This is a genomic window from Streptomyces sp. NEAU-W12 (assembly GCF_026242095.1).
Taxonomy (GTDB): Bacteria; Actinomycetota; Actinomycetes; order Streptomycetales; family Streptomycetaceae; genus Streptomyces.
Genome location: NZ_JAPJDM010000036.1, coordinates 1 through 49,753, shown reverse-complemented (window position 1 = coordinate 49,753; position 49,753 = coordinate 1). Strand labels below are relative to the sequence as shown.

General features: G+C 72.3%; 40 protein-coding genes and 1 tRNA gene. 19 read left to right on the top strand and 22 right to left on the bottom strand.

Translation table 11 applies throughout. The features are described from left to right. The 4 genes from ORI94_RS32385 to ORI94_RS32370 form a co-directional block, all read left to right on the top strand. Window positions 1–1,653: LCP family protein (locus ORI94_RS32385; RefSeq protein ID WP_266082249.1), on the top strand; the 1,653-nt coding region annotated here is incomplete at its 5' end. A 282-nt stretch (window positions 1,654–1,935) separates the two neighbouring features. Beyond that, on the top strand, window positions 1,936–3,690 hold the full coding sequence (locus ORI94_RS32380) for an LCP family protein (protein ID WP_266082247.1): 1,755 nt from the start codon (window positions 1,936–1,938) through the stop codon (window positions 3,688–3,690). Window positions 3,691–3,854: 164 nt separating this feature from the next. Further along, a complete protein-coding gene (locus ORI94_RS32375) occupies window positions 3,855–5,633 on the top strand; it encodes an LCP family protein (protein WP_416237941.1) in 1,779 nt (592 codons plus the stop codon). 131 nt (window positions 5,634–5,764) lie between these two features. Next, entirely contained in the window at window positions 5,765–6,127 is a 363-nt protein-coding gene (locus ORI94_RS32370) for a four-helix bundle copper-binding protein (protein ID WP_266082245.1), read from the top strand. 112 nt (window positions 6,128–6,239) lie between these two features. Here the strand turns inward: ORI94_RS32370 and ORI94_RS32365 are convergent, their stop codons facing one another. After that, window positions 6,240–7,526, bottom strand: a complete 1,287-nt coding sequence (locus tag ORI94_RS32365; protein WP_266082243.1) for an LCP family protein — start codon at window positions 7,524–7,526, stop codon at window positions 6,240–6,242. A gap of 90 nt (window positions 7,527–7,616) precedes the next feature. Between ORI94_RS32365 and ORI94_RS32360 the strand changes: the two genes are divergently transcribed. Further along, the gene (locus tag ORI94_RS32360; RefSeq protein ID WP_416237940.1) at window positions 7,617–8,210 is read left to right on the top strand and encodes an acyl-CoA thioesterase; all 594 of its coding nucleotides are present in this window, start codon (window positions 7,617–7,619) and stop codon (window positions 8,208–8,210) included. Between the two features lie 26 nt (window positions 8,211–8,236). Here ORI94_RS32360 and ORI94_RS32355 read toward each other — a convergent pair whose 3' ends face one another. After that, entirely contained in the window at window positions 8,237–9,709 is a 1,473-nt protein-coding gene (locus ORI94_RS32355; RefSeq protein ID WP_416237939.1) for an LCP family protein, read from the bottom strand. 187 nt (window positions 9,710–9,896) lie between these two features. Between ORI94_RS32355 and ORI94_RS32350 the strand changes: the two genes are divergently transcribed. Beyond that, window positions 9,897–10,943: a glycosyltransferase family 2 protein gene (locus ORI94_RS32350; protein ID WP_266082239.1), complete on the top strand. Its 1,047-nt coding sequence runs from the start codon at window positions 9,897–9,899 to the stop codon at window positions 10,941–10,943. 69 nt (window positions 10,944–11,012) lie between these two features. Here ORI94_RS32350 and ORI94_RS32345 read toward each other — a convergent pair whose 3' ends face one another. Then, window positions 11,013–12,170 carry an acyl-CoA dehydrogenase family protein gene (locus tag ORI94_RS32345; protein ID WP_266082237.1) on the bottom strand — a complete coding sequence of 386 codons (1,158 nt, stop codon included), beginning with the start codon at window positions 12,168–12,170 and terminating at the stop codon, window positions 11,013–11,015. Between the two features lie 260 nt (window positions 12,171–12,430). Between ORI94_RS32345 and ORI94_RS32340 the strand changes: the two genes are divergently transcribed. Next, on the top strand, window positions 12,431–13,774 hold the full coding sequence (locus tag ORI94_RS32340) for a UDP-glucose dehydrogenase family protein (protein ID WP_266082235.1): 1,344 nt from the start codon (window positions 12,431–12,433) through the stop codon (window positions 13,772–13,774). Between the two features lie 403 nt (window positions 13,775–14,177). Here ORI94_RS32340 and ORI94_RS32335 read toward each other — a convergent pair whose 3' ends face one another. Continuing rightward, window positions 14,178–14,747 (bottom strand): CGNR zinc finger domain-containing protein, encoded by a 570-nt coding sequence (locus ORI94_RS32335; RefSeq protein ID WP_266082233.1) that lies wholly within the window; start codon window positions 14,745–14,747, stop codon window positions 14,178–14,180. 141 nt (window positions 14,748–14,888) lie between these two features. Between ORI94_RS32335 and ORI94_RS32330 the strand changes: the two genes are divergently transcribed. Next, the gene (locus ORI94_RS32330; RefSeq protein WP_266082231.1) at window positions 14,889–15,248 is read left to right on the top strand and encodes a VOC family protein; all 360 of its coding nucleotides are present in this window, start codon (window positions 14,889–14,891) and stop codon (window positions 15,246–15,248) included. Window positions 15,249–15,350: 102 nt separating this feature from the next. On the opposite strand, the gene ORI94_RS32325 is transcribed toward ORI94_RS32330, so the two are convergent. From ORI94_RS32325 to ORI94_RS32315, 3 genes are read right to left on the bottom strand one after another with little or no spacing between them, the layout of a single operon-like run. Beyond that, complete coding sequence (locus ORI94_RS32325; protein ID WP_266082229.1) at window positions 15,351–16,562, bottom strand: dipeptidase; 1,212 nt, start codon at window positions 16,560–16,562, stop codon at window positions 15,351–15,353. After that, a complete protein-coding gene (gene purE, locus ORI94_RS32320) occupies window positions 16,559–17,089 on the bottom strand; it encodes a 5-(carboxyamino)imidazole ribonucleotide mutase (protein ID WP_266082227.1) in 531 nt (176 codons plus the stop codon). The genes ORI94_RS32325 and purE overlap by 4 nt, the downstream gene beginning before the upstream one ends. Further along, window positions 17,086–18,279 carry a 5-(carboxyamino)imidazole ribonucleotide synthase gene (locus tag ORI94_RS32315; protein ID WP_266082225.1) on the bottom strand — a complete coding sequence of 398 codons (1,194 nt, stop codon included), beginning with the start codon at window positions 18,277–18,279 and terminating at the stop codon, window positions 17,086–17,088. The genes purE and ORI94_RS32315 overlap by 4 nt, the downstream gene beginning before the upstream one ends. A 194-nt stretch (window positions 18,280–18,473) precedes the next feature. Between ORI94_RS32315 and ORI94_RS32310 the strand changes: the two genes are divergently transcribed. Then, window positions 18,474–19,043 carry a GtrA family protein gene (locus tag ORI94_RS32310; RefSeq protein WP_266082223.1) on the top strand — a complete coding sequence of 190 codons (570 nt, stop codon included), beginning with the start codon at window positions 18,474–18,476 and terminating at the stop codon, window positions 19,041–19,043. 36 nt (window positions 19,044–19,079) lie between these two features. Here ORI94_RS32310 and ORI94_RS32305 read toward each other — a convergent pair whose 3' ends face one another. Both ORI94_RS32305 and ORI94_RS32300 read right to left on the bottom strand, forming a co-directional pair. Further along, a complete protein-coding gene (locus ORI94_RS32305; RefSeq protein ID WP_266082221.1) occupies window positions 19,080–20,351 on the bottom strand; it encodes an ATP-binding protein in 1,272 nt (423 codons plus the stop codon). 93 nt (window positions 20,352–20,444) lie between these two features. Further along, window positions 20,445–21,122, bottom strand: coding sequence for a response regulator transcription factor (locus ORI94_RS32300; protein ID WP_266082219.1), 678 nt, complete (start codon window positions 21,120–21,122; stop codon window positions 20,445–20,447). 511 nt (window positions 21,123–21,633) lie between these two features. Here ORI94_RS32300 and ORI94_RS32295 point away from each other — a divergent pair. Then, window positions 21,634–23,130 (top strand): oligopeptide:H+ symporter, encoded by a 1,497-nt coding sequence (locus tag ORI94_RS32295; RefSeq protein ID WP_266082217.1) that lies wholly within the window; start codon window positions 21,634–21,636, stop codon window positions 23,128–23,130. Window positions 23,131–23,675: 545 nt separating this feature from the next. On the opposite strand, the gene ORI94_RS32290 is transcribed toward ORI94_RS32295, so the two are convergent. Beyond that, complete coding sequence (locus tag ORI94_RS32290; protein WP_266082215.1) at window positions 23,676–24,272, bottom strand: ATP-binding protein; 597 nt, start codon at window positions 24,270–24,272, stop codon at window positions 23,676–23,678. Window positions 24,273–24,568: 296 nt separating this feature from the next. After that, window positions 24,569–24,946 (bottom strand): STAS domain-containing protein, encoded by a 378-nt coding sequence (locus tag ORI94_RS32285; protein WP_266082213.1) that lies wholly within the window; start codon window positions 24,944–24,946, stop codon window positions 24,569–24,571. A gap of 239 nt (window positions 24,947–25,185) precedes the next feature. Here ORI94_RS32285 and ORI94_RS32280 point away from each other — a divergent pair, with 239 nt between their 5' ends. Then, window positions 25,186–26,115: an RNA polymerase sigma factor SigF gene (locus ORI94_RS32280; RefSeq protein ID WP_266082211.1), complete on the top strand. Its 930-nt coding sequence runs from the start codon at window positions 25,186–25,188 to the stop codon at window positions 26,113–26,115. A 245-nt stretch (window positions 26,116–26,360) separates the two neighbouring features. Here the strand turns inward: ORI94_RS32280 and hutI are convergent, their stop codons facing one another. The 4 genes from hutI to hutU all read right to left on the bottom strand — a co-directional run bounded on the left by hutI (window position 26,361) and on the right by hutU (window position 32,115). Next, on the bottom strand, window positions 26,361–27,569 hold the full coding sequence (gene hutI / locus ORI94_RS32275) for an imidazolonepropionase (RefSeq protein WP_266082209.1): 1,209 nt from the start codon (window positions 27,567–27,569) through the stop codon (window positions 26,361–26,363). A 114-nt stretch (window positions 27,570–27,683) separates the two neighbouring features. Continuing rightward, entirely contained in the window at window positions 27,684–29,093 is a 1,410-nt protein-coding gene (locus tag ORI94_RS32270; RefSeq protein ID WP_266082207.1) for a formimidoylglutamate deiminase, read from the bottom strand. Next, window positions 29,090–30,337, bottom strand: a complete 1,248-nt coding sequence (locus tag ORI94_RS32265) for an allantoate amidohydrolase (protein WP_266082250.1) — start codon at window positions 30,335–30,337, stop codon at window positions 29,090–29,092. The genes ORI94_RS32270 and ORI94_RS32265 overlap by 4 nt, the downstream gene beginning before the upstream one ends. A gap of 41 nt (window positions 30,338–30,378) precedes the next feature. Next, the gene (hutU, locus tag ORI94_RS32260) at window positions 30,379–32,115 is read right to left on the bottom strand and encodes a urocanate hydratase (protein ID WP_266082205.1); all 1,737 of its coding nucleotides are present in this window, start codon (window positions 32,113–32,115) and stop codon (window positions 30,379–30,381) included. Between the two features lie 126 nt (window positions 32,116–32,241). Here hutU and ORI94_RS32255 point away from each other — a divergent pair, with 126 nt between their 5' ends. Beyond that, a complete protein-coding gene (locus tag ORI94_RS32255) occupies window positions 32,242–33,675 on the top strand; it encodes a diaminopimelate decarboxylase (protein ID WP_266082204.1) in 1,434 nt (477 codons plus the stop codon). 213 nt (window positions 33,676–33,888) lie between these two features. Here the strand turns inward: ORI94_RS32255 and ORI94_RS32250 are convergent, their stop codons facing one another. Both ORI94_RS32250 and ORI94_RS32245 read right to left on the bottom strand, forming a co-directional pair. Next, on the bottom strand, window positions 33,889–34,485 hold the full coding sequence (locus ORI94_RS32250; protein ID WP_266082202.1) for a hypothetical protein: 597 nt from the start codon (window positions 34,483–34,485) through the stop codon (window positions 33,889–33,891). A gap of 115 nt (window positions 34,486–34,600) precedes the next feature. Next, on the bottom strand, window positions 34,601–35,446 hold the full coding sequence (locus tag ORI94_RS32245) for a MurR/RpiR family transcriptional regulator (RefSeq protein ID WP_266082200.1): 846 nt from the start codon (window positions 35,444–35,446) through the stop codon (window positions 34,601–34,603). Between the two features lie 190 nt (window positions 35,447–35,636). Between ORI94_RS32245 and ORI94_RS32240 the strand changes: the two genes are divergently transcribed. Next, window positions 35,637–36,071, top strand: a complete 435-nt coding sequence (locus ORI94_RS32240) for a hypothetical protein (RefSeq protein WP_266082198.1) — start codon at window positions 35,637–35,639, stop codon at window positions 36,069–36,071. A 481-nt stretch (window positions 36,072–36,552) separates the two neighbouring features. On the opposite strand, the gene ORI94_RS32235 is transcribed toward ORI94_RS32240, so the two are convergent. Further along, complete coding sequence (locus ORI94_RS32235; protein WP_266082196.1) at window positions 36,553–37,941, bottom strand: cystathionine beta-synthase; 1,389 nt, start codon at window positions 37,939–37,941, stop codon at window positions 36,553–36,555. Window positions 37,942–38,198: 257 nt separating this feature from the next. Here ORI94_RS32235 and ORI94_RS32230 point away from each other — a divergent pair, with 257 nt between their 5' ends. From ORI94_RS32230 to ORI94_RS32220, 3 genes are all read left to right on the top strand, one after another. Continuing rightward, window positions 38,199–39,287: an SGNH/GDSL hydrolase family protein gene (locus tag ORI94_RS32230; protein ID WP_266082194.1), complete on the top strand. Its 1,089-nt coding sequence runs from the start codon at window positions 38,199–38,201 to the stop codon at window positions 39,285–39,287. A gap of 105 nt (window positions 39,288–39,392) precedes the next feature. Beyond that, entirely contained in the window at window positions 39,393–40,613 is a 1,221-nt protein-coding gene (locus ORI94_RS32225; RefSeq protein WP_266082192.1) for an acetyl-CoA C-acetyltransferase, read from the top strand. 305 nt (window positions 40,614–40,918) lie between these two features. Next, the gene (locus ORI94_RS32220; RefSeq protein WP_266082190.1) at window positions 40,919–41,728 is read left to right on the top strand and encodes a hypothetical protein; all 810 of its coding nucleotides are present in this window, start codon (window positions 40,919–40,921) and stop codon (window positions 41,726–41,728) included. Window positions 41,729–41,820: 92 nt separating this feature from the next. Here the strand turns inward: ORI94_RS32220 and ORI94_RS32215 are convergent, their stop codons facing one another. Continuing rightward, window positions 41,821–42,132, bottom strand: coding sequence for a hypothetical protein (locus tag ORI94_RS32215; protein WP_266082188.1), 312 nt, complete (start codon window positions 42,130–42,132; stop codon window positions 41,821–41,823). Between the two features lie 100 nt (window positions 42,133–42,232). On the opposite strand from ORI94_RS32215, the gene ORI94_RS32210 reads away from it, so the two are divergent. Next, window positions 42,233–42,466, top strand: coding sequence for a DUF4287 domain-containing protein (locus ORI94_RS32210; protein ID WP_266082186.1), 234 nt, complete (start codon window positions 42,233–42,235; stop codon window positions 42,464–42,466). A 117-nt stretch (window positions 42,467–42,583) separates the two neighbouring features. Here ORI94_RS32210 and ORI94_RS32205 read toward each other — a convergent pair whose 3' ends face one another. Both ORI94_RS32205 and ORI94_RS32200 read right to left on the bottom strand, forming a co-directional pair. Next, a complete protein-coding gene (locus tag ORI94_RS32205; protein ID WP_266082184.1) occupies window positions 42,584–43,492 on the bottom strand; it encodes a Bax inhibitor-1/YccA family protein in 909 nt (302 codons plus the stop codon). Window positions 43,493–44,223: 731 nt separating this feature from the next. Next, window positions 44,224–44,311, bottom strand: a tRNA-Leu gene (locus tag ORI94_RS32200). A 436-nt stretch (window positions 44,312–44,747) separates the two neighbouring features. Between ORI94_RS32200 and ORI94_RS32195 the strand changes: the two genes are divergently transcribed. Both ORI94_RS32195 and ORI94_RS32190 read left to right on the top strand, forming a co-directional pair. Further along, window positions 44,748–45,518, top strand: coding sequence for an ABC transporter ATP-binding protein (locus ORI94_RS32195; RefSeq protein WP_266082182.1), 771 nt, complete (start codon window positions 44,748–44,750; stop codon window positions 45,516–45,518). An 88-nt stretch (window positions 45,519–45,606) separates the two neighbouring features. Then, window positions 45,607–48,135, top strand: a complete 2,529-nt coding sequence (locus ORI94_RS32190) for an ABC transporter permease (protein ID WP_266082181.1) — start codon at window positions 45,607–45,609, stop codon at window positions 48,133–48,135. 148 nt (window positions 48,136–48,283) lie between these two features. Here ORI94_RS32190 and ORI94_RS32185 read toward each other — a convergent pair whose 3' ends face one another. Beyond that, window positions 48,284–49,582, bottom strand: coding sequence for an SAM-dependent methyltransferase (locus tag ORI94_RS32185; protein ID WP_266079146.1), 1,299 nt, complete (start codon window positions 49,580–49,582; stop codon window positions 48,284–48,286). Between the last annotated feature and the right edge of the window lie 171 nt (window positions 49,583–49,753).

Genomic DNA, 49,753 nt, shown 5'->3' with positions numbered 1-49,753 from the left:
GGCGCCGGCAAGGCCTCCGGCGCGGGCGCGCCGCGCGGCCGCGGCGACGCCCCCGGGCGCGCGGCGGAGCGGCCCGCCGGCCGCAGGGCGTCCGGACCCGGGACGACCGAGCGCGGAACCCCCGAGCGCGAAGGGCCGCCGCGCAGGCGCCGCGGCGCGCCGGAGGAGCCTGCGCCGGGCAGGCGCGGGCGCCGGCCGGTGAAGAAGAAGTCGAAGGCCAGGAAGGCTCTGGTGTGGACCGGCGGGACGACGGCGTTCGTGGTGCTCGCCACCGCCCTGGGCGGTTATCTGTACCTGGAGCACCTCAACGACAACATCAACGCCGTCTCCGACGACGGCGCGAGCACCGGTGGCTTCCAGAAGGACAAGGCCATCAACATCCTGCTGATCGGCACCGACAAGCGCACCGGCGAGGGCAACGAGAGCTACGGCGACGCGGGCAGCGTCGGGCACGCCGACACCACGCTCCTGCTGCACGTCTCCAAGGACCGCACGAACGCCACCGCGCTCAGCATCCCGCGCGACCTCATAGTCGACATCCCCGACTGCCCCACGCAGCTGGAGGACGGGACGGAGAAGGTCATCCCGGGCTCCGCCGGGGCCCGCTTCAACACCAGCCTCGGCCAGAACGACCGCACACCGAGCTGCACCATGCGGACCGTCACCGAGCTGACCGGGATCACACCGGACAACTTCATGGTGGCCGACTTCAACGCGGTCAAGACGCTCACCACGGCGGTCGGCGGAGTCGAGGTCTGTCTCGCCCAGGACGTCAACGACAAGGACTCCAAGCTCGATCTGCCCGCCGGGACGCACACCATCGAGGGCGAACAGGCCCTGGCGTTCGTCCGGACCCGCCACGCCTGGGGCAACCAGGGCGACCTCGACCGCATCAAGGTGCAGCAGCAGTTCCTCGGCGCGCTGATGAGGCAGCTCAAGTCGAGTGACACGCTGACCAGTCCGTCGAAAATGATCAAACTGGCGGAGGCAGGGACCGAGGCGCTCACCGTCGACTCCCAGCTGGACAGCATCAACAAGCTGAAGGACCTCGGTCTGGAGCTGGGCAAGCTCAACACCAAGAACCTGTCCTTCACCACGCTGCCGGTGAAGGACAACCCCGCGGAGGCGGTGAGGGCGACCGTCGTCATGGACGAGTCCAAGGCCCCGGAGATCTTGGACCTGATCAAGAACGACGTGTCGTTCACCGAGGTCAAGCAGCAGGAGAAGAAGGAGAAGGCCGCCGTCGCCGCCCGCCTCGAGGGCACCAGGGCAGCGGCCTCCGAGGTGCGGGTGCAGGTCCTCAACGGCGGCGCCCCGGCGGGCAGCGCCCAGGAGGTGCTCACCTGGCTCCAGGTGGAGGAGGGCGTGAGCAGGTCGGAGAACGCCGGCAACGCGGACGAGACGCTGAAGAGGACCACCCTCGAGTACGCGCCCGACCAGGCCGACCAGGCCCGCCGCCTCGCCGACCTCCTGGGCCTGTCCGGCTCGGGGATGAAGCCCGGCGAGAGCGTCACCAACTCCCAGGGGGCGCCCGCGATGACGCTGACCCTCGGCGAGGACTTCAAGGGTGCGGGCGTCTCCCTCACCACTCCGTCCAAGGCGCCGGACGACATCGAGAAGTCCACGGCGGACAAGGTCGAGTGCGCGGAGTGACACGACGCGGGTGCCGGCGCGCCCGCGGGGCGCGCGCCCTGCGGAGAGAGTGACCTCACGGCACCATTTCCCCACCCAATAGGGCGGTTTACCCCTTTTCGCGCCCGAGGAATTCGTCACTGAGGCCCCGTCCCGCCCGGATCGGCGGCTAATGTGAACGCTCCAGTGTGCCCCGGCCGCGAGGACCGTTCCGGCGTCGCGCGCACGGTGGTGACCAGTACGCGCGGACACCCTCCGGAGGGGGGAGGGTGCCGTGTGGCCCCGACGGAGGATCGGACGAGCGTGGACGCGCAGGGCCGTGGGCGGGCGGACAGAGCCGACCCCGCAGACCAATGGGTACTCAATCCGGCCACCAATGAGTACGAACTGCGACTGGGTCCTTCCGCACCGCAGTCGTCCGTCCCCGGACCCCGCGGAACCTCCCCGCACCCCACGAACCAACCGGCCGGCCCCGGCGGCAGGGGCCGCCCCCACGGTGCCGTGCCCGGCAGCCCCCCGCGGGTGCCCGGCCGCGAGGTCCCGCCGCCGCGGCGGCGCGGCACGTCCGAGCCGCCGCCGCGGCGGCGCGGAGGCCGGCCGGGGCAGCGCGGGCCCCGGGCGAGGAAGGCCCTGCTGTGGATCGGCGGGACGACGGCGTTCGTGGTGCTCGCCACCGGCACGGCCGGCTACGTCTATCTGAAGCATCTCGAGGGCAACGTCGACACGACCGACGTCGGCGACGCGGGCTCGGGCAGTTTCAGCAGGGACGAGGCCTTCGACATCCTCGTTCTCGGCACCGACAGGCGCACCGGCTCGGGCAACGAGGGCTACGGGGACGCCGGCAGCGTGGGGCACGCCGACACCACGATTCTGCTGCATGTCTCCAAGGACCGGACGAACGCCACCGCGCTCAGCATCCCGCGCGACCTCATAGTCGACATCCCCGACTGCCCCACGCAGCTGGAGGACGGGACGGAGAAGGTGATCCCCGGGCTGCAGGGTGCCCGCTTCAACCGGAGCCTCGGTGAGGGCGGCCGGGACCCGGGCTGCGCGATGCGCACGGTGGAGAAGGCCACCGGCATCAAGCCCGACCACTTCATGATGGCCGACTTCAACGCGGTCAAGACGCTCACCTCGGCGGTCGACGGCGTCGACGTGTGCGTGGAACACGCGGTGGACGACAAGCAGTCGAAGCTGAGGCTGCCCGCGGGCGAGTCGAAGGTGGAGGGCGAACAGGCCCTCGCCTTCGTCCGGACCCGGCACAGTTTCGGCAACGAGGGCGACCTCGACCGGATCAAGGTGCAGCAGCACTTCCTGGCCTCGCTGATGCGCAAGATGTCCTCGAGCGACACCCTCACCAGCCCCACCAAGCTGGTGAAGCTGGCCGAGGCCGCCACCGAGGCGCTGACCGTGGACACCGGCATCGGCAACGTGAGCACGCTCAAGGACGTCGCCCTGGAGCTGAAGAAGGTCCCGCCGAAGAACATCTCGTTCACCACGGTGCCGGTGCGCGACAACCCCGCGGAGGCGGTGAGGGCGACCGTCGTCGTGGACGAGTCCAAGGCCCCGCGGCTGTTCGCCGCGATCGCCGGCGACGTGTCGCTGACCGAGGTCGAGGAGAAGCGGGAGAGGAAGGAGAGGGCCGCCGTCGCCGCCCGCCTCGAGGGCACCAGGGCAGCGGCCTCCGAGGTGCGGGTACAGGTCCTCAACGGCGGCGCCCCGGCGGGCAGCGCCCAGGAGATGCTCCGCCGGCTCCAGGTGGAGGAGGGCGTGAGCAGGTCGGAGAACGCCGGCAACGCGGACGAGACGCTGAAGAGGACCACCCTCGAGTACGCGCCCGACCAGGCCGACCAGGCCCGCCGCCTCGCCGACCTGCTCGGCCTGTCCGGTGCGGCGCTGAAGCCCGGCGAGGGCGTCACCAACTCCCAGGGGCTGCCCGCGATGACGCTGACCCTCGGCGAGGACTTCACGGGCGCCGGATCACTGCTCGGCGCTTCCGCCGCGGAGGCCGTGGACGTGGAGAAGTCCACCGCCGACAAGGTCGAGTGCGCGACCTGACACCCCACCGGACCGCGTTCGGGACCCGTGCGCGGCCCGTCGAAAGTTGTTGACGTGTAATCGCGTTCCTGGGGCAACTGACTGGCCTGTCGTGCGTCTAACACAACGCAGAACAGGCCAGTTCCACGACGCGAGGAGTACCAGGGGTGGGGAGGGCGACCGAAGTGACGCAGCGCGCCGCGCGGAAGACGCTCCGCGACGACCGGCGTGACCCGGGCCCGGACGACGGCCCCTCGGGCGTCCCGGCCGAGGGCGACGGCGGGCGCGCGGCAGGCGGTGACGGCAGCGGCGAGACACCCGCGTCGGACGGTGACGACGGCGGCATACCCGCGTCCGGCGCCGACGCGCCCGCTTCCGGTGAGGGCGGCGGCCGTCGCCCGCGGCGCCGGATGCTCAGGTGGGCCGCGGCGGCCCTCGCGCTGCTGCTCCTGGGCTCGGCCGGGGCCGGCTACGTCTACTACCGGCACCTGAACGGCAACATCAAGCAGAACCCCCTGAACCTGGGTGACGGCAAGGTCGCCGAACCCACGCCGAACGCCGCCGGGCAGACCCCGCTGAACATCCTGCTGATCGGCTCCGACGCCCGGGACAGCAAGGAGAACCAGGAGCTCGGCGGCGCCCGCGAGACGTTCGGCTCCACCCCGCTGGCCGATGTGCAGATGCTGCTGCACCTGTCCGCCGACCGGACCAACATGTCCGTGATCAGCATGCCCCGCGACACCCTCGTCCGGATCCCGAAGTGCACCGACCCCGAGGACGGGACGGTGTACGAGGCGAGCAACGGGCGGACGATGACCAACCAGAGCCTCGGACACGGCGGTCCGGGCTGCACCGTGGCCACCTGGCAGGAGCTCACCGGCATCCACATCGACCACTTCGTCATGGTCGACTTCGCCGGGGTGGTCTCCATGGCCGACGCCGTCGGCGGCGTCCCCGTGTGCGTGGACGCCAACATCCTCTCGCGCGACAGCCGGGGCCACGGCTCCGGCCTGAAGCTGCCCGAGGGCACCCACCCGGTCAAGGGCGAGCAGGCCCTCCAGTGGCTGCGTACGCGCTACGGCTTCGAGGACGGCAGCGACCTCGCCCGTGCCAAGGCACAGCACATGTACATGAACTCGCTGGCCCGCGAGCTGCGCGAGAACGCCACCCTGAGCAGCCCCAACAAGCTGCGCAGGCTGGCCGAGGAGGCCACCCGGGCGCTCACCGTCGACCCCGGCCTCGACACCGTCAAGAAGCTGTACGACCTCAGCAACGAGCTGCGCAAGGTCGAGCCGGAGCGCATCACCATGACCACGATGCCCAACCGGTACGTGGGTGCCCGCGTGGAGCCCACCGAGGACGCCGAACAGCTGTTCCGGCTGGTCCGCGAGGACATCGCCCTGGACGGCAAGGACGAGGAGCCGGCCCAGGACGGGGAGCCGGCCCAGGACGGGGAGCCGGCCCAGGACGGGGAGCGGGCCCGGGCCGAGAGGGCTGCCGCGGAGGCGGCCGAGGAGGAGAAGGGGGACGCGTCCGCCGAACCGGCCACCCCCGACGCCGAGATCGCCGTCCAGGTCGTCAACGGCACCCGCACCGACACCCTCGCCGCGGCGTCCGGCCGTGCGAGCACCGTGGCCGGGCTCCTGCACGAGAAGGGGTTCACCGGCACGTCCGCCGACACCGCCGGCTCCCTGAACGAGCAGCTGACGCTGGTGCGCTACCCGAGCACCGACCTGGAGAGCAACGCCCTGCGCGTCGCCGAGTCGCTGGGCATTCCGGAGAGTTCGGTGCGCCGGTCCACCGGCGTCTCGGGTGTCACGGTCGTCGTCGGCGCCGACTGGCGTGAGGGAACGGAGTACGAGGCACCCGCACAGGACGACACGACCCCCGAGTCGGCCGAGGCCCTCAACGGGGCGGACGACTCCGCCTGCATGAAGGTCGACCCGAACTACACCTGGTCCTGACAGGAGCCGGGGAAGACCGCGCGTTCCCGGACCGGGCGCCCCGTGCGCCCTGTGGTGGTCATGGGGCAAGGGGCGTAGGACTGAAGAGTGGGGGCCGGTTCGCGGCCCCCACCGTTCCCCTGGGAGGAATCATGACCCGGTCCGCCGCCGCGTCCCCCATGAGTCAGGAGATGCAGGACTGCGTTCAGGCGTGCATGGACTGCCACAGCACGTGCGAGGAGACCATGAGCTCCTGTCTGCGGATGGGTGGCCAGGCTCCCGCGCAGATCATGGGGGCTCTCATGGACTGCGCCGACATGACCCGCATGTGCGCCGACATGATGATGCGCCGCTCGCCGCTGGCCGCCGAGATGTGCGCGATGTGCGCCACGGCCTGTGACCTGTGCGCCGAGGCGTGCATGTCCATGCCGGACGACGCGCAGATGACGCGCTGCGCGGAGTCCTGTCGCCGCTGCTCCGAGTCCTGCCGTGCCATGGCGGGCGCCACGATGTGACACCGGACGTCCACACCGGCACCGGAAGAGGCCGGACGCCGGACACGTCCGGGGGCACCCCGCGGGGTGCCCCCGGACGTTCGGCCGCCCGTCCGCGTCGGCGCCGTGGGGCTCAGTCGCCCTTGACGGTGACCTTCTCGTCGTTCTTCAGCTCGTCCACCAGCTGCTTGACCTTCGCCTTGTCCCAGAGCAGGTTGCCGCCGGTGGAACCCGCGAGAGGCATGTTCAGGGAGGTGCCGTCGCCGCCGCTGACGCCCTTCATCGACCAGAACATGTCGGCCAGGCCGAACAGGCTCATGTCCTCGTCGACGACCAGCGAGTCCAGGCCCGCGCCCATGGTCGGGTACAGCGTGAACGGGTTCAGGACCGTGCCCGGCGTCGCCACCTGGTTCGCGAGGGCGGAGAGGAACTTCTGCTGGTTCTTCGTACGGTCCAGGTCGGAGCCGGCCAGCGCGTACCGGGTGCGGACGAAGGCGAGGGCCTCCTCGCCGTTCAGTGTCTGCTTGCCCTTCTTGAGGTCGGCGCCGGACTTGGTGTCCTTGATGTCCTGCGGGATGTCCATCTCCACACCGCCGACCGCGTCCACGATGTTCGCGAAGCCGGCGAAACCGATCTCCACGTAGTGGTCGATGCGCAGGCCGGTGTTGAACTCGACGGTGCGGACCAGGAGTTCGGGTCCGTCCTCCGCGTAGGCGGCGTTCAGCTTCACCTGCCGGCCCGTACCCTGGTACGTCTTGCCGGACTCGGATCCCTTGAAGGTGGGTATCTCCACGTTCGAGTCGCGGGGCAGCGAGACCAGGGTGGGGCCGTTGCTGCCGGTGTGCAGGATCATCATGGAGTCCGTGCGCTTGCCCTCGGCGGACCCGGTGCGCAGGTTCTTCTTCTGCTCGTCGGTCAGCCCGGCCCGGCTGTCGGAGCCGACGATCAGGTAGTTCGTGCCCTCGCCCGCCTCCGGCCGGTCCAGCACGATCGACAGGTCGACCTCGCGGTTGAGCTTCGAGTCGGCCCAGAAGTAGGTGCCCACGGTCGTCACGACCAGCACGGCCGCGACCGTGATCGCCGTCACCTTGATCCGGCGGCGCCAGTCGGGCGCGGGACGCTGCGCGTACCGGCCGCCGTCGCCCGGGCCTCCGGGGCCGCCGTGGCCGCCCCCGCCGGGGGAGCCGTAGACCCGGCCCGTGTTGTAGCCGCTGTCGTGGTCGCCGCCGTGCCCGCGGCCGTCCACGTACGACGGCTGCTGCGGCACTGCGCCGCCGTACGCCCCCTGGCCGGGCGGGGCCGCCGGGCCGCGGCGGACCTGGCGCATGACCCGGGCGCTCTCGGGCTGTGCGCTCGCGCTCCCCTGTCCGTAGCGGGGGCCGCGGTTGTCGTCGGACCAGGCCTCGGGCCAATCATTCATGCGCCTTAGTGTGCAGGTCCGGGCTGTGCGCCGTACCGGTCCCCGGGAAATAGGGGCAGCGCTGTTGCCAAGCTGACACAAATTCCCGGGATGCGGCCTCGGCATAAGGTGGAGGCCATGACAGATCAGGCCCCAGCCCCACTCACGGAGTTTCCCGGCACACCCGACATCCCGGGCAAGCCCGTCTCGGCGTCGCGGACGACGCTCAGTCACATCATGACCCACAGCGACACCAACCTCCTGGGTACGGTGCACGGCGGCGTGATCATGAAACTCGTCGACGACGCGGCGGGCGCGGTCGCCGGACGGCACTCCGGAGGGCCCGCCGTCACCGCGTCGATGGACGAGATGGCCTTCCTCGAACCGGTCCGGGTCGGCGACCTGGTCCACGTGAAGGCACAGGTCAACTGGACCGGCCGGACGTCCATGGAGGTCGGCGTGCGGGTCCTGGCCGAGCGGTGGAACGAGTCCGCCCCGGCCACCCAGGTCGGCTCGGCCTATCTCGTCTTCGCGGCCGTCGACGCCGACGGCAAGCCGCGCCGCGTGCCCGAGGTGATACCGGAGAGCGAGCGGGACCGGCGCCGCAACCAGGAGGCCCAGATCCGCCGCACCCACCGCCTGGCCCGCCGCCGGGCGATCATGGAGCTGCGCGAGAAGCGGGCGGCGGACGGCATCGAGGACTGACCTCACCCGTCCCCCGCGCGGCGGGGCTACGAGCAGCCCACCTCGTCGCCCCGCACCACCCCGAACTCGTCCTTGCCGGGGTCCTGGGCCCGGACCTTGCGGACCTTCTCGAAGTCGCCGCCGGCGATCACCTTCAGAGTGGCGCCCTGGCCGTTCACCGCACGCAGCTCGCTGCCCGGCAGGGCGGCGGCGAGGGACCTCGCGGAACGGTCCCAGCGCGGGTCGTAGGCGACGACGGTCCGCTCCACGGAGCGGTCCGCCGCGTTGACCGGGACGCTGGTGGTGTTGAAACCGGTGGCCGCGAGGGCCGCGTCCACGCGGCGGCCCAGGCCCTTCGTCTCCGTGCCGTTCTCGACCTGGACCCTGATCTGCCGGGGGTCCACCGGGACGCGCCGCGCCGCGTCGGGCGACGACTGCGCGGAGAGCGGCTCGTCCTCGCGCAGCGCCCGGAAGATGTTCTCGGACTTCTCGGGGTCCCACTTCACCGTCGACCCGATGCCCTCGACCGTGCGGCCCGCCGTGCCGAGCGGCACGGTGGTGAACTCCGACGAGGCGGGCGAGAAGGTCCGCATCGCCCGCCCCAGGTCCAGCATCTCGTCGGTGCCGAAGCCCTTGTCCGCGCGGACCGAACCGAGCACCGCGCGGGTCACGTCCCGGAACTTCATCGGGTTCAGCAGGATCCCGGAGGACGTCGCCCGGTCCACCAGGGCCGCCATGAAGTGCTGCTGGCGCCTGATCCTGCTGAGGTCGGCCGCGCCGTCGACGTGCCGGGCGCGCACGTACTGCAGGGCCTCGCCGCCCTCGAGGGTGTGCCGGCCTGCGGGCAGGTCGAGGCCGGTGTGGCTGTCCTTCAGGGGCTCGCTGGTGCACAGCTCGACGCCGCCGACCACGTCCACGGTCTTCATGAAGCTGGTGAAGTCGAGCTCCAGGTAGTGGTCGATCTTCACCCGGGTCATCTTCTCCACCGTGCGCACGGTCAGCTGCGGCCCGCCCTCCGCGTACGCCGCGTTGAGCTTGACGGGGTGCCCCTCGTGCTCCTCGCCGCTCACCTGGTCGGTGTGCGCGGGCGTCATGGCGTACGAGTCGCGCGGCAGGCTGACGACGCTGGCACGCTCCCGGTCCTCCGAGATGTGCACGATCATGATCGTGTCGGTGCAGTTGCAGGGCGCCCCGCCGAGCCGGTACTTCCGCCGCTCCCGGGCTCCGAGTTCCTCGCGTCCGTCGGTGCCGACGAGCAGGATGTTCGTGCCGTGCCCCGCCTCGGGGCGGTTCTTCATGTCCCGGAACGGGTCGACCCGGTCGATTCCCGCGTCGAGGCTGCTGACCACCGCGTGTCCGATCCCGGCGGAGGCGAGCACCAGGACCGACAGCGCGGTCGCCGCCCGCCCGCCCCGGCGCGGCCTCCGGCGCCCCGGTGGTTTCGGGCCGCCTTCCCGTGGCGGCTGCGGTCGGCGCTGCGGCGCGGTGCGGGGCCGGGGGGACCGTGACGACGCGGGCAAGGGGACACCTCCGGACGAGGGCCGCACGAGGGGATGCGGGCGGGGCGCGGGGGCGTACGGGACATACGGGGCATACAGGGCCGTACGCGGGATCCTGAGCACCGTAGGCCGATACGATCTGCGGCCCGGCGCAGCCGCACCCGGCGCGCGCGGCGCTGTCCCCCGTTCGCGGTAACGTGAGGCTCCTATGAACGCCAATCCCGACGTGCGGCTCCCCGCCGTTTCCGTGATCATGCCCGTGCTCAACGAGGAACGGCACCTGCGTGGCGCCGTCCGCGCGATCCTCGCCCAGGAGTACGCCGGCGAGATGGAGGTCGTGATCGCCCTCGGTCCCTCCACGGACCGCACGGACGAGATCGCCGCCGAGCTCGTGGCCGAGGACCCGCGGGTGCACACCGTGCCCAACCCCACCGGCCGCACCCCGGCCGCCCTCAACGCGGCGATCGGGGCCTCACGCCATCCGGTGGTGGTCCGCGTCGACGGACACGGCATCCTCTCGCCGGGTTACATCGCCACCGCGGTACGCCTCCTGGAGGAGACCGGCGCGCAGAACGTCGGCGGCATCATGCACGCCGAGGGCGAGAACGACTGGGAGCACGCGGTCTCGGCCGCGATGACGTCCCGGATAGGTGTCGGCAACGCGGCCTTCCACACCGGCGGCACGGCCGGCGAGGCCGAGACCGTCTACCTCGGGGTGTTCCGGCGCGAGGCACTGGAGCGACAGGGCGGCTACAACGTGGAGTTCGTCCGCGCCCAGGACTGGGAACTGAACTTCCGCATCCGCGAGGCCGGCGGGCTGATCTGGTTCTCGCCGGAGCTGAAGGTGTCGTACCGGCCCCGGCCGAGCATCCGGGCGCTGGCCAAGCAGTACAAGGACTACGGCCGTTGGCGGCACGTCGTCGCCCGCTACCACTCGGGTTCCCTCAACCTGCGCTACCTGGCCCCGCCGGCCGCGGTGTGCGCGATCGCGGCCGGGGTCCTGGCCGGCTCCCTGCTCACCCCGTGGGGCTTCGTCGTGCCCGGCGGCTACCTCGCGGCGATCGTGGTCGGCTCGGTACCGGCGGGCAGGGGACTGCCGCCGAAGGCACGCCTGCAGATCCCGGTGGCCCTGGCCACCATGCACATGTCCTGGGGCTGGGGCTTCCTGACCAGCCCGCGCTCCCTCGCGAAGAAGGTCATCGCCTCCCGCCGCCCCGCGGTCCACGCGCACCCGGACGCGGACGCCCCGGCATGACACGCGAAGGGCGCCCGGGTACGCGTACCCGGGCGCCCTTCGCGTGTCCGTGCGCCGGGGTTGCCGGGGTTACGGCAGGTTCCTGGCCATCACGATCCGCTGGACCTGGTTCGTGCCCTCGTAGATCTGGGTGATCTTCGCGTCGCGCATCATGCGCTCGACCGGGTAGTCGCGGGTGTAGCCGTAGCCGCCGAGGAGCTGGACGGCGTCCGTGGTGACCTCCATGGCCACGTCGGAGGCGAAGCACTTGGCGGCGGCGCCCTGGAAGGTGAGGTCGGCATCGCCGCGCTCGGACTTCGCCGCGGCGGCGTAGGTGAGCTGGCGGGCGGCCTCGATCTTCATGGCCATGTCGGCGAGCATGAACTGGACGCCCTGGAAGTCGGCGATCGGCTTGCCGAACTGCTTGCGCTCCCGGACGTAGCCCTTGGCGTAGTCGAGGGCGCCCTGGGCGATGCCGAGGGCCTGGGCGGCGATGGTGATGCGGGTGTGGTCGAGGGTCTGCATCGCGGTGGCGAAGCCGGTGCCCTCCTCCCCGATCATGCGGTCCGCCGGGATGCGGACGTCGTCCAGATAGACCTCCCGGGTCGGGGAGCCCTTGATGCCGAGCTTCTTCTCGGGGGCGCCGAAGGAGACGCCCCCGTCGGACTTCTCGACGACGAAGGCGGAGATGCCCTTGGAGCGCTTGGCGGGGTCGGTGACCGCCATGACCGTGTAGTACTCGGACTCGCCGGCGTTGGTGATCCAGCGCTTCACGCCGTTGAGGACGTAGGTGTCGCCGTCGCGGACCGCCCTGGTCTTCATGCCGGCCGCGTCCGAGCCGGCGTCCGGCTCGGAGAGGCAGTACGAGAACATGCCCTCGCCCTTGGCGAGCGGGGTCATGTACTTCTTCTTCAACGCCTCGGAGCCGGAGAGGAGCACCGGGAGGGAGCCGAGCTTGTTCACGGCGGGGATGAGGGAGGAGGACGCGCAGACGCGGGCCACCTCCTCGATCACGATGACGGTGGCGAGCGCGTCGGCGCCCGCGCCGCCGTACTCCTCGGGCACGTGGACGGCGTGCAGGTCGCCTCCGAGGAGCGCGGCGAGCGCCTCCTGCGGGAAGCGCGCCTCCTCGTCCACCGCTGCGGCGTACGGCGCGATCTTCGCCTCGGCCAGCGAGCGGACGGCGTCGCGGAGCATGTCGTGCTCCTCGGACGGGCGGTACAGGTCGAAGTCAGCCGATCCGGCCAAGGTCTCTCACTCCAAAGACGACGAGGTGCGACGTGGTACGGCGTGGTACGAAGAAGGGCGACGCCCCGATGACGCTAACTACCGTTAAGTAACTCCTATTTTAGAACTCCCGCCCCCGCGGCAGCACGTGAGTTTGGTGACAGGCGGGACGGCTGCGGGGCCGCAATGGGCGGTAACGGGCGGGATCGCCCCGTGCGACGCGCCCGACGGCCCCCGATATGCTCAGCCCGCACTGGCTTCCGTACACCCCTGGAGCACGCATGGCCCTCAAGATCACCGTGATCGGCACCGGTTATCTCGGTGCGACCCACGCGGCGGCCATGGCGGAGCTCGGGTTCGAGGTGCTGGGCCTCGATGTCGTGCCGGAGAAGATCGACATGCTCCGGCGGGGCGAGGTCCCGATGTACGAACCGGGGCTCGAGGAGCTGCTGCGCCGGCACGTGGCCGGGATCGAGGGGTCCACCGGCCGGCTGCGGTTCACCATGGACTGGGCCGAGGTCGGCGCGTTCGGCGACATCCACTTCGTCTGCGTGAACACCCCGCAGCGGCACGGCGAGTACGCCTGCGACATGTCGTACGTCGACTCCGCGATCGCCTCGCTGGCTCCGCACCTCACCGGTCCCGCGCTGGTCGTCGGCAAGTCGACGGTGCCCGTGGGCTCGGCCGACCGGCTGGCGGCCTACCTGGCCGGGCACGCGCCGGCCGGTGAGGACGCCGAGCTGGCCTGGAACCCGGAGTTCCTGCGCGAGGGCTTCGCCGTCCAGGACACGCTGCACCCGGACCGGGTCGTGGTGGGCGTCAGGAGCGAGCGGGCCGAGAAGCTGCTGCGGGAGGTGTACGCCACGCCGGCCGCCGAGGGCACTCCGTTCGTGGTGACCGACTTCCCGACCGCGGAGCTGGTGAAGACCTCCGCGAACTCCTTCCTCGCCACCAAGATCTCCTTCATCAACGCCATGGCCGAGCTGTGCGAGGCCACCGGCGCCGACGTGGCCAAGCTGGCGGAGGCCATCGGCTACGACGACCGGATCGGCCCGAAGTTCCTGCGCGCCGGGATCGGCTTCGGCGGCGGGTGCCTGCCGAAGGACATCCGGGCGTTCATGGCGCGCGCCGGCGAGCTGGGCGCGGACCAGGCGCTGACCTTCCTGCGGGAGATCGACTCGATCAACATGCGCCAGCGCGGCCGCATGGTGGAGCTGACCCGGCAGGCGCTGGGCGACGGGGCCTTCCTGGGCAAGCGGGTCGCGGTCCTCGGCGCCACCTTCAAGCCGGACTCGGACGACGTACGGGACTCGCCGGCGCTGAACGTCGCGGGCCAGATACACCTCCAGGGCGGCCAGGTCACCGTGTACGACCCGAAGGGCATGGACAACGCCCGGCGCCTCTTCCCCACCCTCGGGTACGCGGACTCGGCGCTCGACGCGGTGCGGGGCGCGGACGTGGTGCTGCACCTGACGGAGTGGCGGGAGTTCCGCGAGCTGGACCCGGCGGCGCTGGGCGAGGTCGCGGCCCGGCGACTGGTCCTGGACGGGCGCAACGCGCTCGACGCCGAGGCGTGGCGCCGGGCCGGATGGCGCTACCGCGCGATGGGACGCCCCACCGCCTGACGGAACGGGTGACGCCGGTTCGGCCGAGGCTCAGTCGGCCGAACCGGCGTCTGCCTGCATTCTGCACCACGGGGCGGGTCCGGTGGTGCCGCTGTGACACCTACGACTTTCCCGGCTGCGGCTGCGACTCCGGCTGCGACTGCGGCTGCGGCTGCGAGTTCGGCTCCGTCTGTGGCTGCGACTCCGGCTGCGAGTTCGGCTCCGTCTGCGACTCCGGGATCGGCTGCGGCTCTGGCTGCGAGTTCGGCTCCGTCTGCGACTCCGGGATCGGCTGCGGCTCTGGCTGCGAGTTCGGCTCCGTCTGCGGCTGTGAGTTCGGCTACGGGCTCGGCTCCGGCTGCGAGTTCAGCTCCGGCCACGACTCCGGGCTCGGCTGCGGCTGTAGCTGCGACTCCGGGCTCGACTACGGGTTCGGCTCCGGCCTCGACTGTGGCTGTAGCTGCGGCTGCGGGATCGGCTGCGGGCGCTTGGAGCGGTAGCGGCGCATCTTGGCACGGGCGCCGCACACCTGCATGGAGCACCAGCGGCCGCGTCCCGCGGGACTGCGGTCGTAGTACGCCCAGTGGCAGTCGGCGGCCTCGCAGGCCTTGAGCCTGATCCACGTACCCGCCGCGACCGCCTCCGCCACGGCCGCCGCGACCCGGGAGAGCAGGTGCTCCCCGTCGACGGGTGCGAGGGCGGCGGAGCCGTCCGCCGGGTCGACGGTGACCACCAGCGGGGCCTTCGCGAGCAGCGTGCCGAGCGGGACGACCGCGCGGTGCGGCGGGTGGCCGGCGTGGGCGAGCAGGGCCGCGCGCAGCGCCTCGCGCAGGGTGCGCGCCGACTCGACGCCGGCCGTGTCGCCCTCCGGAAGCCCGAAGCGGGCGCGGCCGTCCACCGTGTCCAGCGTGTCGGAGCCCGACTCGAGGTCGAGCGTGTTGACCAGGTCCTGGACCAGGGCCAACCCCCCGGGCGCAGCCGATCTCTCACTCATGTCCGGACGGTACCTCTCGCGTCTTCTGCGTTTCCCCTTGCGACGTTACCCCCGATGCGGCAGCATGCAGTAACGGTTACCGGTTACCGGATTCTGCCGGTAACCGGGAGAGTGGGAGATCAGGGACCCGAGGAGGAAGTCATGCCTGTTGCCAAGGTGGGTGCCGTCGTCCTGGACTGCGTCGATGCGCGTGCGCTGGCCGGTTTCTACGCCGGACTGGTGGGCGGCACGATCGAGGACCAGGGCCGCTGGGTGGACCTCCGGTTGCCCGGCGGGCCGACGCTCGCGTTCCAGGAGGCACCTGGACACGTACCACCGCGCTGGCCTGCGCCGGACCACTCGCAGCAGTTCCACCTGGACCTGACCGTCGAGGACCTGGACGCCGCCGAGAAGGAGGCGCTGGCGCTCGGCGCGAAGCCGCTGGACGCCGAGGACCGCTCGCGGAGCTTCCGGGTGTACGCGGACCCGGCGGGGCACCCCTTCTGTCTGTGCGCCGGCTGACACCGGGAGGACGACGGGAAGAAGGGCTCTCGGGCGTACGCCGGTCCGGCAGGGCATCCGTTCCGCCTCTGCCGGACCGGGCAGCCGTGGCGCCGGCCCGTCTCAGCCGTTGCCGCCGACGTCGGCGTCGAGGGACTGCAGGGTCGCGTTCGACGGGCCGCGGGTCGCCCGGAGCCCGCGGGCGGTGTCCTCGGCGGCACCCAGAACCCGCACCGCGTTCTGCCAGGTCAGCTTGGCCAGGTCGGTCCTGGACCAGCCGCGGTCGTGCAGTTCGGCGATCAGGTTCGGGTAGCCGGAGACGTCGCGCAGGCCGTCGGGGGTGAAGGCGGTGCCGTCGTAGTCGCCGCCGATGCCGAGGTGGTCGACGCCGGCGACCTCGCGCATGTGGTCCAGGTGGTCGGCCACCGTGGACACGGTCGCGACCGGGCGCGGGTGGTCCTCCTCGAAGGCGGCGTGCACCCTCATCGCTTCCGCGGTGGTGTCCAGGTGGTGGAAGCCGTGGGCGCGCATGTTCTCGTCGGCCGCGGCCGTCCAGTCGACGGCCTCCTGGAGCACGAACTTCGGTACGAACGTCACCATGGCGACGCCGCCGTTGGCGGGCAGCCGCTCCAGTACGTCGTCCGGGATGTTGCGCGGGTGGTCGCAGACCGCGCGGGCGGAGGAGTGGGAGAAGATCACCGGCGCGGACGTGGTGTCCAGCGCGTCCCGCATGGTCGTGGCGGCGACGTGCGAGAGGTCGACCAACATGCCGAGCCGGTTCATCTCCCGGACCACCTCGCGGCCGAACGCCGACAGACCGCCCACGCCGGGCTCGTCCGTCGCGGAGTCCGCCCAGGCCACGTTGGAGTTGTGGGTGAGGGTCAGGTAGCGCACGCCGAGGTCGTACAACCCCCGCAGGGTGCCGAGGGAGTCGGCGATGCAGTGGCCGCCCTCCGCCCCCATCAGGGAGGCGATACGGCCCTGTCCGCGCGCCGCCTCCATGTCGGCGGCGGTCAGCGCGGGCGCCAGGTCCTCGGGGTGGCGGGCCAGCAGCTGCCGTACGCAGTCGATCTGCTCGAGGGTGGCGGGCACCGCGTCGGGCAGGTCCGCGCGGACGTACACCGACCAGAACTGCGCGCCGACGCCGCCCGCGCGCAGCCGCGGGATGTCGGTGTGCAGGTGGGCGGACTGGTCGCCGGCGATGTCCCGGGCGCCGAGGTCGTAGCGGACCTGCTCGCGCAGCGCCCAGGGCAGGTCGTTGTGCCCGTCGACGACGGGGAACTCGGCGAGCAGCGCGCGGGCGGCGTCGAGGGAGGGGGACGGCACGGGGCTCATTTCCCGAAGCCGAAGCCGTTGCCGGCGCCTTCGGCCCTGGCCCGCAGGCGTTTGCCCTTCTCCGTGGCCTGGTCGTTCAGCTCCTGCTGGAACTCCCGCATCCGGCCGAGGAGTTCTTCGTCGTGGGCGGCGAGGATCCGGGCCGCGAGCAGTCCCGCGTTGCGGGCGCCGCCCACCGAGACGGTGGCGACCGGGACACCGGCCGGCATCTGCACGATGGAGAGCAGGCTGTCCATGCCGTCGAGGTGCTTCAGCGGCACGGGGACGCCGATGACGGGCAGCGGGGTGACCGAGGCGAGCATGCCGGGCAGATGGGCGGCGCCGCCCGCACCCGCGATGATCACCTTCAGTCCGCGGTCCGCGGCCTGCTCGCCGTACGCGATCATCTCGCGGGGCATGCGGTGCGCGGAGACGACGTCGACCTCGTGGTCGATCTCGAACTCCTCGAGGGCCTTGGCGGCGGCTTCCATGACGGGCCAGTCGGAGTCCGACCCCATGACGATGCCGACTACGGGACTGGGGCTCATTCGGTGATCGTGCCTCTCAGGTAGCCGGCTGCGTGACGGGCGCGCTCCAGCACGTCGTCCAGGTCGTCGCCGTAGGTGTTGACGTGGCCGACCTTGCGGCCGGGCTTCACGTCCTTGCCGTACATGTGGATCTTCAGCTGGGGGTCGCGGGCCATGCAGTGCAGGTACGCGGAGTACATGTCGGGATAGTCGCCGCCCAGGACGTTGGCCATCACCGTCCACTTCGCGCGCGGGCGGGGGTCGCCGAGCGGGAGGTCGAGGACGGCGCGGACGTGGTTGGCGAACTGCGAGGTGATCGCGCCGTCCATGGACCAGTGGCCGGAGTTGTGCGGGCGCATCGCGAGCTCGTTGACGAGGATGCGGCCGTCGCGGGTCTGGAACAGCTCCACGGCGAGGTGACCGACGACGCCGAGTTCCTTGGCGATGTTCAGCGCCATCTCCTCGGCACGCAGGGCGAGGTCCTCGTCCAGACCGGGCGCGGGCGCGATCACCGTGTCGCAGACGCCGTTCACCTGCTGCGACTCGACGACCGGGTAGGCGACGGCCTGGCCGTGCGGGGAGCGGACCACGTTGGCGGCCAGCTCGCGCACGAAGTCGACCTTCTCCTCGGCCAGCACCGGGACACCGGCCCGGAACGGCTCGGCGGCCTCCTCGGCCGAGTCGACGACCCACACGCCCTTGCCGTCGTAGCCGCCGCGGACGGTCTTGAGGACGACCGGGAAGCCGCCCGACCGTCGCCCGCCACCACCCTTGCCGGAGGGCACGTCGTGCCCGCCCCCCTCGAGCTCCGCCGCGAACGCGGCCACGTCCCGGGGGTCCGTGACGATGCGGTGCCGCGGGCAGGGCACACCGATCGCGGCGAGCCGGGCGCGCATCACCCCCTTGTCCTGGGCGTGCACCAGCGCCTCGGGGCCGGGGCGCACGGGGATGCCGTCCGCCTCCAGGGCCCGGAGGTGCTCGGTGGGCACATGCTCGTGATCGAAGGTGATCACGTCGCAGCCGCGGGCGAACGCGCGCAGCGTGTCCAGGTCGCGGTAGTCGCCGACGACGACCTCGCCGACGACCTGCGCCGCGGAATCCTGCGGAGTGTCACTGAGGAGCTTGAACCTGATGCCGAGCGGGATGCCCGCCTCGTGTGTCATACGAGCGAGCTGCCCCCCGCCGACCATGCCGACTACCGGGAACGTCACGCACCCAGGGTATCGGTCGAGCCATGGTGGCCGGTTCCACGGTCGTTACCGGCCGCTCCTGGACCGTTCCCGGACGGTCTGCGGCCCCGGCGCCCATCCGCGGGAAGATCGCGCGGACGGGTGGTTAGCATGGTCTGGTTGACGCCACCTCGGCGCTCCACGACGCCACTCCACGGACGGGGGCCGGCACGACCATGGCACGCGGTTCCTCGGGGCCTTCGACGGGCGCCCCGGCCCCGCGCGGCTCCATGCGGCAGCGCCTCGACCGGGCCGTCCGTGAAGCCGTGAAGTTCGGCGCGGTCGGCGGGGCGGGGCTGCTGGTCAATCTCCTCGTGTTCAACCTGGTCCGGCAGGCGACCGATCTCCCGGTGGTGCGGGCGAGCGTCGTCGCGACCGTCGTCGCGATCGTCTTCAACTACCTGGGCTTCCGCCACTTCACCTACCGGGACCGCGACAAGTCCGGGCGCACCAAGGAGATGTCGCTGTTCCTGCTGTTCAGCGCGGTCGGCCTGGTGATCGAGAACGGCCTGCTGTACGCGGCGACCTACGGATTCGGCTGGGACAGCCCGCTGCAGAGCAACATCTTCAAGTTCCTCGGCATCGGGGTCGCCACCCTGTTCCGGTTCTGGTCCTACCGCACCTGGGTGTTCCGCGCACTGCCCGGGGCCGCGGCAGTCGCGGCGGCGGTCCCCGTCGCGGAGGGCGGGCGCGCGGAGGGCGGGCGCGGGGCCGCCGGGCCGTCCTCCCGGCAGCGCGTACCGTAGGCCCCGGGCCGGTGGGTACGCCGGCGCACTCCCTGCTCAGCGCACCGTGTGGCGGTGGTCGTCCCGGGACTTCTGCGGCGGGGTGCGGGACAGGAACAGGCCGAAGACCGCGGGCTTGGCCTGGAGCATCTCCAGCCGGCCGCCGTCCGCCTCGGCGAGGTCACGGGCGACCGCGAGGCCGATGCCGGTGGAGTTGTGGCCGCTGATCGCACGCTCGAAGATGCGGGCGCCCAGGTCGGCGGGGACTCCCGGGCCCTCGTCCGTGACCTCGATGACGACCTGGTTCCCGGTGACCCGGGTGCGCAGGGCGACCGTGCCGCCCCCGTGCATGAGGGAGTTCTCGATCAGCGCGGCCAGCACCTGGGCGACCGCGCCCGGCGTGCCGACGGCCCGCAGGTGCCGCTTGCCGGAGGTGACGATCGCGCGGCCGGCGCTGCGGTAGGCGGGCCGCCACTCCGCGAGCTGCTGCTGGATCACCTCGTCGAGGTCGAAGGTGACGGCCGAACCGGTCCGCGGGTCGCGGGAGTTGGTCAGCAGCCGCTCCACCACGTCCGTCAGCCGCTCCACCTGCGCCAGCGCGATCGTCGCCTCGTCCTTCACCGTCTCGGGGTCGTCGGTGAGGGTGATCTCCTCCAGCCGCATGGACAGCGCGGTGAGCGGGGTGCGCAGCTGGTGGGAGGCGTCGGCGGCCAGGCGCCGCTCGGCGGTCAGCATGCGGGCGATGCGCTCGGCGGAGGAGTCCAGCACGTCCGCGACCCGGTCCAGCTCGGGGACGCCGTAGCGCCGGTGGCGGGGGCGCGGGTCGCCCGAACCGAGGCGCTCGGCGGTCTCCGCGAGGTCGGTCAGCGGGGAGGCGAGCCGGTTGGCCTGGCGGACCGCCAGCAGTACCGCCGCGATCACCGCCAGCAGCGCCACCAGTCCGATGATCAGCAGCGTGCGGCCGACCTCCCGGGTCACCGAGGAGCTCGGCTCCTGGACGGTGACCGTCTCACCCTCCTCACCGGACGCCGAGGCGCCGATGACCTCGCCCTCCGGTTTCCCGCCGATCTCGATGGGCGCCCGGCCGGGCAGACGGACGACGACGTAGCGGTCCTCGGTGACCTGGTCCCTGAGGACCTCGGCGGTGACCTTCTCCTCGAGGAGCAGCCTGCTGTCGACGATGCTGGCGAGCCGCACCGCCTCGGACTCGACCCGCTCCCTGGCGCTTTCGGTGATCGTACGGGTCTCCACGATCACCAGGGACACGCCGAAGACGGCGATCACGACGAGCACCACGGCGAGCGTGGACTGGATCAGTCGGCGGCGCATGTCCTCATATCCGAAGTGTCCGAGAGGTCCGAGGCGTTCGAGGCGTTCGAGGCGGAAGCGCGACGAACGGGGGTGCGGCCCCCCTCCGCGGCGTCAGCTCTTCTCGAAGCGGAATCCCACGCCCCGTACGGTCGCGATGTAGCGGGGGTTGGCCGCGTCGTCGCCGAGTTTCTTGCGCAGCCAGGAGATGTGCATGTCGAGGGTCTTGGTGGACGACCACCAGGTGGTGTCCCAGACCTCGCGCATCAGCTGGTCGCGGGTGACGACCCGGCCCGCGTCCCGGACCAGGACCCGCAGCAGGTCGAACTCCTTCGCGGTGAGCTGGAGCTCCTCCTCGCCCATCCACGCCCGGTGCGACTCGACGTCGATGCGCACCCCGTGCGTCGCGGGCGGCTGCTGCGGCTCGGTGGCGCCGCGCCGCAGCAGGGCCCGCACCCGGGCGAGCAGTTCGGCGAGCCGGAACGGCTTGGTGACGTAGTCGTCGGCGCCGGCGTCCAGACCGACGACGGTGTCGACCTCGTCGGCGCGCGCGGTAAGAATCAGGATCGGGACCGCGTGACCGTCGGAGCGCAGCCGGCGGGCGACCTCCAGGCCGTCCATGCCCGGCAGTCCGAGGTCCAGCACCACCAGGTCGATGCCGCCCCGCAGGCCTGCGTCGAGCGCGCTGGGTCCGTCCTCACGCACCTCCACCTCGTACCCCTCCCGGCGCAGGGCGCGGGCCAGGGGTTCCGAGATGGACGCGTCGTCCTCGGCGAGCAGTACACGGGTCATGGACTGATGGTAGTCCCGCACCGACACGGCCCGGGGTGTGATCACCGACGCCGGCTCCCACCCGGAGCACACCGGATCCTCACGTCCGGAACCCGCGTGCCGCACCTGGAGGTGTGGGGTGGGATCGTGGAGAAAACCTTCGAACAGGTGACCACAGCCCCTCGAAACCTGTGATCCCTGTCTCAAGTCCTTCCATTTCGGGCAGTGTCCTGCCGTATGGTGAATCAACGCCTGTTGCACCACGGGGACCTTTGGCCCAGTTGACGCCGAAGGTCTCTTTCGTGTGCGGGCCGGTCTCCCGCCGGCCCCGGAAGGAACGACCTGTGGCCGGGCCTCGGCGCGCACGGACGCGCGTAGAGGCGTGGATCCCGGTGGTCGCCGTCCGCCGCCCCGTGACCCGGGGCGGCCTCCCCAGGGGCGTGGGGGTGGGCGGTGGGCCCGCCGGTGCCGGCCAGCCCCCCACCGGGCGCGTACACATCACGCGACGCGTCCCGACCCACAAGGAACGACCATGGCGTCCAGCCTGACGAAGGACTCGGTCCCACCGGGAACCCCCGGTTCCGAGAAGACCTTCTTCGGCCACCCCCGCGGACTGGCCACTCTCTTCATGACCGAGATGTGGGAGCGGTTCTCCTACTACGGCATGAGGGCTCTGCTCCCGCTGTACCTCGTCGCCCCGGGCGGCATGGGCCTCAGCGCCGGCACGGCGACGGCCATCTACTCGGTGTACCTGTCGCTGGTGTACCTGCTCACGATGCCGGGCGGCTGGTTCGGCGACCGGGTCCTGGGACCGCGCAGGACCGTCGCCGTCGCCGGCGCGGTCATCATGCTCGGCCACCTGACACTGGCCCTGCCCTCCGCCGGCACCTTCTACGCGGGTCTCGGCCTGGTCGCGATCGGCTCCGGCCTCCTCAAGGCCAACATCTCCACGATGGTCGGCCAGTTGTACGACGGTCCGGACGACCCGCGTCGCGACGGCGGCTTCACCGTCTTCTACATGGGCATCAACCTCGGTGCCTTCGCCGCGCCGCTGATCATCGGCACCGTCGGTGAGAGCGTCAACTGGCACCTGGGCTTCGCGCTCGCCGCCGCCGGCATGGGGCTGGGTGTGCTCCAGTTCCTGCTGGGCAGCCGCCACCTCGCCGCGCACTCCGGCGTCGTGCCCAAGCCGCTGTCCGCCGCGGAGAAGTCCTCCACGCTGCGCAAGGCCGCCCTCTGGGCCGGCATCGCCGCCGTCGCCTACGCCGTCATCGGCTTCTCCGGCACCTACACGCTGAACTGGATCCTGGTCCCGCTGACGCTGCTCGGCGTGATCGTCCCGGTGCTGGTGCTGGTGCGGATCAAGCGTGACCGGGACCTGGACCGGGACGAGCAGTCGAAGATGTCCGCGTACATCTGGTTCTTCGTGGCCGCGGCCGTGTTCTGGATGATCTACGACCAGGGCGGCTCGACCCTGGCGATCTTCGCCACCGCGTCGGCCGACAACAGCGTCCTCGGCTGGGAGTTCCCGGTCTCCTGGTACCAGTCGGTCAACCCGGTCCTGATCATGGCGCTGGCCCCGGTCTTCGCCTGGTTCTGGCTGGCGCTGAACCGGCGCGGCAAGGAGCCCAGCACGATCGTGAAGTTCGGCTCCGGCCTGGTGCTGGTCGGCGCGTCCTTCTTCCTGTTCCTCGCCCCGCTGTCGATCGCCGAGGGCGGCCACAAGGCGGCGGCGGCCTGGCTGGTGGCGATCTACTTCACGCAGACCGTCGGTGAGCTGCTGCTCTCCCCGGTCGGCCTGTCGGTCACCACGAAGATGGCACCCGCGAAGTACGCCTCGCAGATGATGGGTGTCTGGTTCCTGGCCGTCACCGCCGGTGACGCCACGACCGGCCTGCTCTCCATCGCCGGCGTCGACCTGAACAGGCCGGGCGTCGTCGCGATGGAGGCCGCCCTCGCGGTGGTCGCCGGTGTCGCGGTGTGGATGTACCGCAGCAAGGTCAAGTCCCTGATGGGCAGCATCCGCTGAGGCCGCGAGGTCGCGAGGCCGCGAGGCCGTGACCCGGGCGGCTCACTGCGGGCCGCGCTCATGAGCCGGAGGGCCCCGCATCCGTACGTACGCCGGTACGTGCGCGGATGCGGGGCCCTTCGGGCTTTCCCGTCGCGGCGGGCGCGGGCGGACCCGCCACGGTCACGGGGCGGGGCAGGGAGCCCGCGTCCGCGGCCGTGTCGATGCCGGCCCGGTTCGCGGAGTGGGGGGGCCGGCGGCGCCGGCAGCCGGGGCGTACGGGGTGCGCCACGGCTGGTCCCGTTCGGCTGGTCCCGTTCGGGAGGACCCGTTCGGCGGACGGCAGGAAAGACCCCCTCCCCCGCCCCTCCTGACGCCGGGGCAGGTGTGACGGCCCGGCGAGATACGCCGGGAACCATGAGGGAAGGGCAAAGGCGACGAAGACACCATGCGGAGCCGGAGCCGGAGCCGGAGCCGGAGGCGGGGGTGGGGGTGGGGGTGGGACCCCGGTGGGCGGGCGGTGGTGCGGGGCGGGGGCGCCGCGGAGCCCCTGAGGACTCCGCCGGTCAGGCGGGCGCCCCGAGCTCCGCCCACACGGTCTTGCCCGCGACGCCCGGGGTGCGGACGACACCCCAGTCGAGGGAGAGCCGCTGCACGATGAACATGCCGTGCCCGCCGGGCCGCCCCGCCTGGTGCGGGGTACGCGGTGCCGGCTGACCGGTGCCGCGGTCGGTGATCTCGAGCCGGATCACCTTGTTGTCGCAGACGATGCTCAACCGGTCCGGCCCTTCGGCGTGCAGGCAGGCGTTGGTGACCAGCTCGGACACGACGAGCAGGACGTCCTCGGCGGCGGCTCTCCGGTCGGCGGTGGCGGCGGGCAGCCAGCCCCACGCGTGCAGCGCCTGGCGGGTGAAGTCACGGGCGAGGGGAACGACGCCGCTCTGGTCCTCGAAGCTCAGCCGACGGACCTGACGCCCTTCCGGCGAACCCGACGGTCCCGATGCCTCCGGCACGGGCGCCAGCGTGGACTGCGCCCCCGGAGGGGGCGAGGCCGCGGTCCCGTCGGGCACGCTCGCCGCCGGCGCGCTGCCCCCGGGCGCCCCGGAAGCACCGCTGGGCTCCGGACCGCGGTCGCCCGGCGGGTAGGGCCGGGTGGTGCTCATCAGCGCTTCACCTCACCGATTCACCAGTTCACCATTCAAGAAAATCCGTACTCACTCAGTCACGCGGTGCGGGATCGTCCGGTTCCCGGCGTCCCCGCGACCGCAGCAGCGGACACGTTCAGCTTGTCTCCTGCCCGAGGCGGCCGAGGGAACACCCCCGTGTTCGCACAAGAAAGGCGCCACGGTCCGGGGGCACCCCGAAAGAGGGCCCGCGGAGTGACGCGTCGCCCGACGCACCGGAAGGAGAACGCCCGCCCCCGAAGCCGCCGCGGGGTGGCGCCGGCCTGCCCGCGCGGTCATCCGGAATCGTCGGCCAGAGCCGCCTCAAGGCTGTCATGGACGGTGAACACCGCGTCCGCTCCCGTGATCTCGAATACTCGTGCGACCACGGACTGCATCCCCGCGAGATGCACCCCGCCCCCGACGGCGTCGGCCTTCAGTCTGGCGCCGAGCAGCACATTGAGCCCGGTGGAGTCACAGAACTCCAGGCCGGAGCAGTCGATGACGAGTCGCTTGAATCCCTTGGCGAGGCATTCCTCCAGCGGCTCGCGCAACAGATCGGCGGTGTGATGATCCAACTCACCCGCCGGGGTCACGACGGCGCTGGGGCCCTCTTCTCGCACCTCGACCAGAAGCCGGCCCGACTGTGCGCTGCCGACCGTCCCGCGGTCCATGCCGTCTCTCTCTCCCACCGGTCGTGGCTGCTACTGACGCTGTCGAACATTACGCCCTTCCAGCGCGCTCCGACAGCCGAACAATCAGCCCTAAACGGACATACACCAACAGAACTTACTTGCGGTGGGCTTGTGAAAACGGGTAGGGCTAGTAGGGACACGTACTCGACACGGCCGGCTTTGGAGGCGCCGCACACCGCAGTGCACGTAACGGCATCGGCTGCCATATGCCGAGAACGATGGAGGACATCATGTCACCCCGGCTCGACGCATCGCCTACCCAGGAAGCGACGTCGACACTCCCTCCGGAACATCTGATTCCCATCGAGCAGGACGACGTGGGCGTCGTCCCGGACGACGACCTGCTCGTCGGGCTCCCGGAGATTCCCCCTTTTGACGAGGTGGGCCCGGTCGACGCACGGGCGTTGTCCAAGACCCTCTTCGAGCGGCTGGAGTCGCTGGACGAAGGCACCCACGAGTACTCGTACGTACGCAACACGCTCGTCGAACTGAACCTGGCCCTGGTCAAGTTCGCCGCCTCCCGGTTCCGCTCGCGCAGCGAGCCGATGGAGGACATCATCCAGGTCGGCACCGTCGGTCTGATCAAGGCTATCGACCGCTTCGAGCTTTCGCGCGGTGTGGAGTTCCCCACCTTCGCGATGCCGACCATCATCGGTGAGATCAAGCGCTTCTTCCGCGACACCTCGTGGTCCGTGCGCGTACCGCGCCGGCTGCAGGAACTGCGGCTCGACCTGGCCAAGGCCGGGGACGAGCTGGCGCAGCAGCTCGACCGGGCCCCGACGGTGGGCGAACTGGCCGAGCGTCTGGGCATCTCCAAGGACGAGGTCGTCGAGGGCATGGCGGCGTCCAACGCCTACACCGCCTCCTCGCTCGACGCCCAGCCGGAGGAGGACGACTCCGAGGGCGCGCTGGCGGACCGGATCGGGTACGAGGACCACGGGCTCGAAGGGATCGAGTACGTCGAGTCGTTGAAGCCGCTGATCGCCGAACTGCCGCCGCGCGACCGGAAGATCCTTTCGCTGCGCTTCGTGGCAGGCATGACCCAGTCGGAGATCGGCGAGGAACTGGGTATTTCACAGATGCACGTGTCACGGCTGCTCTCACGCACCCTGGTACGGCTGCGCAAAGGGCTGACCCTCGAGGAATGACGGGCGGCCGCGTCCCGCGCACCCCGCACGGTCGCCACAGGACACGGCCCGCACGGACGCCCCGCGCAGCGTGCCTCACCCGGCGTGCCCCGCGCGTCGCGCCCCGCACTCCGCCGGCGCCGGACGCCCTCCCCGGGCGCCGGGCACCGGCCGGGTACGGGGCGTAACGCGTTTTCCGCCGCCGGCCGGTGATCCGGGTGCGCGCGGGGGAAGGGGTGCGCGAAGGGGGAGGGCGCGCGGACGGCTCAGAGTGCGCGGACGCCTCGCCGCCATACGCCCGCGACCAGCGGGACGCCGGGGCGGTAGGCCAGGTGGACGTGGCTCGGGGCGTCGAGGAGGACGAGGTCGGCGCGGGCGCCGGGGGTGATGCGGCCGATGTCGGTGCGGCGCAGGGCCGCCGCACCGCCCGCGGTGGCCGACCAGAGCGCCTCGTCCGGCGTCATGCCCATGTCCCGCACGGCGAGCGCGACACAGAAGGGCACCGAGGACGTGAAGGACGACCCCGGGTTGCAGTCCGTGGACAGCGCGACGGTGGCGCCCGCGTCGAGCAGCCGGCGGGCGTCCGGCCAGGCCGCCCGGGTGGAGAACTCGGCTCCCGGCAGCAGGGTCGCCACCGTACGGCTGTGGGCGAGGGCGTCCACGTCGGCGTCGGTGAGATGCGTGCAGTGGTCGGCACTGGCCGCGTCGAGTTCGACGGCGAGCTGCACGCCGGGGCCGTGGGAGAGCTGGTTGGCGTGGATGCGCGGGTGCAGGCCCTTGGCCCGGCCCGCGGTGAGAACGGCGCGTGCCTGGTCGCCGTCGAAGGCGCCCCGCTCGCAGAAGACGTCGATCCAGCGGGCGTGCGGCGCGCAGGCGTCCAGCATCTTCCCGGTGACCAGGTCCACGTAGCCGGCCGGGTCGTCGGCGTACTCCGGGGCGGGGATGTGGGCGCCGAGGTAGGTGACCTCGTCGGTGTGGCGGGCGGCCAGCCTCAGCGCGCGGGCCTCGTCCTCGGTGGTCAGTCCGTAGCCGGACTTGGTTTCGATGGTCGTGGTGCCCTGCCGCAGCGCCTCGGTGAGGAAACGGGTCAGGTTCGTCTCGAGTTCCGCGTCGCTCGCGGCCCGGGTGGCGGCGACGGTGGTGCGGATACCGCCCGCGCTGTAGGGGCGGCCGGACATCCGGGCGTTGAACTCGTCGGTGCGGTCGCCCGCGAAGACCAGGTGGGAGTGCGAGTCGACGAAGCCCGGGATCACGGCCCGGCCTTCGGCGTCGACCCGGTGGTCGGTGGCGGGTGCCCTGCCTGATTCGCCGGTCCACACGATGCGGTCGCCGTCGATGACGACGGCCGCGTCCCGGACCAGTCCGAGAGGGGACGTTCCCCCGCTCCCGGGGGTGCTCGCGCGGGAGGGCCCCCGTCCGAGGGAGGGGTCGTTGGTGACCAGCGTGGCGATGTTGACGATGGCGGTGCTGCTCATGGCGTCCTCGTGGATGGCGGGGCGGGTACGGGGCTGCGGTGGCCGGTCCTCGGGCGCCCGGTGGCGTTGCGCCCGGGTGGCGTCGCGGCCGGGTGGCGTCGCGGCCGGCGGCGTTCAGGGCCTCAGCGCCTCGACAGCGCGCGCGAGGGCGTGCGGCACATCGGGGACGAGGGTGTGCGCCCCGTCGCGTACGACGTGCCGTCCCGCCACGATCGTGTGCCGTACGTCGGCCGCCGTCGCGGCGAACACGGCGGTCTCGGCGCCGAGCCGGGGCAGTGGCCCCGCTGTTCTGACCGACTCCAGGGTGAGGGTGGTCAGATCGGCGGGGGCGCCGGGTTCGATGGTGCCCGCCCCGTCCCAGCCGAGGGCGGCGTGCCCGTCGGCGGTGGCGGCCCTCAGCAGGGCGTTCGCCGTCCAGTGACCGCGGGTGCGGGTGCGCAGGCGCTCGTTCAGCTCCAGGGCGCGCGCCTCCTCCAGCAGGTCGATGACGGCGTGGCTGTCCGAGCCGAGGGAGAGCGGGGAGCCCCGGCGCTGCAGGGCGGCCGCGGGGCCGATGCCGTCGGCGAGGTCGCGTTCGGTGGTGGGGCACATGCAGGTGCCGGTGCCGCTGTCGCCGAGGAGCGCGATGTCCCGGCCGGTGAGGTGCGTGCTGTGGATGCCGGTGGTGCGCGGTCCGAGCACGCCGTGGTCGGCGAGCAGGCGGGTCGGGGTGCGGCCGTACGCCTCCTGGCAGGCCTCGTTCTCGGCGGTCTGCTCCGACAGGTGCACGTGCAGCGGGGCCCGCCGCTCCTGTGCCCAGCGGGCCACGGTCGCCAGCTCCCGGGCGGGCACGGCCCGTACGGAGTGGATGGCGGCACCGATCCGCGCGTGGTCCTGTTCCTCGAGGAGTGAACAGCGTTCGGCCCAGGCCTCGGCGGTGCCGTCGCTGAAGCGGCGCTGGGGGGTGGTGGGCGGCTCGCCGAAGCCGGCGGACAGGTAGGCGGTGTCGAGGAGGGTGATGCGGATGCCGGCCTCGGCGGCGGCCGCGACGAGGGCCTCGCCCATGGCGTTGGGGTCGGCGTACGGGGTGCCGCCGGGGGCGTGGTGCAGGTAGTGGAACTCGCCGACGGCGGTGATGCCGGCGAGCGCCATCTCCGCGTACACGGCGCGGGCGAGCCGGTGGTAGCTCTCGGGGTTCAGCCGTTCGGCGACCGAGTACATCACCTCGCGCCAGGTCCAGAAGGTGCCGGCGCCGACCTGGACGGTGCCGCGCAGAGCGCGGTGGAAGGCGTGCGAGTGGGCGTTGGCCAGCCCGGGGAGGGTCAGCCCGCGCAGGATCTCGGCCCCGGGGGGCGGGGTGGGGACGCCCGGGGTGACGGCGGTGACGCGGCCCACACCCCGGGCGCCGCCGCCACCCCGGGCGCCGACGGTCACGGCCACACCCGGCTCGACCCGGTCGCCGAGCCAGGCGTGCTCCAGCCAGTACGTCCGCCCGGCGGCCGGGCCGGCCGCGGCGCTCGCCGTGGTGCCGCTGTCCTGTGTCACCCGTACACCAGTCCCTCCAGTACGTCGGCGAGCGCGGTCACCCCGGCCAGGCAGTCGTCCTCGGCCGCGTACTCGGCCGGGGAGTGCGAGACGCCCGTGGGGTTGCGCACGAACAGCATGGCGGTCGGAATGCTCGCGGAGAGGATCCCCGCGTCGTGTCCGGCGCCCGTGCCGAGGACGGGAATCCGGGCCGGCGCCTGCCCGTCGTCCGCCTCCCGGCCCAGGATGCGGGCGAGTTCGTCGCGCAGGGCGTGGTCGAAGTCGACGACGGGCGTGCGGGACTCGCGGACCACGTCCAGGTCCACGCCGTGGGCGGCGGCGTGGTCCCGGGCCGCCTTCCCCACCCCGGCGACCACGGTGTCCAGGCTCGTCTGGTCGGCGGCGCGGGAGTCGAGCCAGCCGCGTACCAGGGAGGGGATGGCGTTGACGCCGTTCGGCTCGACTGCGATCTTGCCGAAGGTGGCGACGGCACCGGCGAGTTCGGCCTCGCGGCGGGCGGCGAGGACGGTCTCGGCGTAGGGCAGCATGGGGTCGCGGCGGTCGGCCAGGCGGGTGGTGCCGGCGTGGTTGGCCTCGCCGCGGAAGTCGAACCGCCAGCGCCCGTGCGGCCAGATGGCACTGGCGATGCCGACCCGGTCACCGGACAGGTCGAGGGCACGGCCCTGTTCGACGTGCAGTTCGACGAAGGCACCGATGCGGGCGAGCCGTTCGGGGTCGGCGCCGATGGCGTCGGGGTCGTGTCCGGCGGCCTCCATCGCCCGGGGCAGGGTGATCCCGTCGCCGTCGGTGAGGCGGTGCGCCCGGTCGCGGGTGAGCTGTCCGGCGGTGAGCCGCGAGCCGACGCAGGCGAGCCCGAAGCGGGCACCCTCCTCGTCACCGAAGTTGACGATGCCCAGGGGGCGGGGGAACGGATCCCGGGGCCGCCGCCGGGTGCCGTCCTTCCCCCCTCTCCGGCGCAGTTCGTCGAGGGCCGCGAAGGCGCAGACCACGCCGAGGGGACCGTCGAAGGCTCCGCCGTCCGGCACGGAGTCCAGGTGGGACCCGGTGACGACGGCGTCCCCGTCGGCGGGGTCCCCGAGCCAGGCCCACTGGTTCCCGTTCCGGTCCACGTCGAGCCGCAGTCCACGCCGTTCGGCCTGCGCGGCGAACCAGGCCCGGCATTCGGCGTCCGCACCGGTCCAGGCATAGCGCCGGTAGCCGCCGGAGCCGGGGTGGCGGCCGAGAGGGAGCAGCTCACGCCACATCTCCTGGAAGGTGGGGGGCACGGGAGGCCCGGAGGGCCCGGTCACGCGCCCTCACCCTCGCGGCCCGCCCGTACCCCGGCCCCTTCGGCCTCCTCTGCCCCCTCGGATCCCTCGCGCATCGGTACCCGTACGCCCCGCTCCGACGCGACCGAGTCCGCGAGGTCGTAGCCGGCGTCCACATGGCGGATGACGCCCATGCCGGGGTCGTTGGTCAGGACCCGCCGGATCTTCTCGCCGGCGAGCTTCGTGCCGTCGGCGACCGTCACCTGGCCCGCGTGCAGGGAGCGGCCCATGCCGACGCCGCCTCCGTGGTGGACGGAGACCCAGGAGGCCCCGGACGCCACGTTCACCATGGCGTTGAGCAGCGGCCAGTCGGCGATCGCGTCGGAGCCGTCGAGCATGCCCTCGGTCTCGCGGTACGGGGAGGCGACGGAACCGCAGTCGAGGTGGTCGCGGCCGATGACGACGGGGGCCGACAGTTCCCCGGAGGCGACCATGTCGTTGAACCGCTCTCCTGCCTTGTCCCGCTCGCCGTAGCCGAGCCAGCAGATGCGCGCGGGCAGGCCCTGGAAGCGGACCCGCTCCCCGGCCAGGCGCATCCAGCGGGCGAGGGACGCGTTCTGCGGGGAGTCGGCCTCGGGGAAGAGGTCGAGGACGGCCCGGTCGGTCTTCGCGATGTCGGCGGGGTCGCCGGACAGGGCGGCCCAGCGGAAGGGCCCCCTGCCCTCGCAGAACAGCGGGCGGATGTAGGCGGGAACGAAGCCGGGGAAGGCGAAGGCGCGCTCGTATCCGGCGAGTCGGGCCTCGCCGCGGAGGGAGTTGCCGTAGTCGAAGACCTCGGCCCCGGCGTCCATGAAGCCGACCATCGCCTCGACGTGCCGGGCCATGGACTCGCGGGCGCGGGCGGTGAAACCGGCCGGGTCCTCGGCGACGGCGTCGGCCATGTCCTCGAAGGCGATCCCGGTGGGCAGGTAGGCCAGCGGGTCGTGGGCGGAGGTCTGGTCGGTGACGATGTCGACGGGGGCGCCCCCGGCCAGCAGCCGCGGGACCACGTCGGCGGCGTTGCCGAGCACACCGACGGACAGCGGGCGGCGGGCGTCACGGGCCTCGGTGGCCAGGCGGAGGGCGTGGTCGAGGGAGTCGGCCCGCACGTCCAGGTAGCCGTGTTCGATGCGGCGGTCGATGGCGCGCGGGTCGCAGTCGACGCAGAGCGCGACACCGTCGTTCATGGTGACGGCGAGCGGCTGGGCGCCGCCCATGCCGCCCAGTCCCGCGGTCAGGGTGATGGTCCCGGCGAGGGTGCCGCCGAACTTCTTCGCGGCGACGGCGGCGAATGTCTCGTAGGTGCCCTGGAGGATGCCCTGCGTGCCGATGTAGATCCAGGAACCGGCGGTCATCTGCCCGTACATGGTCAGGCCGAGGGCCTCCAGGCGGCGGAACTCCTCCCAGTTGGCCCAGTCCCCGACGAGGTGGGAGTTGGCGATGAGGACGCGTGGGGCCCATTCGTGGGTCTGCATGACGCCGACGGGACGGCCGGACTGGACGAGCATCGTCTCGTCCTGCTTGAGGGTCCTCAGGGTGCGGACCATGGCGTCGAAGGAGCGCCAGTCGCGGGCCGCCTTGCCGGTGCCGCCGTAGACGACGAGCCGGTCGGGGTGCTCGGCGACCTCGGGGTCGAGGTTGTTCTGCAGCATGCGCAGGGCGGCCTCCTGGGGCCAGCCCAGGGCGCTCAGGTGCGTGCCGCGCGGGGCGCGGACGGGCGGGCGGGGTTCTGACATGGTCTGCCTCCTGGTGGCCGGCTCCCGCACTTACTACAGTTATTCACACCTTCACAGACTGAATAGGGTCAGTCAATGCGTGCGGCCGTGTCGGCGCGGAGCACCCGACGGTGCTTGGCTGAGGACATGGGCGCCGACACGAGCAGGGGAACGGGCACGGGAGACGACGGCGGAGCGCCGGAGGCGGGCCACGGCGAGCACGACGGGCGGGTGGCGGGGGCCGGGCGGGCGGCCCGGCGGAACGCGGCGGTGCGGGCCGCCGTGGCGCAGGGACTGCTCGGTCCCGCGCACCCCCTGGTGGCGCTGCTCGACGTCACGGGCATCCGGGAGTCGGCGACCGAGCTGCGGGAGGCCTTCGCGGCGGTGACACCGTCCGGCACCCCCGTGCTGCACGCCTTCGCGGTGAAGGCGACCCCGCTCGTACCGGTGCTGCGGCTGCTGCGCGCGGAGGGCGTCGGGGCCGAGGTCGCCAGCCCCGGCGAGCTGGCCCTGGCGCGGGCCGCGGGGATGCCTCCGGCCCGGACGGTGCTGGACTCGCCCGCCAAGACACCGGCCGAGCTGCGGGAGGCGCTGGCCCTGGGCATCGCCGTCAACGCGGACAACCCGCAGGAGCTGGCGCGCATCGACGCCCTGGTGGCCGACGCCCCAAAACGGTCGGCCGGTCTCCGCTCCCCTCTCGGCATCCGGGTGAACCCGCAGGTCGGCGGTGGCACCATCGAGGCGCTGTCCACCGCCACGACGACCTCGAAGTTCGGTGTGGCACTGCGCGACGAAGGGGCGCGGGAGTGGGTCGTGCGGGCGTATCTCGACCGGCCGTGGCTGACCCGGCTGCACACGCACACCGGCTCCCAGGGCGTCGCCCTGCCCCTGATGGCCAGGGGGGTGGCCCAGACGTACGCACTGGCCGAGGAGATCAACCGGCGCGCGGGACGGCAGCAGGTCGACACCGTCGACATCGGGGGCGGGCTGCCGGTGGACTTCACCTCCGACGCGGCCGGTCCGACGTACGCGCGGTACGCGCGGCTGCTGAAGGAGACCGTGCCGGGGCTGTTCGACGGGCGGTACGGGCTGGTCACCGAGTTCGGGCGGTCGCTGCTGGCGAAGCACGGCACGGTCGTCGCCCGGGTGGAGTACGCCAAGAGCGCCGGCGGGCGTCCGGTCGCGGTGACGCACGCGGGCGTGCAGGTGGCCACGCGGACGGTGTACGCGCCGGGGGCGTGGCCGCTCAGGATCGCCGCGTACGACGCCGAGGGGTGGCCGAAGGAAGGCCCGGCGGTGGCGCAGGACGTGGCGGGACCGGCCTGCTTCGCGGGCGACCTGCTCGCCCGGGGGCAGCCGCTGCCGCTGCTGGAGCAGGGCGACCACGTGGCGGTGCTGGACACCGGCGCGTACTGCTTCGCCCACCACTACGGGTACAACTCGCTCCCCCGCCCGGCCGTCCACGGCTTCACCGCCGGCAGCCCCGGCCAGGTCACGTTCGCGCTCGTGCGCCCGGCTCAGACCGTCGAGGAGATCGTGGCCGAATCGGGTGGCGCCCACCCCGACGCCCTGACCACCTGACCACCAGGCCGGGCCGGGCCGGGTCAACCGAACCGAGCAACGCCCAGCCACATCAGCCGGGCTCGGCCGGAGCCTGGCAGGGCAGAGCAGGGCGGGGCCCGGCAGGGCAGGGCCTGGTAGCACCGAACCAGGCCAGGCCAGGTCAACCGAACCAAGCAACGCCCAGCCACATCAGCCGGGCCGGAGCCAGGGGCGGGCCGGAGCCGGGCCGGGTCAGGTCAGGGCCGACGCCCTGCGGCGGGCGCCGCCCGGGGTCGCGTCGCCCGCCGCGATGCCCGTGGTGCGGTAGCCCTTGACCGCCTTGCCGGCCGGGCTGCCCGCGCCGCCGTTCAGCCAGTCGACCCGGACCCACAGAAGGATCTCGTCGGCCTGCTCCAGACGGCCGATCCAGGACGCCTTCAGCCACAGGCCGGCACCGCACCCGGCAAGCAGCAGACCGCCCGCCGCGGGCACCGCGAACCCGCTGCCCAGGGCGGCGAGAAAGGCCAGCAGCAGCCACCAGCGGTGCCGGCGCCGCCAGGTGCGCACGCTGACCGCGCGGTCCTGGAGCACGTCGTGCTTGCCCGCCCGCACCGCCGGCCGGGCCAGCTCGCGGTACCGCCCGCGCCGTGCGTACGCCACCACGGCCAGGGCCAGGAGGAACAGCGCGGCCCCGGCCGAGACGCCGATCCGGCGGCCGGTCAGCCCCGGCACCAGCAGGCCGATGCCCGCCGCGCACACGCCCAGCCACCACAGGGGCGCCGCCCCGGCCCGTACGACCACGGCCACCCGAGCCAGCCCCTGCCCTCCGCGCATCTGTCCTCCGCGCATCACGTCCAGCCTCCCGTCCCACTGCAGTGGAGCGTCCGTAGGGTCCGGAGCGCAGATTAGTGACTCGAGGTGAGAGAAATCTGAGATACCGCACAGGGACCCGCGCCCGGCGCCGTCACTCCACGAACAGGCCGCGCGTCGCCGCCTTCGTGTCGAACTCCTCCAGGCGGGCCTGGGCGTCGGGCAGGGCGTCGCACATCGCCTCCAGCAGCACCCGGCCCAGCAGCATCGGCGCGCACGCCGTGTCGAAGGCGAGCCCGGTGCCGACGGCGGCGGGCAGCAGCAGGTCACAGACCTTGGCCACCGGCGCGAAGGCGGAGTCGGCGACGGTGACGACGGTCAGCCCCGTCTCCTTGGCGTGGGTGAGGGCGTCGACGACCTCCCGGGGGTGCCGGGGCAGCGCGAAGCAGAGCAGGGCTCCGGCTCCGGCCGCCGCGGCGGCGTCGATGCGGTCGTGGAGCATGGTGCCGCCCTCGTTGAGCAGCCGTACGTCGGGGTGGACCTTGGCGGCGAAGTAGGCGAAGCCGTGGGCCTGTGCCGCCGCCGCGCGCAGCCCGAGCACGGGCAGCGGCCGGCTGTCCGCGAGGATCCGCCCCGCCCGGCGCACGGGCTCCGGATCGGCGAGCACCTCGGCCAGGTGCCGCAGGTTCTCGATCTCGGCCTCGACGGCCTGCTGGTACTCGTTGTACGAACCGGCGTCCGGCGCCGGCGGCCCGGAGGGCACGACCTCGCGCAGATGCCGCCGCAGCGCGGGATAGCCGTCGAAGCCGAGGGCGACCGCGAAGCGGGTCACGGAGGGCTGGCTGACGCCGGCCAGGTCGGCCAGTTCCACGCTGGACAGGAACGGCACGTCGGCGGCGCGCCGCACCATGCTGTGCGCGATGCGCCGCTGCGTCGGCGTCAGCCGGTGCCCCTCGAACAGCGCCTGCAGGCGCGCGGCAGGCCCTTCGGTGACGCTCATGACGTGGCTCCCCCTCGACCTGTTCACCGGCTGTCCGGCTGCCCACACGGCCTATTCACCCACCGTGCTTCCTGCATGCCGTTATACAGGCGCACGCGGGGCGCGCACGACCGGGAGGGGGCAGCCCCCCGCCGACAGGGGGGGGCTGCCCCCAGTGCCCCGGGCGGCCGGGCTGCCTACCGTGGTCCGTATGACCGGAATGGATGCGCGGGACACCGATCTGAAGAAGGAACTCGACGCCACCCTGCGGGCCCGCGGGGAACTGGGCGACGAGTACGAGTCCGCGCTGGTCGACTCGTTCCTGGAGAAGGTCGACCAGCGTATCGACGGTGCGGTGGAGCGCCGGGTGCGCCGGCAGCTCGCCGAACAGCAGATGACGGTGGCCCGGGACTCCCGGTCGCCGAAGGCCACGGACACCTGGGGCGAGCGGTTCGGCTTCGGGATCGTCTCCCTGGTCCTGGCGGTTCCGCTGTCCGCGATCGGCGGCGGCCTGGCCGGTCTGCCCGGCCTGCTGGCCGCCTGGCTGGGCATCGTCGGCGTGAACGTCGTCCAGGCGGCCCGCAGCAACCCGGGCCTGTTCGGCCACCGCGGGCAGCGGCGGCAGGACGACGCCTGGGAGGACTGAGCACGGGGGGCACACGGGCCGGGGGCGGGCACACGGGCCGGGCGCGGAGTACCGCGCGCGGGCGGCCGAACGGGATCGCGGGATGCCGAACGGGTTGACGCGGGGACCACCGCACCCCCGTTACCGGGGGGCGGGACGACGGTGGTCCCCGCGTAGCGACGCGGGCCGGTCGGGCCGGGTCTCGCGTCTGGCGTCCATGGAGGTCCGGGAGCCGCTCCGGAGGTCCTGTGACGCCGTTCCCTGTCGGCCGGGAAGGGGAGCCGCTCCCTGCCCGCCGACAACGACCAATCTGCCGGACCGGTGTTAAGCGAGTGCTGCGCGCACGTGACGCCCACGTACCACTTCCGCGAAGTCCACGAAGATCACGTACGGCCCGGCTCCCGGCGTTCACGGCCGGTTCGCTCCCGGACGGCGGGCGCCGGCCGCCCCTGGACGTCCTGCCCGCCGGCCGTCCGCCCCCGCCCCCGTCAGGTGCCGACGGTCACTTGCCGTCCCTGGCGAGGAAGGAGAGCAGGTCCTGGCGGCTGACCACACCGGTCGGCCTGCCCTCGACCAGGACGATCGCCGCGTCGGCCTTGCCCAGCACGGCCATCAGGTCCGCGACCGGCTCACCGGAGCCGACCTGCGGCAGCGGGGCGGACATGTGCTTCTCCAGCGGGTCGTCGAGCGAGGCGCTCTTGCTGAACAGCGCGTCCAGCAGTTCCCGTTCCACCACCGAGCCGACGACCTCGGCGGCCATCACGTCCGGGTGCCCGGCGCCCGGCTTGACGACCGGCATCTGCGAGACGCCGTACTCGCGCAGCACCTCGATGGCCTGCCCGACGGTCTCGTCGGGGTGCATGTGCACGAGGGACGGCATGTGGCCGCCCTCCTTGTGGTCGAGGACGGCGCTGACCCGCGCGCTCGGGCCGGTGTCCTCGAGGAAGCCGTAGTCGGCCATCCACTCGTCGTTGAAGATCTTGCTGAGGTAGCCGCGTCCGCTGTCCGGGAGCAGCACCACCACGACGTCGTCCTCGCCGAGCCGCTCGGCGACCCGCAGCGCCGCGACCACGGCCATGCCGCACGATCCGCCGACGAGCAGGCCCTCCTCCTTGGCGAGGCGCCGGGTCATCTGGAAGGAGTCCTTGTCGGACACGGGGACGATCTCGTCCGCGACGGTCCGGTCGTAGGCGGTCGGCCAGAAGTCCTCGCCGACGCCCTCCACCAGGTAGGGCCGCCCGGAGCCGCCGGAGTAGACGGAGCCCTCGGGGTCGGCGCCGATCACCTGGACGCGGCCGTCGCTGACGTCCTTGAGGTAGCGCCCGGTCCCGGAGATGGTGCCGCCGGTCCCGACGCCGGTCACGAAGTGGGTGATCTTCCCCTCGGTCTGCTCCCACAGCTCCGGGCCGGTGGAGTGGTAGTGGGAGAGCGGGTTGTGGGGGTTGGAGTACTGGTCCGGCTTCCAGGCCCCCGGCGTCTCACGGACCAGCCGGTCGGAGACGTTGTAGTAGGAGTCGGGGTGCTCGGGGTCCACGGCGGTCGGGCAGACGACCACTTCGGCCCCGTACGCCCGCAGTACGTTGATCTTGTCCAGGGAGACCTTGTCGGGGCACACGAAGATGCACTTGTACCCCTTCTGCTGGGCCACGATGGCCAGGCCGACGCCGGTGTTGCCACTGGTCGGCTCGACGATGGTGCCGCCCGGCCGCAGTTCTCCGCTCTTCTCCGCCGCCTCGATCATGCGCAGGGCGATACGGTCCTTCACCGATCCGCCGGGGTTGAAGTACTCCACCTTGGCCAGGACGGTCGCCCCGATGCCGTGGGTGACGTTGTTGAGCCTCACCAGCGGGGTGTTGCCGACGAGGCTGATCATCGAGTCGTGGAATTGCACCGTTGTCTCCGGATGCTGCAAAAGGTGTGGTTGAAGTGGTGATGCCAGCCTAGAGCCTGCTCCGGGCCCTGTCCGTGAACTCGAACCCGCAACCGCAACCGCCCCCGTGACCGTCCCCCGGGCCGCCCCGGCTCGACCCGGCCTCCCGGACCGTTCACCCACCGCGAAGATTGGATCACGGTCCGTACGGGGCAAGCACTGGGTGTACGGCAGTGAGGCTGTACGGCGGTACGGCTCGAAGGAGGTGGCGGCGAGGCATGACGAGGATGTCGAGGGCGAGGGTGGCCCGGCGGATCGCGGCCGGTGCCGCGTACGGCGGCGGGGGCGTCGGCCTGGCCGGCGCGGCCGGCGTCGGGCTGCTGCTGGCCGAGGTCCGGCTGGCGCGACGCCGTGTGGGCAACGGCAGGAGCCCGAACGCACCGAACGCGGACGGACTGTACGGCGCCGTCTACACGGTGCCCGGGCTGCCGGCGCTGCGGCTGACGATGCTGGGCGACTCCACGGCCGCCGGCCAGGGCGTGCACCGGGCCGGTCAGACCCCGGGCGCGCTGCTGGCGTCGGGGGTCGCGGCGGTCGCGGAGCGGCCGGTGGGGCTGAGCACGGTGGCGGCACCCGGGGCCTGCTCCGACGACCTGGACCGGCAGGTGACACGGGCCCTGGCGGATCCGTCCCGGGTGCCCGACATCTGCGTGATCATGATCGGCGCCAACGACGTCACGCACCGCGTGCCGCCCGCGCTCTCCGTCCGTCACCTGTCGGCGGCGGTGCGCCGGCTGCGCACGGCGGGTGCGGAGGTCGTCGTGGGCACCTGTCCCGACCTGGGCACGATCGAGCCGGTCCAGCAGCCTCTGCGCTGGCTGGCCCGGCGGACCTCCCGGCAGCTGGCGGCGGCCCAGACGATCGGCACGGTCGAGCAGGGCGGGCGCACGGTGTCGCTGGGCGACCTGCTCGGCCCCGAGTTCGCCGCGAACCCCCGCGAACTCTTCGGCCCCGACAGCTACCACCCCTCCGCCGAGGGGTACGCCACGGCGGCCATGGCCCTCCTGCCGACGGTCTGCGCCGTGCTCGGCCTGTGGCCGGCCCAGGACGAGCGGCCCGACGCCGCCCGCCGCGAGGGCTTCCTCCCCGTCGCCCGGGCCGCGGCCGAGGCCGCGTCGGAGGCGGGCACCGAGGTCACCGCGGCCCTGCCCGCGGGCCCGAGGGGCCCCTGGGCGCTCCTCAAGCGCCGCAAGCGCCGCCGGGTGCGGGAGCCGGAGGTTGGGGCACGGTCCGCTCCGGTGGAGGAACCCGCGGGACCCACGGGGCCCACGGAATCCGGGGAGGCCCAGGCCAAAGCAAGCGCTTAGTAAATTGCGGCCAGTGTCACACCGCGCGCCCCGTGACCCCGCCACTACGTCCGGGTAACTTCCCATCCAGCCCTGTCCAACCACCCGGTAGCCCCAGGAGCCGTAATGCCCGAAGCCGTGATCGTTTCTGCCGCCCGTTCCCCCATCGGCCGCGCCTTCAAGGGCTCCCTCAAGGAGGTGCGCCCGGACGACCTGACCGCCTCGATCATCCAGGCCGCCCTCGCCAAGGTCCCCGAGCTGGACCCCGGGGACATCGACGACCTGATGCTCGGCTGCGGCCTCCCCGGCGGCGAGCAGGGCAACAACCTCGGCCGCATCGTCGCCGTGCAGATGGGGATGGACCACCTCCCCGGCTGCACCGTCACGCGCTACTGCTCGTCGTCCCTGCAGACCTCCCGCATGGCGCTGCACGCCATCAAGGCCGGCGAGGGCGACGTCTTCATCTCGGCCGGTGTCGAGACGGTCTCCCGGTTCGCGAAGGGCAACTCCGACAGCCTGCCCGACACCCGCAACCCCTTCTTCGCCGAGGCCGAGGCCCGGACCGCCGCCGTCGCGGAGCAGGAGGGCACCACCTGGCACGACCCGCGCGAGGACGGCCTCGTCCCGGACGCCTACATCGCGATGGGCCAGACCGCCGAGAACCTGGCGCGCCTGAAGGGCGTCACCCGCCAGGACATGGACGAGTTCGGCGTCCGCTCGCAGAACCTGGCCGAGGAAGCCATCAAGAACGGCTTCTGGGAGCGCGAGATCACTCCGGTGACGCTGCCCGACGGCACGGTCGTCGCCAAGGACGACGGCCCGCGCGCCGGCGTCACCCTGGAGGGCGTCTCGGGCCTCAAGCCCGCCTTCCGCCCCGACGGCATGGTCACCGCCGCCAACTGCTGCCCGCTCAACGACGGTGCCGCGGCCCTCGTCGTCATGAGCGACACCAAGGCCCGCGAGCTGGGCCTGACCCCGCTCGCCCGGATCGTCTCCACCGGCGTCTCCGGCCTCTCCCCCGAGATCATGGGCCTCGGCCCGGTCGAGGCGTCCCGGCAGGCGCTGCGCCGCGCCGGCCTCACCATCGACGACATCGACCTGGTGGAGATCAACGAGGCGTTCGCCGCGCAGGTCATCCCCTCCTACCGCGAGCTCGGCATCCCACTGGAGAAGCTGAACGTCAACGGCGGCGCGATCGCCGTCGGCCACCCGTTCGGCATGACCGGCGCACGCATCACCACCACGCTCATCAACTCCCTCCGGTTCCACGACAAGCAGTTCGGGCTGGAGACGATGTGCGTCGGCGGCGGGCAGGGCATGGCCATGGTCATCGAGCGCCTCAGCTGACCGGATCGACCACCCCTGCCGCGAGACCGCAGGAGCGCGCAGAGTGGCCGGAAGGGAACGTTCGGTGAGGCCTTGGCCCGGGACCCCGCACCATCGGGGCTCCGGGCCGTTCCGTGATCCAATCTCCCCCAGGATGTGACCTATCTCCCTCACCGCGGTGATTCGCGCAGGTCAGAGCCCTGCCCTCACCCGGCCCGGAAACCACACTCTGTCCGTTTCGTGACGTTACGCACTGACAGATGGTTAGTCCACCCTTCAAGCTGATGTAGGAAGTCGGGGGTCGACTTTGAACCGGGAGTACGTCAGTGAGCGCCATGCCGATCGCCCTGTTGGTCACCACGGCCGCAACCGGCGCCGTGGGCGTCGCTGTCCTGCGCAGCATTCTGGTGCTGCGCCGACAGGTCGCGGCCCTGCACGCCGAGCTGGTCAAGGACCGCGCCGCCGCCACGCGCGCTCTCCTGCCCGCCGCCCGCTCCGCCCACGCCGACGAGATACGCGCGGCCGTGGCCGAGGCGCTCGCGGAGGAGCGGGAGCGGGAGCTCGCCGAGGCGCGGGCGTTCTGGGCCGCCCAGGAGGCGCGTGACGTCTCCGACGCGCCGCCCCTGCTGGGCCTGGCCGACAGTGAGCTGTTCATGCCGCGGCAGGCCGACCTCACGGGTCTGGAGCAGGGGACCGAGCCGGGCGCCGACGCCGACGAGTACGCCCCGAAGGACTTCGTCCAGGGCGTTACGCCCACCGAGTCCCCGGAACTGGCCGCGGCCCGCCGCCGCCACCCTTCGCACCCGGACTTCGTGCCGAACGCGTCGCCGGTCGTCAACGACCACGAGCGCACCGTCTCCACGCTGGAGGAGCTGGCCTCCTGCGAGGTGGAACTGACCGACGTCCGCCCCGGCCCGCTGGGCACCCTGGACGTCTACGTCTTCGCCGACGGCACCACGCTGTGCATGACGCCGGGGCACCGGGAGACCGCCGAACGGCTGGCCGCGGCGGTGCGCGAGGGCCGGAGTCCGTTCCTGCTGGGCGGTTCCGGCGTCTCGGGCGCGTACACCCTGACCTTCGCCTGCGGCGAGGAGAACGTCTACATCCTGGCGGACCGCGTCATCGCGTCCCTCTGAGCCGCCCGTTCCGGCCTGTCCGCCCGGCCCTCGCGCCCTGCTTCCAGCCCGTGCCTTTTCCGCGCCGGTGTGCGCCCGGACCGTTCCCGGCCCTACACCCCGGCGCGTTTCTGCGCCTCCTCCACGAGCCGTAGCGCCTCCGCCACCTCGTCCTCGTCCTCCAGCACGAGCGCCAGGTCGTGACCGGCGACGGTGATCTGGTCGGCGGCGGCGAACATGCCCGCGTCGGGCATCTCGCGGGGCTCGGTGCCCGGCTCCTCCACGCGCTGGGTCCACAACGCCAGTTCCCTGGCCAGGGCGAGCGCCTCGGCGGCGGCCCCCCGCTGGAGCCGGCTCTGCGGCGCGGCCCGCAGGCGGTCGGCGAAATGATCCACGGCACGGGTGAGAGGCGTCGTATCAACCACGCGGTGAGCGTACGCGGCACGACAGGACTGTTGCCAACGGGCGGCCGCTCGGGCACGGTGATCTGAAGGACCGGCTCACACCCCTGCGCTGGAGGCGCCGATGTCCCAAGTCCTCTCCGAGGAGACCCACCGCAACATGCTCGCCCGCATCCCGCAGTGCACCGGTCGCGAGATCTCCGACTGGCTGCGCACCGTCGAGGAGGAAGGCCCGTCGCTCTTCCGCTTCGAGGAGAAGGTCAGCTGGCTCCGCCACGAGTACGACCTGGCGTACGGCCACGCCAAGGCGATCGTCCACGAGTACGACCTGAGAAGGGCCGCGCGCAATCTGCGCTGAGCCCGCGCCCCGCCCGCCACCCACCCCGTCCGCACCACGGCAAGGGCCCCGGGTGAACCCGGGGCCCTTGCCGTGCGTACCTGTGGATCAGACGCGTCGAGCGCTGGTCACCGGCCGCTAGTCACTGCTGTTGAGGATCGCGATGATCCTCAGGAACTCCAGGTAGAGCCAGACCAGCGTCAGCGTGAGGCCGAAGGCCGCGAGCCACGCCTCCTCGCGCGGGGCACCGTAGGCGAGGCCGTCCTCGACCTGCTTGAAGTCCAGGGCGAGGAAGCAGGCACCGAGGATGATGCCGACGACACCGAAGATGATGCCGAGCGGGCCGCTGCGGAAGCCGAGGCCGTCACCGCCGCCGAACACCGCGAACAGCAGGTTCACGGCCATCAGCAGGATGAAGCCGAGCGCGGCCGCCATCACGAAGCCGTAGAAGCGGCGGTTGACGCGGATCCAGCCCGCCTTGTACGCCACCAGCACACCGACGAAGACCGCCATGGTGCCGAGCACGGCCTGCATGGCCGCACCGTCGGCGATGCGGTTGTCGACGACGCTGGAGATGACGCCGAGGAAGACACCCTCGAACGCGGCGTACGTCAGGATCAGCGCGGGTGCCGCCTTGCGCTTGAAGGCCTGCACGAAGCCCAGCACCATGGCGATCAGCGCGGCGCCGATGCCGATGCCGTAGGACCGGCCGAGGTTGGCGTCGTCCACGGGCAGCAGGGCCCAGGCGAGCGCGGCGAAGACGACGAGCACGCCGAGCGTGGTGCCCGTGCGCATGACGACGTCGTCGATGGTCATCCGGTCGGCGGCGGCGGGCGCCTGCGGCGGCGCGCCGTGCTGCACGTCCTGCTGACCGTACGGGTTCTGCGCGTAGGGGTTCTGCGCGTACGGGTTGCCGGTGGGCTGCGCGTACGGGTTGCCCTGCGTGGCGACAGCGGGACCCCCGGCCTGCGGCGCGGTGTTGAAGCCCGCGTAGCCGTTGTCGCGGCTGAACCCCCGTCGCGAGAAGACCGGGTTTCTGCTCCTCATTTCACTCCTCCATGGCCACACAGCATGGCCTTGGGCTCAAGAGTAATAGGTAAGCAAAGGAATGACCCCCATGCCTGAGAAGGATCTTTCCCTCGTCGTGCTGCACAACACGCTACGCGACCATGCGATTCCCCTCATCGCAGGGAACCGAACCATGACCGACCTGGTACCCGCCCGGGACCGGCCGGAGATCACCCGCTCCCGCCACCGGCGGCGTCCTCGCCGGCGCCTCCCCGGGCCCCGTCCCGGTCCTCCTCCCCGATGCCTGCCCGATGTCTCCCCGGCGCCTCCCCCGACGGTCACGTGCCGGCCGGAGACGTCGGGGGCCGCGGCCCCGGCACCGGGACGCGCACGGGCGTCGCACCGCTTCGGCCCTCGTCGTGACCGCCCGGCACCGCTTCACCCCCCCGTCGTGACCGCCCGGCACCGGAGCCGGCCCCCGGCCCCGGAACCCGCCGCCGGTGCGGACGGCCGGGCCGGGGGCCCGCGGGACGCGATACGGCGAATCGGAGGGAGGCCCGCGCACCCGGGCCGGCTTCGCCGGCGCGTGGCCGGAAGGTGTCACCGTCGCCCAGCACGCCGTCCACCCCGCACCCCCACGCCCGGACGGCACCGTCCCCGCCTCGCCGGGAGGAGGTCCGTCGCGGACCATGCCTGACGTACCGTCGGGTGCGAACGCCTCCTCGCCCAGCGGGCGGAGACGGCCGAGAGAGCAGGAGCCGTGGCAACGGTGGTGCCCGGAGCCGGACTTGAACCGGCACGCCCCCAGCAGGGGCAGCGAGGTTTAAGCTCGCCGTGTCTGCATTCCACCATCCGGGCAGGCCATGGGCTCCGCGTCGGGCCCCCCGACCCTATCGGGACCCCTCCCCCGAACTGCGGGGTGGTGAGCCGATGTTGTCTTATTTTATTGACGCCTGAGGGTGTATCAGGCCACGGAAACTGCCATCAGCACATGCCACCAGCCTTGCGTGCGGGGGCCGGCGGTGCGTGCGGAATGACGGAATTTCACCGCCCGAACAAGGGCACTCCACCCGTTCCCACGACATCCGGCGTCCTGCGGCCTCCTCCCGGCCCGCGGACGCCCCTCCTCGCTCAGGGTCCGCCGTCAGACCCAGGTATGACGGCGGACCCGGTGGTCCCCCTCAGGTCGCCCCCCGGAACCGGAGCAGCGGGTGACTACACGGCGGCGGGCGGGCGCGACGATGGACACCGTCCCCTTCCCGTGCAACGCCGTTCCGTCAGGAGTGCCCATCCCGTGACCACCGCACCCATCGCCGACCGGACCACCGCCGTGGCCGCGCGCGCCACGGAGCTGTCGAAGACCTATGGCCAGGGCGAGACCCGGGTGGTCGCCCTCGACCAGGTCTCCGTGGACTTCCGGCAGGCCGAGTTCACCGCGATCATGGGCCCCTCCGGCTCCGGCAAGTCCACGCTGATGCACTGCGTGGCCGGGCTCGACACGTTCTCCGCCGGTTCCGTGCGCATCGGCGACACCGAGCTGGGTTCCCTCAAGGACAAGCAGCTGACCAAGCTGCGCCGGGACAAGATCGGCTTCATCTTCCAGGCGTTCAACCTGCTGCCGACCCTGACGGCCCTGGAGAACATCACCCTCCCGATGGACATCGCGGGGCGCAGGCCGGACAAGCAGTGGCTCGACACCGTGATCCGGATGATCGGACTGTCCGACCGGCTGAGCCACCGGCCCTCGCAGCTGTCCGGCGGTCAGCAGCAGCGCGTCGCCGTGGCACGGGCACTCGCCTCCCGGCCCGAGATCATCTTCGGCGACGAGCCCACCGGCAACCTCGACTCCCGTTCCGGCGCCGAGGTGCTCGGTTTCCTGCGCAACTCCGTGCGCGAGCTGGGGCAGACGGTGGTCATGGTGACCCACGACCCGGTCGCCGCGGCCTACGCGGACCGGGTGGTGTTCCTCGCGGACGGCAGGATCGTGGACGAGGTGCACGGACCGACGGCCGACTCGGTGCTCGACCGCATGAAGCAGTTCGACGCCAAGGGCCGCACCAGCTGAGGTGCCGTCACCCCTCGTGGTGAACCGCCCCCGCCCCTGCTGACGCCCCGCACCCCCCACCCGTACGACTGGACTCGAGAAGACACCCATGTTCCGTACCGCCTTGCGCAACGTGTTCGCGCACAAGGCCCGGCTCCTGATGACCGTGCTCGCCGTGATGCTCGGCGTGGCCTTCGTGTCGGGAACCCTGGTCTTCACCAACACCATCTCCGACGCCCTCCAGAAGAGCTCCGCCAAGGGCTTCGACCACGTGGACGTCGCCGTCGCCCCCGGCTGGAAGGACGCCGAGGGCGACAAGCTCGGTGAGGCCCACGAGCTGACCGCGGCCATGGTCGAGGACAGCGCCCGGGTGCCCGGCGCCGCGCGGGCCATCGGGGTCGTCACCGGGTTCACCGCCATGGCCGACCGGGACGGCAAGCTGATCGGCGACGGCTTCCAGTCGCAGGGCGGCAACTACTGGGGCACCGACGACCCCCGCTACCCGCTGACCGAAGGGCACGCCCCGAAGGGCGCGGACGAGATCCTCATCGACGCCGAGACCGCGAAGCGCACCGGCTACCAGGTCGGTGACACCGTACGGATGTCGGTCGACGGCCCCGTCCTCGAACCGGTCGTCGCCGGCGTCTTCACCACCGACGACGGCAATGTCGCGGCAGGCGGCAGCCTCGTGCTGTTCGACACGGCGACCGCGCAGAAGCTGTTCGACAAGGAGGGCACGTTCGACGAGATCGCCGTCAAGGCGAAGGACGGCGTCTCCGACGCCGCGCTGCGGGCGGAGCTGGACAAGGCGCTGCCGGCCGGCGCCGTGGAGACCACCACCGGCACCAAGCTCGCCGAGGACCAGGCGAGCATGATCGCCTCCTCGATGGAGGGGATGAAGCAGAGCCTGCTGGTGTTCGCCGGCATCGCCCTGTTCGTCGGCACGTTCATCATCGCCAACACCTTCACGATGCTGGTCGCCCAGCGCACCCGGGAACTGGCGCTGATGCGCGCGGTCGGCGCCTCCCGCCGGCAGGTCACCCGGTCGGTGCTGCTCGAGGCGTTCGTGGTGGGCGCGGTCGCCGCCGTGGTCGGACTGCTCACCGGTATCGGCATCGGGGCCGGGCTGCAGGCCCTGATGGGGACGTTCGACGCGTCCGTGCCCGCCGGACCGCTGGTCGTCACTCCGGGCACCGTCGGCACCGCGTTCGCGGTCGGCGTCCTGATCACCATGCTCGCCGCCTGGCTGCCCGGCCGCCGGGCCGCGAAGATCCCGCCGGTGGCGGCGATGAGCTCCGTGCACGCCAAGGCGACGACCAGGTCGCTCGTCCTGCGCAACACGCTGGGCGCGCTCGTCTCGGGTGCCGGCATCGCGGTGGTCCTCGCGGCCACGACGATGAGCGGCACGGACGGCCAGGCCCCCATGGGCATCGGCGCGGTGCTGCTGATCATCGGCGTGTTCATCCTGACCCCGCTGCTGTCCCGCCCGCTGATCGCCGCCGCGGCGCCGGTGCTGCGCGTCTTCGGGGTGTCCGGGAAGCTGGCCCGGCAGAACTCGGTGCGCGACCCGCGCCGTACGGCCGCGACCGCGTCCGCGCTGATGATCGGACTCACCCTGATCACCGGCATGACGGTGGTGGCGGGCAGCCTGCAGAACGCCATCGACAAGATGGCCGCCTCCTCGATCGAGGCCGACTACGTGGTGTCGATGGCGAACGGCAACTGGCTGTCGCCGGACGTCGAGCGGGCCCTGAAGCAGTCCGACGGCGTCACCGCCACCAGCCCGCTGCGCAACGCGGCCGTCCGCATCGACGGCGGGACCGACTCCGTCACCGGCGTCGACGGCGCCTCGATCGGCGAACTGACCGACTTCCCGGTCCTCGACGGCGCCTTCGAGGTGACCGGCACGCGGGTCGTCGTCGACCAGGAGACGGCCGAGGAGTACGGCTGGAAGGCCGGTTCGCGCTTCACCCTCACCTACGAGGACGGCAGGAAGCAGGAACTGGCGGTCGCCGGTGTCTACGAGGGCAACGAGATGTTCCGCGGCATCATGCTCGACACCGCGACCCTCGCCCCGCACCAGTCGGACCCGCTCGACATGCAGGTCATGGTGAAGACCTCCGGCGGTGCCTCCGACGCGGTGAAGGACGGGCTGGTGGAGGCCCTCGGCACCAACCCCGGAATCAAGGTGAAGGACAAGAAGGACATCTCCAACGAGCTGGCGTCCACGCTCACGCTGGTTCTGAACATGGTCTACGGGCTGCTGGCGATGGCCGTGCTCGTCGCGGTCCTCGGGGTCGTCAACACCCTGGCCATGTCGGTGTTCGAGCGTTCCCAGGAGATCGGCATGCTCCGCGCGATCGGCCTGGACCGCAAGGGCGTCAAGCGGATGGTCCGCCTGGAGTCCCTGGTGATCTCCCTGTTCGGCGGGGTGCTCGGCATCGGCCTCGGCGTGTTCTTCGGCTGGGCGGCCGGCCGGCTGGTGGGCTCCACGGTGGCGACGTACGAACTGATCCTGCCCTGGGACCGGCTGGCGGTCTTCCTGCTGCTGTCCGGCGCCGTGGGCATCCTCGCGGCACTGTGGCCGGCCCGGCGGGCGGCACGGCTGAACGTGCTCGGGGCGATCAAGGCCGAGTAGCCATCGGCGGCCGGAGGGTGGAGCAGTACGGGGGGCGGGGCGCGGGCCCTGTTCCGGTGGCCGAAGCCGGCTCGGCGTCGGTCGCCGGACCAGGGCCCTTCGTCGTGCCGGGTGCCATCCGAGGGGCGGAGGGACGGGCACCGCTCCGTCAGTTCCAGGTGCGGGCGCGCAAGGGGAGACCGGAGGTGCCGGATCCGGGGGTCCGCACGGCCAGGACCTGGTTGACGCCGAGGCGGTTGCGTTCGAAGGCGAGCGCGGAGGCGGCCATGTACAGCAGCCAGACGCGGGCACGGCCGGGCCCCGCGAGGGAGACCGCCCGGTCCCAGTCGGCCTCCAGGTTCGCCACCCAGCGGCGCAGGGTGAGTGCGTAGTGCTCGCGGATCGACTCGACGTCGCGCGTCTCGAAGCCGGCCCGCTCCAGCAGGGACACGGTGGTGCCCACGAGGGCGAGTTCACCGTCGGGAAAGACGTACGCGTCGATGAACGGGGTCAGTTCGTACTCCGTCTCGTCCCGCTGCGGGCGGCGCGCGATCTGGTGGTTCAGCAGCCGCCCGCCGGGCCTCAGGAGGCGGTGCAGAGCGGTGGCGTACTCCAGATAGCGCGGGGAGCCGACGTGTTCGGCCATGCCGATCGAGGAGATGGCGTCGTAGGGGCCGTCCGTGACGTCCCGGTAGTCCTCGACGCGGATCTCGACGCGGTCGGTGAGTCCTTCTTCGGCGACGCGCTTGCGGGCGTACCCGGCCTGCGCCTGGGAGAGGGTGACGCCGACGACGCTCACGCCGTGCTCGCGGGCGGCGTGGATCGCCATGGAGCCCCAGCCGCAGCCGACGTCCAGCAGCCGCTGCCCGGGCGTCAGGGCGAGTTTGCGGCAGACGAGTTCGAGCTTGTCGCGCTGGGCCTGTTCGAGGGTCGCCCGCGGCGGCGGGGCGGGCCAGTAGGCGCAGGAGTACACCATGGACGGGCCGAGGACGATCTCGTAGAAGTCGTTGCCGACGTCGTAGTGGTGGCTGATGGCCCGCCGGTCGCTGTGCTTGGTGTGCAGGCCGCGGCGGGGCCTGCGGACCTCCTCCGGGGGCGGGCCGGGCGGCAGCGGCGGGCCGGCCAGCGCGGCGAGGCCGCGGACGGCGGAGCGGACGCCCGGGTCACGCAGGGACCGGGCGAGGGTGGGGGCGTCCTCGCCGCGCTGCCAGACGAGGCCGGCGATGGCGTCGAGGGCGGTGTACAGGTCGCCCTCGACGCCGAGGTCACCGGTCACCCAGGCGCGGGCGAGGCCGAGTTCGCCCGGCTTGAACAGCAGGTGGCGCACGGCACGGCGGTTGCGTACGACGAGGATCGGGGCGGTGGGCGGACCGGCCTGTGATCCGTCCCAGGCGCGGATGCGCAGCGGGAGGGGCGCCCCCACCAGCTGTTCGACAAGGCCCTTCAGCCGCGGAGCGGCGTCTCTCATGGTGTACACCTCCGATAGGGCCGTCCCCTGCTCGAGCGAGGTCGAGAGCCTGGGGAGGGGAAATCCCGGAATGTCCTCACCAAGAAAACACCCACGGGGCGCACGGCACCCCCCGGCGCGCGTCATGAGTGGGCAAAACGCGGAAAGGGCCGCCCGCACCACGGATGGCGG

What these genes read in the sequence shown, in the direction of transcription:
- ORI94_RS32370 (WP_266082245.1), top strand. Translation starts at nt 5,765, where the DNA reads ATGACCCGGTCCGCCGCCGCGTCCCCCATGAGTCAGGAGATGCAGGAC.
- ORI94_RS32365 (WP_266082243.1), bottom strand. Translation starts at nt 7,526, where the DNA reads ATGAATGATTGGCCCGAGGCCTGGTCCGACGACAACCGCGGCCCCCGC.
- ORI94_RS32360 (WP_416237940.1), top strand. Translation starts at nt 7,617, where the DNA reads ATGCGGCCTCGGCATAAGGTGGAGGCCATGACAGATCAGGCCCCAGCC.
- ORI94_RS32350 (WP_266082239.1), top strand. Translation starts at nt 9,897, where the DNA reads ATGAACGCCAATCCCGACGTGCGGCTCCCCGCCGTTTCCGTGATCATG.
- ORI94_RS32340 (WP_266082235.1), top strand. Translation starts at nt 12,431, where the DNA reads ATGGCCCTCAAGATCACCGTGATCGGCACCGGTTATCTCGGTGCGACC.
- ORI94_RS32335 (WP_266082233.1), bottom strand. Translation starts at nt 14,747, where the DNA reads ATGAGTGAGAGATCGGCTGCGCCCGGGGGGTTGGCCCTGGTCCAGGAC.
- ORI94_RS32330 (WP_266082231.1), top strand. Translation starts at nt 14,889, where the DNA reads ATGCCTGTTGCCAAGGTGGGTGCCGTCGTCCTGGACTGCGTCGATGCG.
- ORI94_RS32325 (WP_266082229.1), bottom strand. Translation starts at nt 16,562, where the DNA reads ATGAGCCCCGTGCCGTCCCCCTCCCTCGACGCCGCCCGCGCGCTGCTC.
- purE (WP_266082227.1), bottom strand. Translation starts at nt 17,089, where the DNA reads ATGAGCCCCAGTCCCGTAGTCGGCATCGTCATGGGGTCGGACTCCGAC.
- ORI94_RS32310 (WP_266082223.1), top strand. Translation starts at nt 18,474, where the DNA reads ATGGCACGCGGTTCCTCGGGGCCTTCGACGGGCGCCCCGGCCCCGCGC.
- ORI94_RS32305 (WP_266082221.1), bottom strand. Translation starts at nt 20,351, where the DNA reads ATGCGCCGCCGACTGATCCAGTCCACGCTCGCCGTGGTGCTCGTCGTG.
- ORI94_RS32300 (WP_266082219.1), bottom strand. Translation starts at nt 21,122, where the DNA reads ATGACCCGTGTACTGCTCGCCGAGGACGACGCGTCCATCTCGGAACCC.
- ORI94_RS32295 (WP_266082217.1), top strand. Translation starts at nt 21,634, where the DNA reads ATGGCGTCCAGCCTGACGAAGGACTCGGTCCCACCGGGAACCCCCGGT.
- ORI94_RS32290 (WP_266082215.1), bottom strand. Translation starts at nt 24,272, where the DNA reads ATGAGCACCACCCGGCCCTACCCGCCGGGCGACCGCGGTCCGGAGCCC.
- ORI94_RS32285 (WP_266082213.1), bottom strand. Translation starts at nt 24,946, where the DNA reads ATGGACCGCGGGACGGTCGGCAGCGCACAGTCGGGCCGGCTTCTGGTC.
- ORI94_RS32280 (WP_266082211.1), top strand. Translation starts at nt 25,186, where the DNA reads ATGGAGGACATCATGTCACCCCGGCTCGACGCATCGCCTACCCAGGAA.
- hutI (WP_266082209.1), bottom strand. Translation starts at nt 27,569, where the DNA reads ATGAGCAGCACCGCCATCGTCAACATCGCCACGCTGGTCACCAACGAC.
- ORI94_RS32265 (WP_266082250.1), bottom strand. Translation starts at nt 30,337, where the DNA reads ATGTGGCGTGAGCTGCTCCCTCTCGGCCGCCACCCCGGCTCCGGCGGC.
- hutU (WP_266082205.1), bottom strand. Translation starts at nt 32,115, where the DNA reads ATGTCAGAACCCCGCCCGCCCGTCCGCGCCCCGCGCGGCACGCACCTG.
- ORI94_RS32255 (WP_266082204.1), top strand. Translation starts at nt 32,242, where the DNA reads ATGGGCGCCGACACGAGCAGGGGAACGGGCACGGGAGACGACGGCGGA.
- ORI94_RS32250 (WP_266082202.1), bottom strand. Translation starts at nt 34,485, where the DNA reads ATGCGCGGAGGACAGATGCGCGGAGGGCAGGGGCTGGCTCGGGTGGCC.
- ORI94_RS32245 (WP_266082200.1), bottom strand. Translation starts at nt 35,446, where the DNA reads ATGAGCGTCACCGAAGGGCCTGCCGCGCGCCTGCAGGCGCTGTTCGAG.
- ORI94_RS32240 (WP_266082198.1), top strand. Translation starts at nt 35,637, where the DNA reads ATGACCGGAATGGATGCGCGGGACACCGATCTGAAGAAGGAACTCGAC.
- ORI94_RS32230 (WP_266082194.1), top strand. Translation starts at nt 38,199, where the DNA reads ATGACGAGGATGTCGAGGGCGAGGGTGGCCCGGCGGATCGCGGCCGGT.
- ORI94_RS32225 (WP_266082192.1), top strand. Translation starts at nt 39,393, where the DNA reads ATGCCCGAAGCCGTGATCGTTTCTGCCGCCCGTTCCCCCATCGGCCGC.
- ORI94_RS32210 (WP_266082186.1), top strand. Translation starts at nt 42,233, where the DNA reads ATGTCCCAAGTCCTCTCCGAGGAGACCCACCGCAACATGCTCGCCCGC.
- ORI94_RS32205 (WP_266082184.1), bottom strand. Translation starts at nt 43,492, where the DNA reads ATGAGGAGCAGAAACCCGGTCTTCTCGCGACGGGGGTTCAGCCGCGAC.
- ORI94_RS32190 (WP_266082181.1), top strand. Translation starts at nt 45,607, where the DNA reads ATGTTCCGTACCGCCTTGCGCAACGTGTTCGCGCACAAGGCCCGGCTC.
- ORI94_RS32185 (WP_266079146.1), bottom strand. Translation starts at nt 49,582, where the DNA reads ATGAGAGACGCCGCTCCGCGGCTGAAGGGCCTTGTCGAACAGCTGGTG.